A 56,504-nucleotide genomic window follows, 5' to 3' on the forward strand; every position below is an offset into this window, starting at 1 on the left:
CACCGGCGCCATTGAGACGGCAGTGGACGAGATCATCGCCGCCAACCCCGCGCAGGTCGAAAAGGCCCAGCAGAACCCGAAGCTGGCGGGCTGGTTCGTCGGTCAGGTGATGAAAGCCACGGGCGGCAAGGCCAACCCCAAGGCCGTCAACGAAATCGTGTCGCGCAAGCTCGCCCAGCAATGAGCGACACCCCGGCCCCCTTCCGTTCGGGCGAGATGACGGTTCTCCCCGAATGGATCGACTTCAACGGCCATTTGAACATGGCCTATTACAACGTCCTGTTCGATCAGGGCGTTGACCAAGCCTATGGCGAAATCGGTCTGGGGCCGGAGTATCAACGCACGGGTTGCACCACCTATGTGGCTGAATTCCACGTCTGCTACCTGCGCGAACTGCATGAGGGTGACCGCGTCTATACCACCTTCCAATTGCTCGACCATGACGAGAAGCGGTTTCACAGCTTTCAGGAACTGTGGCACGTCGACGGCTGGCTTGCCGCCACCGCCGAGGGGCTGACGCTGCATGTGGACCAGTCCGGCCCGCGTGTGGCCCCCATGCCGGACCATATCCTGACCCGTCTTGACGCGATGCGCCGCAGCCCTGCCAAACTGCCCAAACCGGCGCAGGCCGGTCGCAGCATCGGCATCCGCCGCAAATCCGCCTGAAACTCACCTGACGCGGCTCATGTCGCCAACCCAGCCGAGGCCCCTATGCGCTACGAATACAAGATCCTTCCCGCCCCCAGCAAAGGGCAGAAAGCCAAAGGTCTGAAAGCCCCCGAAGCGCGTTTCGCCAAAACCTTGGAAGAATGCCTCAACGAACAGGCAGCCGAGGGCTGGGAATACCAGCGGGCCGAGACCTTGCCTTCGCAAGAGCGCTCGGGTCTGACCTCAACCACCACGGAATGGCGCAATGTGCTGGTGTTCCGCCGCTTGGCGACCGCCGCGGGCCAGCAAGAGGATGGCGATCTGCTGCCGCCCGGCACTGCTGCCGCAACGCCCGCCTTGGCCGCCACGATCGAAGGCGAAGACACCGCGCTTCAGGCCGATGCGCCCGCCTCCATCACGCCCGAGGATGACGCGCCCGCGAAAGAGGAACCCGCCAAAGCGGCGACGCCGCCTGCGTTTCTGTCCGGCCCCTCAGCGGATGAAGCTTCGCCGCAGGGCAGCGACGAAGACGACGATAAAACAAAGCCCTGAACGCGGCGCTTATTCGTCCAGATCAAGCGCCAGCGCATGAATGCGCCCCATCAGGTCCGGCCCCAACGCGCTGTGCACCGCCCGGTGCCGCGCCAGCCGGTTCTGGCCCTTGAAACGCTCTGACCGGATGCGCACGTTAAAGTGGCTTTCGCCCCCCTCCTGAAATCCGGCATGACCGCGATGGCTTTCGCTGTCATCCACCACCTCCAGTTCACGCGGCGCAAAAGCGGCTTCCAGCCGATCCGAAATCTCTTGTGTTGTGGACATGTTTTTACCCCCGGCCCCCTTCAATCCTGCGACGCAGGGTATATGGTGACCGGCCTGAGTCGGAAAGGTCTATCCACATGCCAAAACCTGATCCCTTCGGATTCGACATGTCCGTGTCGTCCTCCAAAAAGAAAAACCCCCGCGGCCGCCGCGGCATGTCCGGTGCGTCGGAAACCTCGACCCGGATTTGCGACCACGAAGGCTGCGACGAGCCGGGCAAGTTCCGCGCGCCCAAAGCGCCCGATGTGCTGGATGACTACTTCTGGTTCTGCCAGAAACACGTGCGCGAATATAACGCGAAGTGGAGCTTTTTCGACGGTACCACAGAGGCCGAGTTGAACGCGCAGATGTCCAAGGACAAGGTCTGGGAACGCACCACCAAACCGCTGGGCGACCCCGAACAGCGCGCATGGGCCCGTCTTGGCATCGAAGACCCGCATCAGGTCTTGGGCAAGAACGCCACCCAGAACCCGGGCAAGGGCCAGCAAGCGGGCCGCCGCCTGCCGCCCACCGAACGCCGAGCGATTGAGATCCTCGAAGCCAAGGACACTTGGACCAAACCCGAGGTGCGCAAAGCCTACAAAGCGCTGATCAAAGTGCTGCACCCCGATATGAACGGCGGCGACCGCAGCCAAGAAGAGCAGCTGCAACTGGTCGTCTGGGCATGGGACCAGATCAAGGGCAGCCGCAACTTCAAGGACTGATCCCGCGACCGGACCAGCGGCCGGTTGCGGATAATGCCAGTTGCCCCCTTCCCCTTGCGGATATGCACGATATGTTGCACCAGATACGCGCGCGGCGCCGACCGCGCGCCTAAGGAAAAGGATGACGAGCGATGGCCGACGGTGCACTGGAACATGACATGAAACCCACCGAAGAGGTCTCGGTGCGCGATGTCTTTGGCATCGACACCGATATGGTCGTCAAGGGTTTCCCGCAGCGCACCAGCCGCGTGCCGGATATCGACAGCACCTATAAGTTCGATCCCGACACCACGCTGGCGATCCTCGCAGGCTTTAGCCACAACCGCCGCGTCATGATCCAAGGCTACCACGGCACGGGCAAATCGACCCATATCGAACAGGTCGCCGCGCTGTTGAACTGGCCTACCGTGCGCGTCAACCTCGACAGCCACATCAGCCGGATCGACCTCATCGGCAAAGACGCCATCAAACTGCGCGACGGCAAACAGGTCACCGAATTCCACGAAGGCATCCTGCCTTGGGCGCTGCGCAACCCAACTGCCATCGTGTTTGACGAATACGACGCTGGCCGCGCCGATGTGATGTTCGTGATCCAGCGCGTGCTGGAACATGACGGTAAGCTAACCCTGATGGATCAGAACGAGATCATCACCCCGCACCCCTATTTCCGCCTCTTCGCCACGGCCAACACCGTGGGCTTGGGCGACACCACCGGCCTTTACCACGGCACCCAGCAGATCAACCAAGCGCAGATGGACCGTTGGAGCCTTGTCGCCACGCTGAATTACCTCAGCATCGACGCCGAGACCGCGATCGTGCTGGCCAAGAACCCGCATTACAACACCGAAAAGGGCCGCAAGACCCTCAAGCAGATGGTGACCGTGGCCGATCTCACCCGCACCGCCTTCATGAACGGCGAGCTGTCGACCGTGATGAGCCCGCGCACCGTGATCGCTTGGGCGCAGAACGCCGAGATCTTCCGCAATGTGGGCTATGCCTTCCGGCTGTCCTTCCTCAACAAATGCGATGAGCTTGAGCGTCAGACCGTGGCCGAGTTCTATCAGCGTTTGTTCGATGAGGAACTGCCCGAAAGCGCGGCCAGCCTGAGCTTGGGCTAAGCCGCCCCGGCGGGTTCGCCCGCCGCCCTGCAGGACGCGTTTCGGCACGCAAAGGCGCCCTGCCCTTCCCAGACGCGCGCCTGCCTGACAGACAAGGGGACCGGCATGAGTAAACAAAGCGACAACCCCGCTGACGCGTTCAAAAAGGCGCTGGCCGAGGCGACCAAGGTCATGGCCGATGACGCCGAGCTGACGGTCAGCTACTCGGTCGACCCCTCGGGGCTTTCGGGCGACGCGATGCGCCTGCCGCAAGTGAGCCGCCGGATGACCCGCGAAGAGGTGCTGCTGGCGCGCGGCACAGCCGATGCGCTGGCGCTGAACCGCCGCTACCACGATGCTGCGACCCACGCACGTTATGCGCCCCAAGGCGACATGGCGCGCGAGCTTTACGAGGCGATGGAAACCGCGCGTTGCGAGGCCATGGGCGCACGCGACATGCCCGGCACCGCCGGCAACATCGACGTCAAGATCAAGCATGAAGCCCTGCGCCGCGGCTACGATCAGGCCAAACAGGCCAGCGACGTGCCGCTCTCGGTCGCGGCGGGCTATATGGTACGCCATCTGGCCACCGGACGGGACCTGCCCGCGGGGGCCGAGAACGCCATGGAACTCTGGCGCGGCTTTATCGAAGATCAGGCGGGCGGCACGCTCGAAGGGATCGACGGCAGCCTTGCCGATCAGGCGGATTTCGCGCGGCTAGCCCGCAAGATGATCTCGGACCTCGGCTATGGCGATCAGTTGGGCGACGATCCCGACAGCCAAGACGAGGATCAAGAGGATCAGGCCGAAGAGGGCACCGAAGAAGAGCAGGATCCCGACAGCACCGGCCAAGACGATCAGGACGAGGAAGAGGCCGAAGGCACCCCCGAGAACAGCCAAGAGCAGCAGCAGGACGAAAGTCAGGCGCAGGTCTCGATGGATGACGAGGCCGATCAGGAGTTGGGCGATGAGGCGGAGATGCCCGAGGGCGACGCGCCGATGGACCCGCCGCCGCCGCCGCCCGTCTCGGACGCCGACCCGGAATACCGTGTCTATCAGGGCGAGCATGACGAGGTGATCGGGGCCGAGGAACTGGCCGAGCCAATCGAATTGGAGCGCCTGCGCGCCTATCTGGATCAGCAGCTGGAGCCGCTGAAAGGCGCTGTCGGCCGTCTGGCGAATAAGTTGCAGCGCCGCTTGCAGGCGCAGCAAAACCGTTCGTGGGAATTCGACCTTGAAGAGGGCACGTTGGACGCGGGCCGTCTGGCGCGGGTGGTGGCGAATCCGACCACGCCGCTCAGCTTCAAGATCGAGAAGGACACCGAATTCCGCGACACCGTGGTGACGCTGCTCTTGGACAACTCCGGCTCCATGCGGGGCCGCCCGATCTCCATCGCCGCGATCTGCGCCGATGTGCTGGCCCGCACGCTGGAGCGCTGCAACGTCAAGGTCGAGATCCTCGGCTTTACCACCCGCGCGTGGAAGGGTGGGCAGGCGCGTGAGGCTTGGCTCAACGATGGCCGCCCCGCGCAGCCCGGACGGCTGAACGACCTGCGCCACATCATCTACAAAAGCGCCGACGCCCCGTGGCGCCGGACGCGCGACCACTTGGGTCTGATGATGAAAGAGGGTCTGCTGAAAGAGAATATCGACGGCGAGGCGCTGGAATGGGCGCACCGGCGGATGCTGGCGCGGCATGAGGCGCGCAAGATCCTCATGGTAATTTCCGACGGCGCGCCGGTGGATGACAGCACCCTGTCGGTGAACCCGGCCAACTATCTGGAAAAACACCTGCGCGACGTGATCGCCATGGTCGAAAAACGCCGCGCGGTCGAGCTTTTGGCGATCGGGATTGGCCATGATGTCACGCGTTATTACGACCGCGCCGTCACGATCACGGATGTGGATCAGCTTGCCGGGGCGATGACGGAACAGCTTGCAGCGCTGTTTGACAGCGATCCGCGGAAACGGGCGCGTGTCATGGGCATGCGCCGCGTGGGCTGAACCGTCGGATCGGTATTTGAAAAAGGATGAAGGAGGGGCCGCGTGTTCCAGAGTTTCGAGGTCACCGCGCGTCCGGAACAGGGCCCCCCGCGTTTGGCGGCGCTGCGGGCGGAGTTGCAGGTGGCGAGGTTGGACGGGTTTCTCGTGCCGCGCGCCGATGCGCATCAGGGTGAGTATGTCGCTCCGCGGGATGATCGGCTGGCTTGGCTGACGGGGTTCACCGGTTCTGCCGGGTTCTGTGCGGCACTGCGCGATGTGGCGGGGGTTTTCATCGACGGGCGCTATCGCACGCAGGTCAAAGCGCAGGTTGCGGATGTCTTTACCCCGGTGCCTTGGCCCGAGGTGTCTTTGGCCGATTGGCTGAAGGATCAATTGCCCGAGGGCGGTGTGGTTGGTTTCGATCCGATGTTGCATACGCCCGCGCAGATGGATCTTTTGTTCGAGGCCTTGGCGGGGTCTGGCATCGAGATGCGGCGCGTCTCGAATATGGTCGACCGTATTTGGGAAGACCAACCCGATGCCCCGATGGGCCAGGTGGCGGCGCATCCTGAGCGTTTTGCAGGGGAAAGCCATGAGGCCAAGCGCCGGCGTTTGGCCGCGGATTTGCGCGCGGCAGGGCAGAAGGCGGCATTGATCACCCTGCCCGACAGCCACAACTGGTTGCTGAACATTCGCGGGCAAGACATTCCGCGCAACCCGGTGGCGCATGGTTTTGCCGTGTTGCATGACGATGCGCGGGTCGATCTGTTCATGGCGGCTGAGAAGCTTGTGGATGTGGAGGACCATCTGGGGCCAGAGGTGGTGCAGCGGGATCCTGAGGGGCTGCCCGATTACCTGCGCGCGCTCGAGGGGCCGGTGCGGCTTGATCGGCAGTCGGCCCCGCTGTTGTTCGCGGATTTGCTGGGGGATCGGGCGCAGGCTGGTGAAGACCCCTGTGCTTTGCCCAAAGCCTGTAAGAATGACGCCGAGATTGCCGGGGCGGCTGAGGCGCATTTGCGCGATGGTGCCGCGATGGTCGAGCTGCTCGCCTGGCTGGATGCGCAGGCGCCCGGCACGGTCACCGAGACGCAGGTGGTGCAGGAGCTGGAAGGCCTGCGCCGCCGGGACCCTGCGCTGCGCGACATCAGTTTCGAGACGATCTCGGGCACTGGGGCGAATGGGGCGATCATCCATTACCGGGTGAATGAAGAGACCGATACCGTTTTGCAGGAGGGGCATCTTTTGGTGCTCGACAGTGGTGGTCAATATCTGGACGGCACCACCGATGTTACCCGCACCATCGCCATCGGCAGCCCCGATCCGGAGGCGCGCGCGGCTTTCACGCGGGTGCTTTCGGGGATGATCGCCATGAGCCGTCTGCGCTGGCCGCGCGGGCTTGCGGGGCGGGATATCGAGATGCTGGGCCGTTTGCCGCTTTGGATGGCGGGGCAAGATTTCGACCACGGGCTGGGACATGGGGTGGGCGCCTATCTGTCGGTCCATGAGGGGCCGCAGCGGTTGAGCCGGATGAGCCATGTGCCGTTGCAACCGGGTATGATCCTTAGCAATGAGCCGGGCTATTACCGCGAGGGGGCTTTTGGCATTCGGATCGAGAACCTGTTGGTGGTGCAAGAAGCCCCCGCCCTGCCCGGCGGTGATGCGCATCGCAAGATGCTTGATTGGCGCACGCTGACGCTGGTGCCGATCGATCGGCGTTTGATTGATGTGGAGGCGCTCAGCCCCGAGGCGCGGGACTGGCTGAACGCCTATCACCGCGACGTGGCGGAAAAGATCGGGCCGCGGGTATCACCTGTTACAAAACTGTGGTTGGATGCGGCAACGGCGCCCCTGTGAGCGTCCGATTTCAGTAAAAGGGGGGTACGGCATGGCCGACCATATCAAGATTACTCCGGCTGAGGGCACATGGGTTGTTCGCGCTGGCGGGGCCGTATTGGGCGAGTCCACGGGCGCGCTGGAACTGCGCGAGGGGGACTATCCGCCGGTGATCTATTTCCCGCGTGGCGACATCGCCATGGCCTTCCTCGATGGCACTGACAAGACCAGCCATTGCCCGCATAAGGGCGATGCGACCTATTTCTCGGTGGTGACCAAGAGCCGTACCTTGCAAGACGCCGTGTGGTCTTATGAAGACCCGAAGGCCGATGTGGCCGCGATCAAGGGCTATTTGGCTTTCAACCCGATGGAAGAAATCGCCATCGAACGGATCTGAGCGCGGCTCAGGAATGCTCCTCTGCCGCCGTGGCGGCGAGGGCGCGGTTATAGGCTTTCAGCGCATCGACATGGAACAGCGCGCCCAGCAATTCGGGCGGCGCATCCGCGCTGAGGGTGACCACCGGGATAAAGTTGGAATGGGTCTGATCGAACAGCGGCAGAGCGGCCTCTAGCGTAGCGCTGCCGTCGATATAGGTACCCTTGTCGATCAAATCCCAACAGGCGTCTTCCGAGGCCGCGTCTTCATCATCGGGGCGGCGCATGATGCGGCCCACCATGAACATCGAGAGCAGATAGGCCTGCGGACCTGCGGCCAGATGGATGCCGCGCCGCTCCATCTGGGTGAGGAAGAAGGACCGGTCGACCAGCCGGGAGGCCAGCGCGGTCGACATGCTGACGGCGACCATCACGGCCAGACCGGTCTGCCAGTCGCCCGTCATCTCAAATACGATGAGTGTGGTTGAAATCGGCGCGCCCAGCACGGCGGCGGCCACCGCGCCCATCCCCGCCAGAGCATAGAGCGAGGAAGAGCCCGAAATCTCAGGGAATACACCGGTGGCGATGATCCCGAAGCCAAGCCCGGTCAGAGCGCCCAGCATCAGCGAGGGCGAGAACACCCCGCCGCCCATCCGCCCGCCAAGCGTGATCGCCACGGCGGCGACCTTGAGCACGGCAAAGATGATCGCCTCATGCAGCACCAGTTCGCCCACCAGCGCGCGGGAAGTCGTCTCATAGCCCACGCCGATAATATGCGGGAACCAGAGCGCGATGACCCCAAGGATCGCCCCCGCCACCGCCGGGCGCAGCCAACGAGCGAGACCGGTGCGCGCTTGCAGGTAGTTGCCGAAATCCTCGGCCCAGAAGATCGCGCGCATCAGCACGACCGAGACCAGTCCACAGGTCAGCCCCAAAAGCAGGAAGGCGGGCAGCTCGACGTAGAATTGCACGTCGCCAAGGCCGGGCAAGACGAATTCTGTGAGCCCGCCGAACTCCAGCCGGTTGATGACCGTGCCTGCGGCGGAGGCGATGACGATGGGGGCAAAGGCATGGACGGCGAAATGGCGCAGCACAACTTCGAGGGCAAAGAGTGCACCGGCGATGGGGGCGTTAAAACTGGCCGAGACTGCCGCCGCCACCGCGCAGCCCAGAAGGTCACGGCCGGTGATCCCATCGGCTTTGATAAAACGGCTGACCTTGGTCGAGATCACGGCGGCCAGATGCACAACCGGCCCTTCGCGGCCCGATGAGCCGCCTGTCGACAGGGTGATGAGCGAGGCCAGCGCCGAGGCCACCCCGGCGCGCGTCTCGACCCGACCGTCGTGCATGGCGGCGCCGAGGATCACATCGCCCACGCTGCGCGCGCGCCCGTCGCGGGTGAAACGGTGCAGGATCAACCCCACAAGCAACCCGCCCAAGGTCGGGATCAGCACCACCCAATACCACGGCAGGCCGGCAAGGAAGCTGTGCAGGAATTGCACATCGTCCGTGCCGTAAAGCGTGGCCTGCAACCAGTTGATCCCCTTGCGAAAGAACAGGGCGGCAAAGCCCGCAGCGATGCCCACCAGCAGCGCGATAAACCAGAATGTCACCTTCCCCGGCCCGCGTATGCGCAGCACCGTCCAGCCCTGTTTGCAGCCGCCAAGCGCCTGCTGAAGTTGTTGGGAAAAGAAAGCGTTATCTTGCGAAGGCATGGGACTAAGACCAGTTGAACCCTTTCTGTCTAGGGCAAGCTGACCTTGGGTAAAACCGCCATTTAAGAAGTCGTCGCGCCCTGTTGCCCGTTAAGCAATGCCTCCGCCGCCGCGCGGGCCGCATCGGTGATCGTATCGCCTGCGAGCATTCGTGCGACTTCGTCCACACGCTCTTCGGCGGCAAGGGGGGTGACGGTGGAGGTGGTCATGCCCTTGGTCACCGATTTCGCCACACGCCAGTGATGCGCGCCAAGGGCTGCGACCTGCGGCGAATGGGTGACGACCAAGACCTGCCCCTCGGCGGCCAATGCCTTCAGGCGGCGGCCCACGGCATCGGCGGTGGCGCCCCCTACCCCACGGTCGATCTCGTCAAAGATCAGGGTGAGGCCGGATTGCGTCTGGGTCAGGCAAACCTTCAGCGCCAAGAGGAACCGGCTGAGCTCCCCGCCCGAGGCGATTTTGCCCAAGGGCCCGGCAGGCGCGCCGGGGTTGGTCGCCACAGTGAAAGACACCGCATCGCGCCCTTCGGGGCCTGCGGGTTCTTCGGTCAACTGCGTCTGGAAAACCGCGCGTTCCATCTTGAGCGGGGCAAGCTCCGCCGCGACGGCTTTGTCGAGCTTGGCCGCGGCCTTGCGGCGCTTCTCGGTCAGCGCGGTGGCCCGTTCGTCGTAAAGCGCCTGCGCATCGCGAACGGCTTTCTCCAGCCCCTCCTGCGCCGCTTCGCCCGCATCGAGCGCGTCGAGCTTGGCGCGCAGCGTGTCGGCGAAACCGGCCAGTTCATCGGGCTGCACGTCATGTTTGCGTGCAAGGCCGCGGATTGCAAAGAGCCGCTCTTCGCAGGCTTCCAACTCATAGGGGTCGAACGACATACCGTCGATCGCATCGGCCACGCCGGACATCGCCTCGTCCAGCTCCACCATGGCGCGGTTGAGCGCGGCGAGCGGGCCCTCCAGCGCGCCTTCGGCCTTGTCGGCCACCCCGTCGAGCCAGCGCAGCGCGTCGCCCATGGCGGTCTCTGCCCCGCCTTGGCCCAACAACTCATAGGCGTTGACCACATCACGGCGGATTTTCTCGGCCCCCTGCATCTGGCGGCGGCGGGTGTCGAGGGTAGCCTCCTCCCCCGCTTCGGGGTCGAGCTTGTCCAACTCGGCCACGGCATGGCGCAGGAATTCTTCCTCAGCGGCGATGGCCTCGCGTTCGGCGGCAGCGGCGGCGGCGGCTTTGCGGGCGGCGCCGAGGGCGTTCCACGCCTCGCGCACCTTGGCAATCGCCCGGGCATTCCCGGCGTAATCGTCCAAAATGGCACGGTGGCCCCGCGGGTTCAGCAGGCCGCGGTCATCATGCTGGCCGTGCAGTTCCACCAATGTCTCGGACAGGCGGCGCAGCACCTCGCCCGAACAGCGGCGGTCATTAACCCACGCGGTCTTGCGCCCGTCGGAGGTGTTGATGCGGCGCAGGATCAATTCGTCGCCGGCAGGCAATCCCGCCTCTTCCAGCACCGCATGGGCCGGGTGGCCGGGCGGCAGATCGAACCAAGCGGTCACCTCACCCTGTTCTGCCCCTTGGCGCACCAGATCGGCACGCCCGCGCCAGCCCAGAACGAAGCCGAGCGAATCCAACAAGATAGACTTGCCCGCGCCCGTCTCACCGGTCAGCACGTTCAGCCCCGGCTGGAAGCCAAGCTCCAGCCGGTCGATGATCAGCATGTCTGAAATATCAAGTCCGCGCAGCATCTAGAACCGTCGGGTGGCGATCCCACCCCCCTTAAAGCCACTCGCCCTTGATGGTCTGGCGATAGGCTGCACCCAGCCAATTGTCTTTGTAGAAGGCGGGCTCAAGGCCGCGCCCGGTCAGCAGTTTGTAGCTGTCCTCATACCACTCGGACCCCCGGTAGTTGTGGCCAAGGATGGCCCCCGCCGTCTGCGCCTCATGGTTCAGGCCGAGCGACAGATAGGCTTCGACCAGACGGTGCAGCGCTTCGGCGGTGTGGGTCGTGGTCTGGAAATCCTCGACCACGACGCGGAAGCGATTGATCGCGGCGGTATAGTGATCGCGGCGCAGGTAGTAGCGGCCGATCTCCATCTCCTTGCCCGCCAGATGGTCGAAGGCGAGGTCGAATTTCAGGATCGCGGAGCGGGCATATTCGCTGTCCGGGTAGCCTTCGATCACGGCGCGCAGGGATTGCAACGCTTGGAAGGTCAGCCCTTGGTCGCGGCCCACTTCGTCGATCTGATCGTAATAGCTCAGCGCCAAGAGGTACTGCGCATAGGCGGCATCGTCATCGGCGGGGTAGAAATCAATGAAGCGCTGCGCGGCAGAGCGGCTGTTGGGATAGTCCTGATCCTTGTGATAGGCGAAAGCCTGCATGATCAGGGCGCGTTTGGCCCATTCGGAATAGGGATAGAGACGCTCGATCTCGGCGAAATAAAATGCCGCTTCGCCGGGGTTGTTGTTGGTCAGCTCATATTCGCCACGCTCGAAAATCTGCTCAGCCGAATAGGTTTCAAGCGGGATTTCCTGCGGGTTGAAGAAGTTCCCGTCAGAGCGTCCGTCACCACCGCCGCAGGCTGCCAATGTCGCGACCAGAAGCACCGCACTGATCGTCCGCTTGCGCGATCCCGCTACCGTCATGCCCGCACCCCTTGCATCGTCCAACCCATGGTCTTTGACCCTCTTGCGCATGTGACTAGCACAATAAACTGCGTTGCAAAACGCCCATTCCGCCCCCGTCCGCAGGCGGCTGCGCTGTGGCGCATCGCTGGGTCAGGCTTGTCACTTCGGCTTAGTGAATACAAGGCATTGGCAGAGCGTTCAATGGCACTTCGCCGCCTAAGCGCCCTGCGCTTTGCGGTGCTGTTCCCCTGCCCCGGGATCAGGCAACCTGCGGGATTTCGTCCCAGATCAGACCGGAGCCGGGCAGCCGCGCCGTTTGCGCCGCATCGCAGGCCACCAGACGCACGGCATCCGGTGTCGCAAAGAGCGCGCGCAGCAGCGTGTTGGTCAGCGAATGGCCCGCGCGTTTGCCCTCGTAATGGCCCAAGAGCGGTGCCCCAGCCAACGCCAGATCGCCGAGCGCGTCGAGCATCTTGTGGCGCACAGGCTCATCCGCGTGGCGCAGGCCGCCGGGGCTGACGACGGCATCGCCGTCGAAAACCACCGCGTTCTCACCCGCTTCGCCACCAAGCGCCAGACCATTGGCCCGCATCGCCTCGACATCCGCCTGACGGCAGAAGGTGCGGCTGTCGCAGAGTTCGCGCGCGAAAGAGCCGTTGTTCATCACCAGCGACTTGCGCTGCTGGCCGATGGCGGCATCGGCAAAGTCGATCTCAAAGTCGATGCGCAGCGTATCGGCGGGCGAGATGGTCGCAACCGCGTCGCCATCCTGCACGGTGACGGTTTTCAGCACTTCAAAGGCCATTACGGGGGCTGCAAGCTGGCGCAGACCGCGCTGCATGATACCGCGCATGAAAGGCACGGAGGAACCATCGAGGATCGGCACTTCGGGGCCGTCGATCTCAATCAAAAGGTTGTGGATGCCACAGCCCGCCACGGCGGCCATCAGATGCTCGACGGTCGAGATCGACAGGCCGGTGGGGTTTTCCAGCTTGGTGCAGAGCGGCGAGCGGTTCACCGCATCCCAGCGGGCGGGGATCAGACGGTCACCGACCGCCACATCGCTGCGCGAAAACCAGATGCCGTGATGGGCCGACGCCGGGCGCAGTGTCACCGTCGCAGGCAGACCGGAGTGCAGGCCTGTGCCAGTAAAACTTACCGCTGATTTGATCGTTGTCTGCACCGGGTCATCCTCAAGCTTCGAACATCTTCTTGTGTGTTGAACTCTGGATTAAGGGGCGGGTTCGTTTTGCTCAACTCAATCTTTGCAACGGTCTGAAACATCACTGCAACATTTGAGCGCGGCTGCGCTTACCCGGGGGCAAGGCGTTGTTCTAAAAAGAAAAAGGGCCGCCCTAAGGCAGCCCTTTCGTTATCTATCGTGATCAGTTCAGTTGGCCTGACGGCGCAGGAACGCGGGGATTTCGATGCGTTCTTGATCGGGATCGTTGTTTTCCTGCGGCTGCGGCGCGGCGGCAGAGGCGCGGGTTTGCACCGGCGGCTGCTGACGCGCGGGGCGGGCTTGCGCCTCGCCTTCGGCGTGGCCGGTCATCCGGTTGATCAGGGAGTTGATGCCGAAACGGCCCTTGTCGCCCTGCTCACCCTGCTGCTGCTGGGCCTGACGGTGCTGCTCGGGCGCTGCTTTTTGGGCAGCGGCGCGCAGGCGGGCCAGCGCTTCGGGGGACGGTGTGCCGGGGGTCGGCGCACGCGGTGCGACGAAGGCTTCGGGCTCAGCTTCGATGTTCTCTTCCTGGCGCGGCTCGAATGCGGCGACCTCAGGCTGGTAGGCCGGAGCGGGCAGACCGTCGTCATCTTCGACAACGTTCTCGTCCTCATACTGGTCCTGCTCGCGCTGTGTCGGCTGGAGGTCTTGGAACAGGGCGGCCTGTTCGACTTCCTGCGGCGCTTCGGCAGCGACGGAGGCAGCGACCGGCGCCTGTGCAGCGGACACCTGCGCCACATCGTCAACCGATACGTTCTGACGCAAAGGCTGGCTCATGGAGCGGCGCGGGACCGGGATTTCGGTGTTCACATCGGTGGCGTCGATGCCGGTGGCGACAACGCTGACGCGCATCAGGCCACCAAGGCTTTCGTCCAGCGTGGAGCCGACGATGATGTTCGCTTCGGGGTCCACTTCCTCGCGAATGCGGTTGGCCGCTTCGTCGAGTTCGAACAGGGTAAGGTCCTGACCGCCGGTGATGTTGATGAGCACCCCCTTGGCACCGCGCAGGCTGATTTCGTCCAGCAGCGGGTTGGCGATGGCTTTCTCGGCGGCTTGGATGGCGCGATCTTCGCCCTCGGCCTCGCCCGTTCCCATCATCGCCTTGCCCATCTCGTCCATCACGGCGCGGACATCGGCGAAGTCGAGGTTGATGAGGCCCGGACGGACCATCAGGTCGGTCACGCCCTTCACACCCTGGTAGAGCACATCATCGGCAAGCGAGAAGGCTTCGGTGAAGGTGGTCTTTTCGTTCGCCAGACGGAAGAGGTTCTGGTTCGGAATGATGATCAGCGTGTCGACGACCTTTTGCAGCGTCTCGACGCCGTCTTCGGCCTGACGCATGCGCTTGGCGCCTTCGAATTGGAAGGGCTTGGTCACGACGCCGACGGTCAGCACGCCCAGTTCACGCGCGGCCTGCGCGATGATCGGAGCCGCCCCGGTGCCGGTGCCGCCGCCCATGCCAGCGGTGATGAAGCACATATGCGCGCCCGCAAGGTGGTCGACGATCTGCTCGATGCTCTCTTCGGCAGCGGCGGCGCCGACAGAGGCGCGCGCGCCTGCGCCCAAACCTTCGGTCACTTTGATGCCCAGTTGCACGCGGTTCTCGGCCTGCGCCTGTTGCAGCGCCTGCGCGTCGGTGTTGGCCACGACGAAATCAACACCGTCAAGTTGCTTTTCGATCATGTTGTTGACCGCGTTGCCGCCTGCCCCGCCAACACCGAAGACGGTGATACGGGGTTTCAGATCATCATGTCCTGGCATTGAAAGGTTGAGTGTCATGTGCTGTCCGCCTGTCCAGTTATCCGCGTTCTGCGGGAGTTTTTCGACCAAATTTACCCGACCCTACCGGGCTAGGGCCGCATCGTCACCTAAAAAACATCGTTTTGACGCTAAATATGGGCAGAAACTTGCCAGTTTCCGCCTCATCTCGGGCTTCTCACCCGATATTGGGGTCACCAGTTGTCTCTAAACCATTTCACCGCGCGTTTGAGCGAGCGGGACGGGTAGCGATCGGCGGGAATGTCGAAATCCCACCATTCGTCCTGCGGATGCGCCGCGAAAAGCGCAAGCCCCACGGCAGAGGCAAAGCCCGGCCCCGTCGCGGCCTGCGGCAGCCCATGCACGCGCAGCGGACGCCCCAGACGAACCTGCTGGCCAAGGATCTTGCTGGCCAACCCGTCAAGGCCCGGTATCTGACTGCCCGCCCCGGTAAGCACAATCTGTTGGCTTGGCAAGTGGTCGAAACCGGCGGCATCCAGCCGAACGCGGACCTCTTCGAGGATCTCTTCGACACGCGGGCGCATGATGCCGATCAACTCCGCCCGGCTGGCGGTGCGGCGGTCGTGTTCGTAATCACCAGTCTCGCCGCCGATCTCGATCATGTCGCGGTCGTCCATGCCGGTGGCATGCACCCCGCCGTAGAAGGTCTTGATCCGCTCGGCATTGGCCATCGGCACTTGCAGGCCCATGGAGATGTCGGAAGTGACGTGATCCCCGCCCATCCGCACCGTATCGGCATAGATCATATGTTTCTTGATAAAGATCGACAGGCCCGTGGTGCCACCGCCAAAGTCGATACAGGCGGCACCTAGCTCCTGCTCATCTTCGACCAGCGCCGAGATGCCCGAGGCGTAGGAGGATGAGGCGATCCCGGCCAGTTCCAGATCACAGCGTTTGATGCAATGGGCCAGATGCTGCACCGTATCGGCGTCGACGGTCAGCATATGCATGTCCACCGAGAGGCTGTTGCCCAACTGGCCGCGCGGGTCGGCCAGACCGCTGCGGTGATCCAGCGCGAAGTTCACCGGCTGGGCGTGCAGCACCTCGCGGCCCTCGCCATATTCCGGCACGTCGCAGCCCGCCAGCACCCGCGCCACGTCTTGCTCCGAGACCGATTGCCCCTCCAACTCGACCGAGGCGTCGAGCCCATAGCTGCGCGGCTCCCCGCCCGAGAAACAGGCGATGACGTGATCGACGCGGATACCTGCCATTTTCTGTGCGGCCTGAAGGGCGGTGCGGATCGCGCGCTCAGTCTCGCCCATGGCGCAAATCTCACCAAAGCGGACCCCGCGCGAGCGGGTGGTCGCCGCCCCGATGACCCGGAACCCCGACTGTCCGGCCAAAGACCCGATATCGCCGCCATCACCATCAAGCCCCGCCCCATCAAAGCGCAGCACCAGACAGGCGATCTTGGAACTGCCCACATCCAAAATGGCGACCACCCCGCGTTGGATCGCCAATTTGCGCATGTGCCGCATCGAACGCTGACTGTCGTATAGGTCCATCATTTCGTTACTGTCCCGATTCCAATGGCCATCTTACTGGCCGGAAAGCTGCCTGATGTGCCACCATTCGCGGGTGGCATCTTCGTTCATTCTAAGGGTCGGTCTTGCCGCCAACCGCATGTCCACACGCGCCACATCCCGCGTAAGAACCTCTTGTGCGCCTTCCAGCGCGATCACCCGTTCCAGCGCTTGCAGCGCGTTTTCTTCGGGCAACATGATCGTTTGATCGCGGTCCAGCACCACGTCCCAGCGGCGCTGGCCGACGCGGACCAAGCCGCGCAGCCGGTCGCCCAAGACATTCGCGGCCCCGATCAGCCTGAGCGCCTCCGGCACCGCTTTGTCGGCCCCTGCCCCGGCGATCAGCGGCAGGTTGGCATGATCGCGCCGCGCCTCGATCCGTGCCACATGGGCACCGGTATTGTCCACCAACGCCAGCCCCGTTTCACTGCGCCATACGGCTACGGGCACGCGCGGCGTCACGTCGATTTGCAGCACGCCGCCGGGGCGGATGCGCACATTGGCCTGTTTTACCCCGTCGATGTCGGTGATCTTCTCGCGGATCTGCGGCAGGTCGAGATCGAAGGAGGACAGCGGAAACTCCAGCGGCAGCGCGGTGCGGATTTCGGTCAAGAGCATGTCGCTCGCCCCATCGATGGCCATAAGCTTGACCATGAACTCGGGCCGCTCTTCGATGCTGGCGCGGACATCGGCGATGGCCTGCACCACGGTGCCGCGCCGCTCTTCGTCCGCCATATAGATCGTGCCCGCCAGCAGGCTCAGCGTGAAGGGCAGCCCCACGCGCAGGGCAAAACGGAACCCCGGTGTCAGCATCAACCGCTGCATCCGCCATGACCACCGCGACGGGGCGGGATCGGCCTTGACCGTTTCCGGGCGGCGGCGGATCAGCGATCGCATGTAGCGTCCTCCACCATCCAAGCGCAAAGCTCAGGGAATGAAATGCCGCAGGCCGCGGCCTGCTCGGGCGAGAGCGAAGTGGCGGTCATGCCGGGCTGGGTGTTGGTCTCCAACAGGATCAGCCCCTCGGGGCCGCGCGCCTCGTCCCAGCGAAAATCGGTGCGGCTGATGCCCTTGCAGCCAAGCGCCGCATGGGCGCGGCGGGCATAGTCGAAACACAGATCGGTGATCTCTTGCGGCAGATCGGCGGGCACCACGTGGCGCGAGCCGCCGGGCTTGTATTTCGCGTCATAGTCATACCAGCCGGTGGTGATGATATCCGTCACCGCCAACGCCCGGTCGCCCATCACGGTAGTGGTCAGCTCACGCCCCGGTGCGAAAGTCTCGACCATTACCTCGGCGGGCATGTCTTCGGACAGTTGCGGCGGGCCGTTGTTTTCCTCGGCCACGAGATACACCCCGACCGAAGAGCCTTCGTTATTGGGCTTGACCACATAGGGCGGCGCCATGACATGGGCGGCCATCACATCGGCCTTGGGCGCGATCACGCTTTCCAACACCGGCAGCCCCGCGTGGCGGAACACATCTTTGGAGCGCTGTTTGTCCATCGCCAGCGCCGAGGCCAGCACGCCGGAATGGGTGTAGGGCAGCTTGAGCCATTCCAGCAGCCCCTGCACACAGCCATCTTCGCCCCAACGGCCATGTAGGCAATTCAGAACGGCATAGGGGTTAAGATCGGCCAGAACGGCTGGAAGATCGCGGTCGACTTCGACCTCGATCACGTTATATCCGCCATGTTCCCGCAAGGCAGCGGCGCATGCACGCCCACTGGACAGGGACACCTCACGCTCGGCCGAGGGGCCACCCATCAATACCGCCACTGTCGGGGTCTGTCCGCTCGACTTACCCACCAAAGTGCCTCTTCGCCTCGGACCGTTTGCGGCCCCTATCGTTGTTTTCTTTGCTTCTGCCGTGGCTTAGCTGCTGCGCCGCGGCTTAGCTTTGCGGCGCCGGATCGCCCAATTTCTCACCGACGCGCTTAATTTCCCATTCTAGCCTTATACCGCTTGAAGCGTAAACCTTTTTTCGCACCTCTTCGCCCAATGTCTCAAGATCATGGGCCGTGGCGCCGCCGGTGTTGATGAGGAAGTTGGAGTGTTTCGGGCTCATCTGCGCGCCGCCTACGGTGGCCCCGCGCATCCCGGCGTCGTCGATCACTTTCCACGCCTTCAGATCATGCACATCATCCGCCTTCCCGGTCGAAGAGAAGCCCGCCGGGTTGCGGAAAGTGGATCCGGCGCTGCGGTCTTTCGTGGGCTGGCTCTCATCCCGTTTGGCAAGCTGCTGCTCCATCCGGGCGTGCAGCTCCTCCGGCTCGCCTTTGGGCGGCGCAAAGGTCGCCCCGATCAGCACCGCGCCCGGGGACAAATCGCTCTGCCGGTAGCGGAAGTTGAGGTCATCTGCCGTAAGGGTCACCACCTCGCCCGCGCGGGTCACAGCCTGGGCCGAGACGAAATGATCCGCCGTATAGCTGCCGTAACAACCCGCATTCATGCGCAACGCGCCGCCGATGCTGCCGGGAATGGTGCGCAGAAAGGTCAGATCCAGCCCCGCATCCGCCGCCTTGCGTGCCACATGAGCATCGAGCGCTGCGGCCCCCGCCGTCACCTGATCGCCGTCGATCTCGATCCCGTTGAAACCCCGGCCCAGCCGTATCACGACCGCCCGCAGCCCGCCGTCGCGCACGATGAGGTTGCTGCCCACGCCCATGGGGAAAACCGTGACCCCCTGCGGCAGGCGGCGCATGAAAAGGCACAGGTCCTCCACATCGGCGGGTTGGAACAGGTAATCCGCAGGGCCGCCGACGCGGAGCCATGTCAGGTCGCTCAGGGCGCGATTTGGGGTCAGCCTGCCGCGCAGGTCGGGGATATTCAGCTTAATCATGGCGCCGGACTTAGCGCATTTGCACGGCAGGGCAAACCATCAAGACGACGGCGGATCGACACGGCTCTCGCGCCAGCGTTTGGCCACCCGCCCCGCAAGCCAGCCCAGCCCGAAACCGCCCACGGCATAGAATAGGACGGAAAGCTGCGCCAAAAGCGCATGCGGCTCGAACACCCGTGCATCCAGCCCGAAAACCATCCATGTAGCGTTGAGCGCAAAGCCTGTTGCCAGAACCAGAAAGAACCACAGCACACGAGCGCGAAAACCGGTCCAGATACAGGCGATCATCCAGACCGCAAAGACCGAGAGCAGCGCCACGAGGGTTGGCGTCAGGGTCATTCCGCCGGGCCTTTGACCCGGCCTGCCCCGCGGCGCAGCCAGCGCACGAAATAGACCACGGGCCAGCGCAGCACCGAACAGCCCCCCGCCAGCACCAACAGGCCCAGCCACGGGCCGTGCTGCGCGGTGACGAAACCGACGATCGGTATGCCCACGGCGATCAGCAGATAGGCGCTGCGCCAATGGGAATCCTTGCTGGGCGTCATGGCAAGGATGTTCGCGATCACGAACCAGAAGCAGGCGAGGATGAGAGAGAGGCTCATTTCGGCAGCTCCGGCTTTTGGCCCCGCAGCCGCGCCCAGAGATAGCGCAGCGGGTTGCGGAACATCGACAGGAACGCCAGCAGCGCCAAAAGCGCATAGGCCCATGACAGGGTCACACCGATGGCGATGATCAACAAGGGCGCGGCAATCAGCAGAACCACCCCCGGCAGGTATTGAGAGCGCAGCGGCAGCATGGCCACGGTCACGGCGGCGAAGACCCAGAGGATCGACAGCCAGACGAGGGTCACGCAGCCGCCCCCTTGGCCGTGCGCAGCGCCTCGGGCAGGTCATTGGCCCAGCCGCTGATCGTACCCGCACCAAGGCAGACCACCATATCGCCCGGGCGCGCCTCGCGCAGGACCAGTTGCGTCAGCGCCTCGGCACCCTCGACCGCATAGGCGTGGCGATGGCCGTGCTGGATCAACCCCGCGACCAGCCCGTCCCGGTCGGCACCGGGAATGGGCTCTTCGCCCGCGGCATAGACATCGGCAATGCCCACCACATCGGCATCGTTGAAACAGGCGCAGAACTCGTCAAAGTGATGCGACAGGCGGGAATAGCGGTGCGGCTGGTGAACGGCGATCACGCGGCCTGCGCTGGCCTGCCGCGCAGCTTTCAGCACGGCGGCGATCTCGACCGGGTGGTGGCCGTAGTCGTCGATGATGGTCACGCCGTCCACCTCGCCCACGCGGGTAAAGCGGCGGTTCACCCCGCCAAAGCTGCCCAAAGCGTCGCGGATTTGCTCAAGCTTCATCCCAAGATGCCGCGCCACGGTCACCGCCGCCAGCGCGTTTGATACGTTGTGATCGCCGGGCATCGGCAGGGCGCAGTTTTCGATCACTTTGTCTTCGGACTGAAGATGCACGTCGAAATGCGCGACCCCGTCTTTGTAATGCAGCCCCACGGCGCGGACATCGGCCTGCGCGTTGAACCCATAGGTCATCACGCGGCGGTCGGTAAGCTTGCCCACAAGCGACTGCACCTCCGGGTGATCGGTGCAACAGACCGCCAGCCCGTAGAAGGGGATGTTCGAGACGAAGTTCAAAAACCCCTGCCGCAGCGTGTCGAAGTCGCCCCAATGCTCCATATGCTCGGGGTCGATATTGGTGACGATGGCGATGGTGGCGGGCAAGCGGTTAAAACTGCCGTCGCTCTCATCCGCCTCGACCACCATCCAGTCGCCCTGCCCCATGCGCGCGTTGGAGCCATAGGCATGGATGATTCCGCCGTTGACGACCGTGGGGTCAATGCCGCCCGCGACCAGGAGTTCTGCGACCAGCGTGGTGGTCGTCGTCTTGCCATGCGTTCCCGCCACGGCGATGTTGGACTTGAGCCGCATCAGCTCGGCCAGCATCTCGGCCCGGCGGACGACGGGCAAGCCACGGCGGCGCGCCTCGTCCAACTCGGCATTGCCCGGCTTGATCGCCGAAGAGATCACGACCACCGCCGCGCCTTCGATATTCTCAGCCGCCTGCCCCTCGAAGATGCGCCCGCCCAATTCGGCCAGTCGCACGGTGATTTTGGTGGTTTTGAGGTCCGAGCCCTGCACCTTGTAGCCGTGGTTCAAAAGCACTTCGGCGATGCCGGACATGCCGATGCCGCCGATGCCGACGAAATGGATCGGGCCGACATCGGTCGGCAGTTTGGTGGCGGCGGCGTTCATTGCGGGTGTTCCTCTTCTGCGGGGGTGAGCGTGCCTTGGGCGGCAAGCTGCTCAACCATATCGGCCAATGTCTCGGCCGCGTCGGGTTTGCCGACCGAAAGCGCGGCGCGCGCCATCTGCATTGCCCCTTCGGGCATCTCAAGCACGGCGAGGATCTGGTCGGTCATGATATCTGGATTGGCTTTGCGTTCGGGCACCATGATCGCGGCCCCGGCTTCGACCAAGCCGCGGGCATTGGCGCTTTGGTGATCCCCCGCCGCGGCGGCAAAGGGGATAAGGATCGACGGACGCCCGATCACCGATAGGTCGGCCACGCTGGAGGCACCGGAGCGGCTGATCACCAGCTGCGCCTCGGACATACGGCGGGGCACATCATCAAAGAAGGGCCGCACATCGGCGCTGATCCCGGATTCGGCGTAGTAGTCCACCACCCGCTGGCCGTCTTCGTCGCGGGCCTGATGGCTGACACGGATGTTGCGGATCATGTTCATCGGCAGGGCCGCAAGCGCCGGGGGCACCACGTCCGAGAGGATGCGCGCGCCCTGGCTGCCGCCCATGACCAAAACCTCCATTGGGTAGTCACCCGGCGGGATATAGGCGGCACCGGCGCGGTCCAACACGGCGGCGCGGACGGGATTGCCCACATGCCAGCCCTGCACGCCCTCGGGCAGCTTGGTGGGCCAGATGCCACAGGCCACGGCGTGGACCCGTTTGGCAAAAATCTCGTTCACGCGGCCCAGAATGCCGTTTTGCTCATGGATCATCCGCGGCATGCGCAGCGCCCAAGCAGCACCAAGCGCGGGGATCGACGGATAGCCCCCAAAGCCCACCACGACCGATGGCCGGTCGCGCAGCATGTTGAGGCCCGAGCGGACCACACCGGCGGCAATGCGGAAGGGCACGAGCGCCTTGGCCACCACCCCGCCCCGGGCAAAGGTGGCGCTGCTGATCTGGCTGATCTCGACCGCTTCGGGAAAGCCGCCAGTATAGCGCGCGCCGCGCGCATCGGTGCTGAGTTTCACCCGCCAGCCGCGCTTCAGCATCACCTCGGCCAAGGCCTGCGCGGGAAACATATGCCCACCGGTCCCCCCGGCGGCGATGATCAACAGTGGGGCAGCCATCAGCGGCGGCCCCGGCCCAGAATATCGCTGATCTCACCCTGCGGGCGGGTCCGGGTAAAGGCCAACAACATGCCCACGGCGATGCCGCTTGCGATCACCGAAGAGCCGCCATAACTCACGAAAGGCAGGGTCATGCCCTTGGCGGGCAAAAGCCGCACTGCCACACCCATGTTGATCATTGCCTGTACTCCGAATGTGCAGGCCAGCCCGGTTCCAGCCAGCCGGATGAAGGGGTCACGCTCGCGCACCAGACGCAGCAGCGACCGGACGACCACGACAGTATATAGGGCGATAATGCAGACGACCATGATCAGGCCATATTCCTCGGCGGCGACGGCGATGATGAAGTCGGTATGCGCATCGGGCAGCGACCATTTTACCTCACCCTCGCCGACGCCAACGCCGAAAAGCCCGCCCTCGCGGATGGCATTTGTGGCATAGCCAAGCTGGGTGGTCGGATCGACATCGACGCTGAGAAAGCCGTCGATCCGCCGGGCAAAGTGCTCGGAATTGGAATAGGCGAAGGTGCCCGCCAGAACGACGAGCCCTGCCATGCCGACCAGCAGCACCATCGGCGCGCCGGCGACGAAATACATCACGCCCCAGCCGAACAGCACAAGGCAAGCCTGCCCGAAGTCGGGCTGCATTGCCAGCATCAGCACGATGGAGATGCAAAGCGCGAAGGACCACGATTTGCCCGGAGGCCCGTTGATCTCGGTCGCGGCGGCCATCATCCATGCGGCGGCGACCATGAAACCGGGTTTCAGGAATTCGGAAGGCTGGAACGAAGCAAAGCCCAGCGAATACCAGCGCGTCGCCCCCTTGCCAAAATCGGTGCCGAAGAAAGGCAACAGCGCCAGCGCCACGAAGGCGACCACAAAGCCCAGCACCGCCAGACGCCGCACCAGCACCGGGGACATCATCGAGGTCAGCAGCATCGCGATCAGCGCCAATCCGCCGAAGAACGCCTGTCGCTGCACATAGTGGAAAGCATCAAAGCCGTTTTTCGCGGCCAAAGGCGGGGATGCGGCCAGCCCCAAAAGCATGCCGACGGCAAAGAGGATCAACACGCAGGACAAAGCCCAACGGTCGACCGTGCGCCACCATTTTGGAAGGATCGGTTCACCATCCCGCACCGGGACCGCGCCATAGACCATCTCTGTCATGGGTATCTGCCTTAACTGCCTCAACGGCCCCTTTGCGGGGTCTCATCCGGGCAGAATAGCCCGAATTGTCATATGAAGCTAGTGCATTTCACCCCGCTAAGGCGGGCGGGGTCAGCGGGGCTTTGCCAAGCCCCGCTGCCGGGCGATCAGGTCGCCCCTTCAACGCGCGCCATCAGGCGGCCTTATGGGTGCCGCGCACCGGGTAGCCCTTGTCGCGGACGAACTTGAGGCCGTTCAGCAGACCTTCCAACTCGGGCCGCGCGAATGGCGCGTTGGAAATGTCGATGATCTGCACCTTGCCTTCGTCGTTGATGACGAAAGTCGCAGGTTCGGCGAAGGGCCGATCGGTCTCCTGCGGGCTGCGCGGGTCAGAAATGTAGAGCCCCAGTTCCGCCATCTGGTCGAGGCTGAGGTCATAGCCGATGGGCAGGGTCAGGCTGTCTTCCTCGGCCATGGCCTTGGCCTTCTCCTCGGGGTCACCGGAGACGGCGATCACGTCGACGCCGATCTCATGGAACTGGCTTTGCAGCTTTTCCAATTGCGCGAGATACTTTTTGCAAATCGGGCAGTGCAGGCCGCGGTAAACCACCACCAATTGCCAATCGCGCCCCTCTTGTGGCTGGCCCAAGGTCAGCGTGCCGCCGCCGAGCTTGGCCACATCCATTTTCGGAAAATCCTGTTCTGCGGTCAGTTTGGTCATTCTCTGCTCCTTTCGTCAGTTGCGTTGCACCCCAGCTATGGCGCCTTGGCAAAGCGGCAACCGGTCTCACGTCTTCTTGACCGGGGCGGCACATTGAGGCAGAGCGCGCCCATGCAAGTCGATACAGCCATTATCGGAGCCGGTGCCGCGGGTATGATGTGCGCTGCCCATGCGGGCGGGCGGGTGCTGGTGGTGGACCATGCCAAAGCCCCGGGCGAGAAGATCCGCATCTCGGGTGGCGGGCGCTGCAACTTCACCAATATGTATTGCGAGCCGCAGGCATTTCTGAGCCAGAACCCGCATTTCGCCAAATCCGCTCTGGCCCGCTACACGCAGTGGGATTTCATTGAGTTGGTCGACCGTCATGGCATCGCGTGGCATGAGAAAACCCTCGGCCAGCTTTTCTGCGACACCAGCGCGAAAGAGATCATCGCCATGCTGCGCGGGTTGATGCAGCAGGCCGGGGTCGACCTGCAGCTGAAGAGCAGTGCCAGCAATTTCGCGAAGGTCGATGGGCAGTTCAGCTTCGACCTGCAAACGCCTGATAAGTTAGTGAAAGTCACGACTCGCAACCTCGTGATCGCCACCGGGGGCAAGTCGATCCCCAAGATGGGCGCGACCGGTATCGCCTATGACATCGCGCGCCAGTTTGGGCTGAGCGTGACCGATACGCGGGCCGGGCTGGTGCCCTTTACCTTTGCCGAAGGCCGCTTTGCGCCGCTGGCCGGTGTGGCCACCCCGGCGCGTATCACCGCCGGAGAGGCCGCGTTTGACGAGGCGCTGCTCTTCACCCATCGCGGCCTCTCTGGCCCCGCCGTCTTGCAGGCGTCCTCCTACTGGCGCGAAGGCGAGGCAATAACCGTGAACCTTGCCCCCGAAGGCACCCTGCTGGACGCGCTCCGCGACCAGCGGCAACGCGCGGGGCGGCGGAACTTCACCACCGTGCTCGCCCAACATCTGCCCGCGCGGCTGGTGGAACATCTGGGGCAGGCGTTCGACCTGTCGGGCAATCTGGCAGATTGGTCCGACGCGCGGCTTTCCGCATTCATTCAAGGCATCGAGAACTGGCAGCTTCACCCCGGTGGCACCGAAGGCTATCGCACAGCAGAGGTCACACTGGGCGGGGTCGATACCGACGGGCTATCCTCCAAGACCATGGCGGCGAAAGAGGTGCCGGGGCTCTATTTTATCGGCGAGGCCGTGGATGTGACCGGTTGGCTCGGCGGCTATAACTTTCAGTGGGCGTGGTCTTCGGGCATGGCGGCGGCACGGGCGATTGCGGGCTAGGCACCGCCCTACTCCGCCAGCACCTTCTGCACCTGCGCCACGAAATCCTCGCCGCGGCGCTCGAAACTGTCGTATTGATCGAAACTCGCCGCCGCCGGGGCCAGTAGGACGACATCGCCCTCCTCCGCCTCTGCCGCCGCCCGCGCCACGGCCTCATCCATCGTGCCGCAGACTTCGGTCTCTGCGGTGAGTTGCATGGCAAAATGCGCGGCTTCGCGCCCGATCACATAGGCTTTGCGGACCGATCCTTGCGCCTCTGCCAACCCTTTCAGGCCGCCCTCTTTCTCAAGCCCGCCGCAGATCCAGCGGATGTTCTTGAACGCCGCCAGCGCCTTGGCCGCGCTGTCGACATTGGTGGCCTTGCTGTCGTTGACGTAGCGCACGCCATGCGCCTCGGCTACGGTCTGGCTGCGGTGTGGCAGACCGCCGAAACTGTGAAATGCCGCCTCGATCACGCGCGGGGCGAGACCAAGCGCGCGGCAGGCTGCGTAAGCGGCGCAAGCGTTCTGGTGGTTATGCGCGCCCGGCAGCCCTTGAATGCCGCGCAGGTCGATCGCGCCGACCTGTTTGCCGCGCCGATATTCGCTCAAGAACCCTTTGCGGGCAAAGACATGCCAGCCGGGGCCGGAAAGCTTGGTCTCGGCGCTGATGCGGATCACACGGTCGTCGCTCGGCCCCTCGCTGAGTTGCCCGGCAAGGAAGCGGCCCTCGGCCTCATCCACGCCGATCACCGCGCGGTCCGGGCCACCTTCGGCAAAGAGGCGACGCTTCGCGGCATAGTAGCCCCCCATCCCCGCATGGCGGTCCAGATGGTCGGGGCTGAGATTGGTAAAGACCGCCACATCGGGCGTCAGCGCACGCGCCAGTTCGGTCTGGTAGCTGCTAAGCTCCAGCACCACGACCTCCCCATCCACGGCAGGGTCGAGGTCAAGCACACCGCGCCCGATATTGCCCGCGAGTTGGCAGGGCCGCCCGACATGCTCAAGGATGTGGTGAATAAGCGCCGAAGTCGTAGATTTCCCGTTCGAGCCGGTTACTGCCACCACACGCGGGGCCACGTCGTAATGATCCCATGCCAGCGTGGCGAAGCTTTGGAAGAAAAGGCCGATGTCATTGTCCACCGGCACCCCTGCAGCAAGCGCCGATGCCACCACCGGGTTCGGCGCGGGGTAGAGATGCGGGATGCCGGGGCTGACGATTAGCCGGGCGATCTTGTCCAAGGCACCGGGGGCGTTGAGATCGACACAGGCGAAGCCTTCCCGCTCGGCCCGCGCCCGTGCGGCGGGGTTGTCGTCCCAGCAGCTGACCTTGGCCCCGCCTGCCTGCAACGCGCGCGCCGCACTCAGGCCCGAGCGGCCCAATCCCAGCACCGCCACGCGTGCGCCTTCCAAGCCCTGTACTGGAATCATCTGCAATCCCCTGCTACCCGTTGACCCCAGAATGGGGGCATGATGCGCCCATCACAAGCCAGAGGCCGCCGAAGATGTCCAGCCCCGCCAAACCTGACCTTGACGATGTGTTGCCGCGCCTCAATGCCATGATGCGCGAGGATGACCACTGGGGTGACGTGGCGGCCTATATCCCGCAACTGGCCAAGGTGGACCCGGCACAGTTCGGCATCGCCGTGGTGACGGCGGATGGCAAATGTCATGTGGCGGGCGATACGCAGGTGCCCTTTTCGGTCCAGTCGATCACCAAGGTCTTTACGCTGGCCATCGCCCTTGGCCGCTCGGGCGACCAGCTCTGGCACCGCGTGGGGCGGGAGCCTTCGGGCCGGGCCTTCAACTCCATCGTGCAGCTTGAGCAGGAACAGGGCCGCCCGCGCAATCCCTTCATCAACGCAGGTGCGATCGTCACCACGGATGAAGTCTTGGGCAACCGCGAGCCGCGCGAGGCGCTGGCCGAGATCCTACGTTTCGTGCGCGAAGCGGCGGGGACGGACGACATCCACATCAATGACACCGTCGCCGCCTCAGAGACCGATTTTGGCCACCGCAACTTTGCGCTGGCGCATTTTCTGGCGAGCTACGGGAACCTCATCAACGCGCCGGAACGGACGCTTGGCACCTATTTCCACCATTGCGCGATGGAGATGACGGTGGAGCAACTGGCGATGGCGGGCCGTTTCTTGATCGAAGCGCCGGACGTGCCGCGTTTGGTGGCCCCCAGCCGCATCCGACGGCTCAACGCGCTGATGCTGACCTGCGGGCATTACGACGGATCAGGCGATTTCGCCTATCGCGTGGGCCTGCCGGGCAAGTCCGGTGTGGGCGGCGGCATCCTGGCCATCGTGCCGGGGCGGGCCAGCATCGCGGTCTGGTCCCCGGGGCTCAACCGCTATGGCAACAGCCAAAAGGGCACCGAAGCACTGGCCCTTTTGGCGCGCCACATGGATTGGTCGATCTTCTAAAGGCTTAGCGCACCTTCAGCGTCGCCAGACCCAGCAGGGCGAGGATCAGTGAGATGATCCAGAAACGGATCACGATCTGCGGCTCGGCCCAACCCTTTTTCTCGTAATGGTGGTGGATCGGCGCCATCAGAAAGACGCGCTTGCCGGTGCGCTTGAAGTAGAGCACCTGCACGATCACCGAGAGCGCCTCCACCACGAAGAGCCCGCCGACGACCGCCAGCACCAACTCGTGTTTCGTCGCCACAGCAATGGCACCCAAGGCCCCACCAAGCGCCAGCGACCCGGTGTCGCCCATGAAGACGGCGGCGGGCGGCGCGTTGTACCACAGGAACCCGAGGCCGCCACCGAAGAGACCGGCGGTGAAGATCAGGATCTCGCCCGTGCCCGGAACGTAATGCACGTCAAGATAATCGGTGAAGTCGACCCGCCCCACGGCATAGGCAATGACGCCAAGCGCTCCGGCGGCGATCATCACCGGCATGATGGCCAGACCATCCAGTCCATCGGTCAGGTTCACCGCATTGGCCGAGCCGACGATCACGATGATGGCGAAAGGCACGAAGAGCACCCCGAGGTTGATCAGCGTGTCTTTGAACACCGGCAGCGCCAGCTGGTACTGCAACTCTGCCGGATGGTATTGCGCGGCCCAATAGCCCGCGATACCCGCGATCAGAAAACCTAGCAAAAGCCGCAGCTTACCCGGCACGCCATCGGTGTTTTGCTTGCTGACCTTGGCGTGGTCGTCGGCATAGCCGATGGCGGCGAAACTCATGGTGACGAAAAGCACCAGCCAGACAAAGGGATTGTCGAGCCGCGCCCAAAGCAGGGTCGAGGTCAGCAAGGCCCCCACGATCAGCAGCCCGCCCATGGTGGGCGTGCCCGCCTTGGCGAAATGCCCCTCTGGCCCGTCATCGCGGATCGGCTGGCCCTTGCCCTGCCGCTTGCGCAGCACTTCGATCAGCGGTTTGCCGAAGATAAAGCCGAACACCAATGCCGTCAGAAACGCCCCGCCCGCGCGGAAGGTGATATAGCGAAACAGGTTAAAAAAATCGCCGCCATCCGACAGCAGCGTCAACCAATAGAGCATATATCGCGTCCTAACTCATCATGTGGGGTGAATCGCCGATCAGGCGGTCGGGACCGGATGGCCCATTTTGCGGATGGCGTCAACAATACCGCCCAGCTTCATCGAAAGCGACCCTTTGATCAGCACGACATCGCCGGAATCGAGCCTTGCGCGGAGTCCTTGCAACATCTCTTCGGCGGTTTCCGTCCAATCGCCGCGCTGATGTTCGGGTAGATTGTCGTAAAAGGCTTTCATCAACGGGCCGACGCAATGCACCACGTCAAGCGCGCGGGTGGCTTCGAGATCGGCGAGACCGGCGTGCAGCGCCACAGCCTCGGGGCCGAGTTCTTTCATATCGCCGACAAAGGCAATCCGCCGCCCCTTGCTGACGCGCCCAATGTCATGTGTCACTTCCGAGGCGGCCAGCACCTCAAGCGCGGCGGCCATGGAGGTCGGGTTGGCGTTATAGCTGTCGTCGATCAATTCCAGCGCCAGATAGGTGTCTACGGGGTCGAACTGGATACGCTCGCGCACCCCGCGCCCGGCATAGGGCGACCAGCGGCCCAGCGATTGTACGGCCAGCGCCCGATCCGCGCCAAGCGCCTCGGCCACTGCCAGTGCGCCAAGCGCGTTCATCGCGAAATGCCGCCCCGGCGTGGCGATCTTGAAGATCAGCGGTGCGCCTTCGACCTCGGCCTGTGCCACGGTGGCATCGCCCTGAACCTTGACCTCGCCCAGCTTGTAGTGATGCCCTGCCTGCCCAAAGGTCGTCTCGCGCAGGCCGCGCTCCAGCGCTTTGGCCAAGACGATATCGCTGTGCTCGTGGTCCGCGTTGATCACCGCCACGCCACCCGGCTCCATCCCGTCAAAGATGCTGGCTTTTTCAACCGCAATGGCGGCGACATCCTTAAAGGCTTCGAGGTGGACGGCGGCGACATTGGTCACCATCGCCGCATCGGGCCGCGCCTGTTTGGCGAGGGGGGCAATCTCGCCGGGGTGGTTCATGCCGATCTCGATCACCGCGTAATCGGTATCGCGCGGCATCCGCGCTAAGGTCAGCGGCACGCCCCAGTGGTTGTTATAGCTGTCGACGCTGGCATGGGCCCGGCCTTGATCGCCAAAGATCGCCAGCAGCATTTCCTTGGTCGAGGTCTTGCCGACGCTGCCTGTCACCGCCGCCACCTTTGCCTGTGGGCCGAGGCGGGCGCGCCCTGCCCGGCCAAGCGCTTCCAGCGCCTGTTGCACATCCTCAACGATCAGCAGCGGCGCATCAGTGGCCACGCCTTCTGGGATATGGGTCACGAGCGCGGCAGCGGCCCCTTTGCTGAGCGCTTGGGCCACAAATTCATGCCCGTCCCGCGCGGCCTTGAGTGCGACGAAGAGATCGCCGGGCTGCAAGGTCCGCGTGTCGATCGAGACACCGTTGCAAGCCCAATCGCCCTGCGCCTGCCCGCCCGTGGCCTCCGCCGCTTCGCTCGCTGTCCAAAGGCTCATGCCAATCTCCCGTCCAGTGCCGCCACGGCCACGCTGGCCTGTTCCACATCGTCGAAAGGCAGCACGTCGTCGCCCACGGTCTGCCCGGTCTCATGCCCCTTGCCCGCGATGAGCAGCGCGTCGCCCGGCTCCAGCGCGTCCACCCCACGCAGGATGGCTTCGGCCCGGTCGCCGACTTCCCAAGCCTCGGGTGCGCCGCCCAGCACGGCGGCACGGATGCTGGCCGGGTCTTCGCTGCGCGGGTTGTCGTCGGTGACGATGACCATATCCGCATGTTGCGCCGCCGCCTGCCCCATCAAGGGGCGCTTGGCACGATCCCTATCACCGCCCGCGCCGACGATGGCGACAAGCCGGCCCATCACATGCGGGCGCATGGCGGCGAGTGCGGTGGCCACCGCATCGGGCGTATGGGCGTAATCGACGAAAACCGCAGCGCCATTGTCGCGGGTGGCGGCAAGCTGCATCCGGCCCCGCACGGTGGTGAGATGCGGCAGCGTGTCGAAGACCTCTTGTGGGTCGGCACCACAGGCGATGACCAGACCGGCCGCCAGCAATACATTGTCGCCCTGAAAACCGCCGATCAGATTGAGCCGCTTTTGATAGGTCTTGCCGCGCCAGTTAAAGCGCAGGTCTTGGCCCGTGGCATCGAACCGCTGGCCTTGCAGATGCAGATCGCCCCCGTCGCGGCCCACGGTGATCACCTCACAGCCCCGCGCGCGGGCGATGGCCGCGATGTCGACGCCTTTTTCATCGTCGATATTGACCACAGCCGTGCCGTCTTCCGGCAGGACACGGGCGAAAAGCGCGGCCTTGGCGGCGAAATAGGCCTCGAAGGTCTCATGATAATCCAGATGGTCTTGGGTGAAGTTGGTGAACCCTGCTGCCTTGAGCGTCACGCCATCCAGCCGCCGCTGGTCAAGCCCGTGGCTCGACGCTTCCATCGCCGCATGGGTGATCCCGTTCGCCGCGGCCTCGGCCAGCGTGCGGTGCAGGGTGATCGGCTCGGGTGTGGTATGGGCCAAGGGGGCGGCCCAAGCGCCTTCGACCCCGGTGGTGCCGAGGTTCACGGCAGGCAATCCCATCTCAACCCAAATCTGACGCACGAAGGTCGAGACGGAAGTTTTCCCATTGGTGCCCGTGACCGCGATCATCGTGGCGGGCTGGCCGCCGAACCAAAGCGCCGCCGTGCGCGTCAGCGCCTCACGCGGGAGGTCGGAGACCACCAGCCCGGCATCCGAGCCTGCCAGTTCCTCGGCGGCGAGTTTGGCGCCCGCCGCATCGGTCAGCACCGCCGCCGCGCCCATGCGCAGGGCGTATTGAATGAACTCGGCCCCATGCACACGGCTGCCGGGCAGAGCCGCAAAGAGCGTGCCCTCGCGCACCTCACGGCTGTCGACCGCGATGCCGGTGATCATAGGGTTGGCCCCCGCCCGCGCGGTCAGCCCGAGAGAGGAAAGGGGTACGGCCCGGTCGGTCATAGAGATGTCTTTTCAGTTGCTGCTGGTCAGCGTTAGCACAGCGTCGTTCACCGGTTCAACAGCGGGGCGCAGCCCCAGCAAAGGCGCGATGCGGCGCACCATCTCGGCGGCTACGGGCACGGCGGTCCACCCCGCCGTGCGGCGCGGTTTCGGGCCCGAGGTCTCAACCGGTTCGTCCAGCGTGACGATCAGCACATATTTCGGATCGTTGATCGGAAATATGCTGGCGAAAGTGTTGATCACCTTGTCGTCGTAATAGCCGCCCGTGGGCTTGGGCTTGTCAGCGGTGCCTGTCTTGCCTGCGATCTGATAGCCCGGCACCTCGGCAAAGCTGGCGGTACCATCGGTCACCACCTTGCGCAGCATCATCCGGGCCTGCGCGGCGGTTCCTTCGGACATGACGCGGGGGCCGAGTTGGGGGGCGGATTGCTTCAACAGCGTAGGCTTCACCGCCCGCCCGCCATTGGCGATGGCGGCGTAGCCCGCGGCAAGGTGCATCGGCGTGCTCGACAGCCCGTGGCCGTAGGAGATCGTCACGCTGGACAGCTCGGTCCAGCGGCTCGGCAACAGCGGCTTGCCGCCTGAGGCTTCGACGATCTCAAAGGGGGTCGGCTCAAAGAAACCGAGGCTTTTGAGGAACTCCTGCTGCCGTTCGATACCGATTTCCAGCGCCATCCGGCCCGTGCCCCGGTTCGAGGAATGCACGATGATGTCGGCGACGCTCAGCTTGCCGTAGTTCTTGTTGCGGAATTCACCGATGCGGAAGCCGCCGACCTTCATCGGGCCGGAGGTGTCGATGATCGTGTCGGCGTTGAACAAGCCCAATTCGACCGCCTGCGCCGCTGCGAAAATTTTGAAGGTCGAGCCTAGCTCATAAACCCCCTGCACGGCGCGGTTGAACAGCGGGCTGTCGGAGGCATCGCCTTGGGTCAAAGGCCGCGGACGGTTGTTGGGATCAAAGTCCGGCAGCGAGGCGACAGAGATCACTTCGCCGGTATGCACATCCATCAGAATGCTGGTGGCCCCTTTGGCGTTCATCAGCTTCATGCCGCCATAAAGCACCCGCTCCGCCGCGGCCTGCACGGTGAGGTCGAGCGACAGCTCTAGAGGTTTGTTGCCATTGGCCGGGTCGCGCAGATAGTCGTCGAAATACTTCTCGGCCCCCGCCACGCCGATCACCTCGGCGGCATGGACGCCTTCCTTGCCATAGCTCGCCCCGCCCAGCACATGGGCTGCAAGCGAGCCGTTGGGGTAAAGACGCATGTCGCGCGGCGCGAACAACAGGCCCGGATCGCCGATATCATGCACGGCCTGCATCTGTTCGGGGCTTATTTTCTTCTTGATCCACAGGAACTTGCGCTTGCCTGTGAAATCCTTAATCAGGCGCTCTTCTTTCAGGTCGGGAAAAATTTTGACCAGCTTTTTCGCGGCCATCTCCGGGTCGATCATGTGGCGCGGCTGCGCATAGAGCGCGTGGGTCTCGAAATTGGTGGCCAGAAGGTTGCCGTTCCGGTCCGTGATATCCGCGCGCGAGGCCGAGATCACGGCCCCCGGCGCATGGCCGCGCGGCTCGGACGGTTCCGACATCGCCAGCAGACCCATACGTCCGCCAATCACGGTGAAGGCACAAAGGAAACAGACCCCGAGCACAAGAAGCCGCCCCTCGGCGCGCATCCGCGCCTTGTCGCGCATCTGCTCATGGCGGATGCGCTTGTTCTCACGTTCGATCGCGTCGGGGTTTTCCCCCTTCTCGCGGGCCTCGAGGATACGGGCCAGCGGGCGCAGCGGGGTGCGGATCATTCAACCTTCTCCTCGGAAAGACCGTTCAGCGCCTCGTAATTCATCGTCGAGACATCCACAGGATCGGTGATCGGCAGCATGGGCTGGGGCGGATAGGCGACTTGATCGACCTGACCAAACTGGCCGGGATGCAGCGGCAACAGGCCCAGACGGTCAAAGTTCAGATCCGCCAGATCGCGCAGCCGGTCCGGGCGGTTCTGAAAGGCCCATTCGGCGCGCAGCACGGCCAGACGGGCGTGGGCGGCGCGGATATTGGCATGCAGCCTGTCGGCATCGCTCAGCGCCTGCTGGGTCGCGTAATTCTCGCGGTAGGCCCAGAAGGCCAATCCAACCACGGCAATGGTGGTGAGGATATACATCACCGTGCGCATCACTCAGATCCCCCTGACCATCGGCATGCCGATGGTTTTCGCGTCAATCTCACCACTGGGCGCGTTGGTGCGCTTGGCGACCCGCAGCTTGGCCGACCGGCTGCGCGGGTTCTCTTCCAATTCCTGCGCGTCAGGGCCAATCGCCTTGCGGGATTTCAGCGTGAACTGCGGCGGTGCCTGCTCCAGCGCGGGGGCGAAACGGTTGGCATTGCCCCCAGCCCCGGCGCGTGCGGTAAGGAAGCGCTTCACCATGCGGTCCTCGACCGAATGAAAGGTCACCACCGCCAGCTTCCCGCCCGGCTTCAACGCCCGCTCGGCGGCCATAAGACCTTGAAAGAGTTCGCCATATTCATTGTTCACCGCAATCCGCAGCGCTTGGAAACTGCGGGTTGCCGGATGGCTCTGGCCGGGCTTGGCGCGCGGCAGGCAGCCTTCGACCAGTTTCGCCAATTCCAGCGTGGTGGTGATCGGCGCCTCTTCGCGGGCGCGGACAATCGCCTTGGCGATCCGACGCGAGGCGCGCTCTTCACCGTATTGAAAGAGGATATTGGCGATCACCTCTTCCTCGGCCTCATTGACCAGATCGGCAGCCGAGGGGCCATCTTGGCTCATCCGCATGTCGAGCGGCCCGTCCTTCATGAAAGAGAACCCACGCTCCGCCTGATCGAGTTGCATGGAGGAGACACCGAGGTCCAGCACCACACCATCGAGGTCTTGGGCATATTCATCCATGCGCGAGAAGACGCCCTGCTGCATGGTGATCCGATCGCCGTAGCCCCCAGCCCATGCCGCCGCCATCTCAAAGGCCAGCGGATCGCGGTCGACAGCCACCACACGCGCGGCACCGGCCTCTAGCAAGCCACGGGTGTAGCCGCCCGCGCCAAAGGTGCCATCGAGCCAGACCCCTTCCACGGGCGCCACGGCAGATAGGATCGGGCGCAGCAGAACGGGGGTGTGAGGGGCAGATGGATCAGAGGCAGCAACCATTCCCTCAGATCTCCATATCACCATCGAGGAACGAGAGCGGATCGACATCGTCGGGCAGTTCCTGCTGCCAGGCCTCTTCCTCGGTCTCGTAGGTTTCGGGCTTCCAGATCTGGAAGGTGTCACCGGCGGCGATAAAGAACGCCTCGCCATTGAGTTCGATCTTGTTGCGCAGCTTGGCGGGCAGCACCAAACGGCCCGTCTCATCTACCGTCGTGGGGAAAGACTGGCCGTGGAACAGGCGCTGAAGCGCCTTACGCTGCATGGAGCCACGCGGCATGCGGTCGATCTTGGCGTCGACCTCTTCGATGGCTTCCATGGTGTAGCATTCAAGGTAGTTGCGGCGGTGATCGCCATAGACGATGACCAGTTCGGGATTGTCGCCGTTCTTCCAGTTCGGGTCGCCAGCCTCCAACACACGCCGAAAAGAGGCTGGGATAGACACCCGCCCCTTCGTATCGACCTTGTGGTGGCTTTCGCCTCTGAACCTGCGGCTCACTTGTTGTCCCTGCCTCTTGCGCCTTTGCGCTTAAACTCGTTGTCCGCCTCAATCCCCTGCCCCGGAAATGGAAACGGCGGGTTGATCTGCTGCCACTGATCAACCCGCCGCCCACGTCCCGCAGCTTGGCGGGGGAAGTCCGACTGCGCGCGCCACCTGGGGGGATGTCTGCTCGCTCGCGCGCCGGATCTCTTTGGTCTGATGAAAGCGAGGTGCCTGTATGAAACCTGCTAGGTTTTGATTTATTTTGGGGTCGTTTGTTGCCCCGTGTCCCGTTCTCATCCGATGCATTAGGGATGCCATGGGAATTGATGGGCGTCTAGATATTTTTTGGATTTCCGCCCAATATTTTGTTTTGCACAGGCTGTGAGAACAACATCTGGTATAACTTTTCGGGTGCCGCGTGGCTTAATTTGGGATTATTTAAGTCCGAAACACTATATCTTGTTAACGAATTGCGACCTGCACAATATCCCACAGTTTCCCACTAAAATTTGCTCACATAGTTATCCACAGGACGTGTTCGTTGCCTGTTCCGCAGAATGCGTCCAGGGCGTTCGAATTGCACGCCAATTCCCGTGGCTGCGAATCGGGCAAGACCCCCAATGAAGCAAGGGGCGCCCATGATTTCCCAGACTTCCCATGCATTCCCGCGACTTTTCCCATGACCTCCCAGCGGCCCATGCCTTCCCAGCCGCATAGCCCTCCTGACAGCGGTATCTTGTCCTTTCGGCCCACGCACGGCATGTAATGGCGCGAAACGGAGGGAGTGCATCATGATCCAAGCCACGGCTCTATTTACCCACGCGCTGAACATGCTCTTTCACGCGCCCTCGACCACGCTGCGGGTGATCCTGCCTGCGGTGCTCTGGGTGATGGGGGCCGCCGCTGCCGCGGGCCTACTGGCGGGGGATACGCTTGGGGCGATGGATCAGGTGATCGACAACGCCGCACCGCCACCTGCGGGCCAACTTCTGATCCTGATCGCCTGCGGGCTGGCGGGCATCCTTGGCTATGCGCTGATGGCCATCCTCTGGCACCGCTATGTCTTGCTTGATCACGACGCAAGCGCCCTGCGCCCGGGCATGGGGCTGTTCTGGGCCTATGTCTGGCGGGCTATCGTTCTGGGCTTCGTGCAGTTTCTCGCGGCCATTCCCATCGGCCTTGCCATGCTACTTCTGGGCGGGCTGACTGGGTCGAGCCCGGCGGCACTGCTGTTGATCGGGCTGGTGGCAGGGGTGGCCTTCCTTTGGCTGGCGCTGCGGCTCAGCCTCGTTCTGCCCGCCGCCGCTCTTGGCCACGTCATGTCGGTCCGCGACAGCTGGCGCGCGACCGAGCCTTTGGCCGGCACGCTTTGGGCGCTGGCCGTTTTGCTGGCAGTGGTGAACACGTTGCTCGGCGTAATCGCCAGCATGTTGCTGCCCGCCGACCCCGGCCTGCGACTCATGCTGGATTCCCTGCTCTACCTTATAGAGGGGCTGGTTTTCGTCTCGATGCTGACCACACTTTACGGCCACCTGATCGAAGGGCGCGAGCTGGGGTAACCGCCCGCGCCACCCTCATCAGGCCATGCCACCCTCGACCAAGCCCTTTGCGAGCCGGGCATAGGCACCAGCCATCGGCCCCTCGCCCGCGGCGACTGGCGTACCGCTATCCCCGGCCAAACGGGTATCGAGATCAATCGGCAGGCTGCCCAAAAGCGGCACGCCCATCTTCTCGGCCTCCGCCGCCACACCGCCTTGGCCGAAGATCTCATGCTGAGAGCCGCAATCAGGGCAGACGAATGTCGACATATTCTCGATCAATCCCAGCACCGGGGTTTTCAATGTGGCGAACATGTCGAGCGCCTTGCGCGCGTCGATCAAGGCTACGTCCTGCGGGGTGCTGACCACGATGGCGCCCGAAAGCTCGGACTTGGTGCAAAGCGTCAGCTGCACATCGCCGGTGCCGGGTGGCAGATCGACGAGCAGCACGTCAAGCTCACCCCATTCTACCTGCCCCAGCATCTGCTGCAGCGCGCCCATCAGCATCGGCCCACGCCAGACGACGGCCTTACCCTCTTCCAACATGAAGCCGATCGACATCATGGTGACGCCATGGGCCTGCAAGGGAATGATCGTCTTGCCGTCGGGGCTGGCGGGGCGCTTGTTGACCCCCATCATGCGCGGCTGGCTGGGACCATAGATATCGGCATCCAGAAGCCCCACCTTGCGCCCGGCCCGCGCCAGCGCCACGGCGAGGTTGGAACTGACGGTAGATTTGCCCACACCGCCCTTGCCAGAGCCGATGGCGAGGATGCGCTTCACGCCGCTGGGTTTCATCGGCCCCTCTTGCGGTTTGGGATGCCCGCCGACCTTGAGACTGGGCGCTTTCGGTGCGGGGCCATGCGCGGTCAACGCGACCGATACATCACCCACCCCCGGCAGATCGCGGACCACCTGCTCTGCCGCGTCGCGCAACGGTGCCATCTGCCGCGCAACATCGGCATTGGGCGCTTCGATAACGAATCGCACCTTATCGCCTTCGACCACCAGCGCGCGGACCAGATCATGGGACAGCAGGCTCTTGCCGTCGGGCAGTTGCACCCGCGCGAGCGCCGCTTCGACTTCTGCTTTGGTCACAGACATGCGCAAATTCTCCTCTATTACGGCTTCTGAAATGGCAGGTTCTGCGCCAAGCGCAAGGGGACGGCCCTTTTTGCATAGGGAAGAGGCGCAATGCCCAAGGATTACGCAGGGGCACCATGTTTTTGCCGCATAGCAGCATTGCAAAAAGAAATATTGTGCACGCGCAGCAATTAGCGCTAACTTAGGTTAATAGGCAGGGCCAAGCGCCCCGCTTTCGGAAAGACCAGACACATTCTTCCTCCTCCCGAATGTGTCTGATTTTACCAAGACTTGGATGCATCCACTCCTCCTCCCGGATGCAGGCAAGTTTGGAAAGACCAGACGCGTCCATCCTCCTCCCGGATGTGTCTGTTATTGGCGGCGACATCTACCTCCTCCCAGATGTCGTCGCCCCCTTTCCCCCCTCCCCATATATGACAGTTTTATGACCCTGCGCCCTTTCACTGCGCGGGCAAAACCGTTTTTTATCAATAAGTTGCGCCATTCAGAACCTATGCGCTTTCTGCATAGCGGCATTGACTTTATGCCCGTTGTGCAAATGCAGAAAGGGCGTAAATAGCAGGCAACGAGATGATCCACAGATGAAAAAAGAGGCGCCGAAATGGCTTACATGAACACAACCACTGCAAACACAACTTCCGTCTTCGCCCGTATCGGCGGCGCATTTGAAGCACTGGCAACCCGCTACAAACAGCACCGTCTGTACCGTGAAACTTTCGACGGTCTGAGCGCGTTGAGCAACCGCGAACTGGCCGACCTTGGTCTGAGCCGTTCCGAACTGCGCCGCGTCGCGTGGGAATCTTCCCGCGGCTAAGCAGAGATAGAGATCGGACGTCAGAACCCCTCCCTGTTCTGCCGTCTGAAAGCCGGGGTGCGCGTCACTTTCCTCCTCCCTGAATGAGGCGGACCCCGCAAGGAGACCCGAAGCCGACCCTCCCTCGACGCTTCGGGCCGACATAGAAACGGCGGCACCTTCCTCCCAAGGTGTCGTCGTTTTTGTTTGTAAGGCCTTGTTGAGGCAGGCTTTTGGCAGCCCGCCCCAGGATACGCTTTTAGAAGGGAACGTCTTTCCCGCCGGTCAAGAAGCGCGAGACGACCTTTTTGGTCCCGGCCTTCTCAAAGGCGACTTCCATCTTGTCACCTTCGATGCCAATCACTTCGCCATAGCCGAATTTATCGTGAAAAACACGCTCACCCATCTCAAAAGCGGCGACCGCTTGCATGTCGATCGTGACATTGCGGCTTTCGCGCGGCTGGCTGGTGCCCCGCGCCCCGCTGCGCGATTGCAGGCGCTTCCAGCCCGGTGAATTATAGACATTCGCGCTTGCCGCGCGGTCATGTAGATCCGATTGCGGCATAGCCGCGCCAAAACCACCGCCGTAAAGCCCCGGCGGGGTCAGCACATCCACATGTTCTTCGGGCAGCTCATCAATGAAACGCGACGGCATCGCATTTTGCCATTGGCCAAAGACCCGGCGATTGGCAGCGAAAGAGATGGTGCAAATCCGCTCCGCCCGGGTGATGCCGACATAGGCCAGCCGCCGCTCCTCTTCGAGCCCCTTCATCCCGCTTTCATCCATCGAACGCTGCGAGGGGAACAGCCCATCTTCCCAGCCTGGCAGGAAAACAATGGGGAATTCCAAGCCCTTGGCCGCGTGCAGCGTCATGATCGACACCTTCTCACCATCGCCCTCCTGCTCATTATCCATGATCAGGCTGACATGTTCGAGGAAGCCCTGCAGGTTCTCGAACCCCTCCAAGGCTTTGACGAGTTCCTTAAGGTTTTCCAGCCGCCCCGGCGCTTCGGGCGTTTTGTCATTCTGCCACATGCCGGTATAGCCGCTTTCGTCGAGAATCATCTCGGCCAGTTCGACATGAGACACTTCAGGCGGGCCGTAATCCACCCGCAGCGGCGCGGCACCATCATCGAGCACCGAGTCGTCCTCGCTGATCTCGATCCGCGGGCCTTGCAGCATGGATGACCAACGGTCGATCCCGTCGATCAAAAGCCGCAGTTGCGCCGCCCCTTTGCCGCTGATCCCGCCATGGGCGAGAAGGATTCGTGCGCCTTCGACAAGGTTCACCCCATGATCCCGCGCCGTGCGCTGGATTTTCTGCTGCGCCTTCTCGCCCAAACCCCGCTTGGGCGTGTTCACAATCCGCTCAAAAGCCAGATCATCATCGGGGCTGGTGACCACGCGGAAATAGGCCATGGCGTCGCGGATTTCCAAACGCTCATAGAATCGCGGGCCGCCGATCACCTTATAAGGCAGGCCTATGGTCAAAAACCGGTCCTCAAAAGCGCGCATCTGGTGGCTCGCCCGGACGAGAATCGCCATATCGTCAAGCGAGAAGGGGTCGAGCCCCCTCGTTCCGCGCTGCGCGGATTCAATCTCATCCCCGATCCAACGCGCCTCTTCCTCGCCATCCCAATGGCCGATCAGACGGACCTTTTCGCCCTCGGTCTCTTCGGTCCAGAGCGTCTTGCCCAAGCGCCCCTCATTGCCCGCGATCACGCCCGAGGCGGCGGCGAGGATATGCGGGGTCGAGCGGTAATTCTGCTCAAGCTTGACCACATGGGCGCCGGGGAAATCCGTTTCAAACCGCAGGATGTTGCCCACTTCAGCCCCGCGCCAGCCATAGATCGATTGATCATCGTCCCCCACGCAGCAGATGTTCTTGTGCCCCTGCGCCAAAAGCCGCAGCCACAGATATTGGGCCACGTTGGTATCCTGATATTCGTCGACGAGGATGTATTTGAACCAGCGCTGATACTGCGCCAACACATCCGGGTGCGCCTGGAAAATCGTCACCATATGTAGCAGAAGATCGCCGAAATCGGTCGCGTTCAACTCGATCAGACGGCGTTGATATTGCGCGTAAATTTCCGGCCCGCGGTGATTGTATGCCCCGGCATCCGCGCTCGGGATCTTGTCCGGGGTCAGCGCGCGGTTCTTCCAGCCGTCGATGATCCCCGCCAGCATCCGCGCGGGCCAGCGCTTGTCGTCGATCCCTTCGGCGGCGACCAATTGTTTGAGCAGGCGCAACTGGTCATCCGTATCGAGAATCGTGAAATTGCTTTTCAGCCCCACCAATTCCGCATGCCGCCGCAGCAGCTTGACGCAGATCGCGTGAAAGGTGCCGAGCCATGGCATCCCCTCGACCTGCTGGCCCAGCATCTGGCCCACGCGGTTCTTCATCTCCCGCGCGGCCTTGTTGGTGAAAGTAACCGCCAGAACCTCATGTGGGCGCGCGCGCCCGGTGTTGAGCAGATGCACGATTCGCGCCGTCAACGCCCGCGTTTTGCCGGTGCCCGCCCCAGCGAGCATCAGCACGGGGCCATCCAAAGTCTCCACCGCGGCCCGTTGGTCGGGGTTCAACCCCTCCAGATAAGGCTGCGGACGCGCGGCCATGGCGCGGGCGGACAGGGAGGCGCCCTCAAAGGCGTCCATTTCGTCAAAATCACTCATGCCCGCAATCTAGCGCGTCCGGGGTACGAGATAAAGAGACGTTCCTCAAATGTTCTTTCGAAAGATATTCAAGTCCCGATTTGGTACCGCCGCGGGCAAAACCGAGTGAATTTAAAATGCGGGGGAAATCTTTACCCGTTGATAATGCTTTGGCGGCAATGTGCTGACACAACGATAAACGAGAGGAACCGCTCATGTTCAGAAACGATGATACTTCGGTACTGCGCCGAGAGATTGACCGGTTCAAACTGCCGATGTTCATTGCGGAATTGAACGCCGACAGCGGGCATTTCGAACTTTTGGCCCTCAACACCGCCCATGAGGCGCATAGCGGCATGGTGATGAGTGAGGTGATAAACCGCCCCCTGCACAGCTTCATGCCCCATGAAGAGGCTGAGGCGGTCAATGAACGCTATGCGCGCTGCGTCTCGAACGCGGGGCAAATCCGCTATCGCGAGATGCTGCATATGCCGCGCGGGCCGCTGATTTGGGACACCACGTTGCATCATGTGCAATCCTACCGCGGTCTTGACCGGGTGGTGGGCAGCGCCATCGTTGTGGAGCGGGTGCAGCGGGACAACCGCGATACCCTCGCTTTTGAAGATGTCCGCTATTTCGCGGCGACATCCTCGTTCAAACTCGAACAAATCTCGACGGTGCTGGATGCCGCCGAAAAGGGGCTGATCGATCCGGCGAAGCTTACCGGGTCGGCGGGGATGCTGGCCGGGCTCTGCCGCGCCATCGACAGCACCATGCAAGAGCTACGCTCGATCGCGCAGGAACGTCTGGATGCCGAGGCCAATCCGACCGTGCATCTGATCGACATGGAGGACGCCAGCGCCAGTGAAGGGGACGAAATCGAAGCAGCCATCGCGGCGCTTGTGGATATGGCCGACAACCTACCGACACCGCCGGGCCGCAAGGTAAGCGAGGCCGCACCGCTCGCCCGGTCCGTTTTCCGACAGTAACTGGTTGCGCCCCACCCGGACGGCAGCACCCTCACCCCGGCTCCGACCCAGCCACGCCATCTGGACAATCCGTAACCCTTTGGCGCAAATGCCGCCATGGACCTACATGCAACCTACCCCGCCCTTTCGGACCTTCGCAGCCGCGCGCAGTCGCGCCTGCCTAAATTCGTTTGGGAATACCTTGATTCCGCCACCGGGACGGAGGCCACCAAACACCGCAACCGCGCGGCCCTAGACCGCGTCGGGTTGATGCCCTCGGTGTTGCACGGCGAATTCACACCTGACCTCAGCGTTGATCTGATGGGGCAAAAGCTCCCCCTGCCCTTCGGCATGTCCCCCTTGGGCATGTCCGGCCTGATCTGGCCCGATGCCGAAGCCCATCTTGCCCGCGCGGCGGGTCGCGCCGGCATCCCCTTCGGCCTGTCCACCGTGGCCGCGACCTGCCCGGAAGATGTAGCGCCCCATCTTGGCGCGCATGGTTGGTTCCAGCTCTACCCCCCGCGCGACCCGGAAATTCGGACCGATATGCTGGCGCGGGCCAAGGCTGCGGGTTTCACGACTTTGGTCCTGACCGTCGACGTGCCGGTCGCCTCGCGCCGTGAGCGGCAGACCCGTTCTGGCCTGACCAGCCCGCCCAAACTGACCCCACGGCTGCTGGCGCAGGTCGCGATGCGCCCCGCTTGGGCCATGGGGATGGCCCGTCGGGGTCTGCCGCATATGAAAATGCTCGACAAATACACCGAAGGCACGGCCACCGCGAACCTGCCGCCGACCGCGCATGTGGGCTATCTGCTGCGCACCGCGCCCGATTGGGACTATTTGCATTGGCTGCGCGATCACTGGGAAGGGCCGCTGGTGATCAAAGGCGTGCTGCGCCCCGAAGACGCCACGAAGATGGAAAAGGCCGGGGCCGATGCGATCTGGGTCTCGAACCACGCAGGCCGCCAGTTCGACGCGGCCCCCGCCAGCGCCGAGGCGCTGCCCGCCATTCGTGCCGCCACGAAACTGCCGGTGATCTTTGACAGCGGCGTGGAATCGGGCCTCGACATTCTACGTGCCTTCGCGCTCGGCGCGGATTTCGTCATGCTGGGCCGGGCCTTCCACTTTGCCCTCGCCGCCCTTGGGCCGCGCGGGGTCGATCACCTGATCGATGTGCTTGCCCGCGACCTGACCGCCAATATGGGACAGCTGGGCGCGCGGAACCTGCGCGACCTCCCTCCCCCCTTTGATCTGTCGCCGCTCTGATCGGAAAGCTTGCAGAAATGTGACAAAGACGGCCACAGCCCTCTTGCGCTGCACCGCAGCATCCCTAAGCTGCCTTTAGAACCAGCAGGGGAGACCAGCCAGTGACCGATTTTAAAAAGATCCTGATCGCGAACCGTGGTGAGATCGCGATCCGCATCATGCGCGCCGCCAATGAGATGGGCAAGAAAACGGTCGCGGTCTACGCCGAAGAGGACAAGCTGGGCCTGCACCGTTTCAAAGCGGATGAGGCCTATCGCATCGGTGAGGGCCTCGGCCCCGTTGCGGCCTATCTCAGCATTGACGAGATGATCCGCGTGGCCAAGGCGGCGGGTGCCGATGCCATCCATCCGGGCTATGGCCTGCTGTCGGAAAACCCCGAGTTCGTGGACGCCTGCGAGAAGAACGGCATCACCTTCATCGGCCCGCGGGCCGAGACGATGCGCGCCTTGGGAGACAAAGCCTCTGCCCGCCGCGTCGCGATGGCGGCGGGCGTGCCCGTCATCCCCGCCACCGAAGTGCTGGGCGAAAACATGGACGCGATCCGCGCCGAGGCGGCCGAGGTCGGCTACCCCCTGATGCTCAAAGCCTCTTGGGGCGGCGGCGGGCGCGGGATGCGGCCGATCATGTCCGAAAAGGAACTGGAAGAAAAAGTCCGCGAAGGGCGCCGCGAGGCCGAAGCCGCTTTCGGCAATGGCGAGGGCTATCTGGAAAAGATGATCCTGCGCGCCCGCCATGTCGAAGTGCAGATCCTCGGCGACAAACAGGGCGACATTTACCATCTGTACGAACGCGACTGCTCGGTCCAGCGCCGCAACCAAAAGGTCGTCGAACGCGCCCCCGCCCCCTATCTGAGCGAGGAGCAACGCGCCGAAATTTGCGAATTGGGCCGCAAAATCTGCGCCCATGTGAACTATGAATGCGCGGGCACCGTCGAATTCCTGATGGATATGGAAACCGGCAATTTCTACTTCATCGAGGTGAACCCCCGCGTGCAGGTCGAACATACCGTCACCGAAGAAGTCACCGGCATCGACATCGTCCGCGCCCAGATCCTCATTGCCGAAGGCAAACCGCTGGCCGAAGCGACGGGCAAGGCGCGGCAGGAGGACATCACCCTCACCGGCCACGCCCTGCAGACCCGCGTCACCACCGAAGACCCGCAGAACAATTTCATCCCCGACTATGGCCGCATCACCGCCTACCGCTCGGCCACCGGCATGGGCATCCGGCTCGACGGCGGCACGGCCTATGCGGGCGGGGTCATCACGCGCTATTACGACAGCCTGCTGACCAAGGTCACCGCCAAGGCGCCGACGCCCGAGATGGCCATCGCCCGGATGGACCGCGCCCTGCGCGAGTTCCGGGTGCGCGGGGTCAGCACCAACATCGCCTTCGTCGAGAATCTGCTGAAACATCCAACGTTTCTGAGCAACGAATACACCACCAAATTCATCGACGAGACGCCCGAGCTGTTCCAGTTCGAGCAACGCCGCGACCGTGCGACCAAGGTGCTGACCTATATCGCCGACATCACCGTAAACGGCCATCCAGAGACCAAGGGCCACGCCCTGCCCGCCGCCCATGTCCGTGACCCGAAGCCGCCCGCGCTGCGCGGCGAGCCGCAGATGGGCACGCGTAACCTCTTGGAACAAAAGGGCCCCGAGGCCGTGGCCGAGTGGATGGGCCAACAGCGGCAACTGCTCATCACCGACACCACCATGCGCGATGCGCATCAGTCGCTCTTGGCCACGCGGATGCGCAGCCTTGATATGATCAAGGTGGCCCCCGCCTATGCCGCCAATCTGCCGCAGCTCTTCTCGGTCGAATGCTGGGGCGGGGCGACTTTCGATGTGGCCTATCGCTTCTTGCAGGAATGCCCGTGGCAACGCTTGCGCGACCTGCGCGCGGCCCTGCCCAATGTGATGACCCAGATGCTGCTGCGCGCCTCCAACGGGGTGGGCTATACCAATTACCCCGACAACGTGGTGCAGAAATTCGTGGCCACGGCGGCCAATACCGGCGTCGACGTGTTCCGCGTGTTCGACAGTCTCAACTGGGTCGAAAACATGCGCGTGGCGATGGATGCGGTCGTAGAATCCGGCAAGATTTGCGAGGGCACGATCTGCTACACGGGCGACATCTTTGACCCGGACCGGGCGAAATACGACCTTCAGTATTACGTCAATATGGGCAAGGAACTGAAAGCCGCCGGCGCGCATGTGTTGGGGCTGAAAGACATGGCAGGCCTGTTGAAACCCGCTCAGGCCCGCGCGCTCGTCAAGGCGTTGAAATCCGAGGTTGGTCTGCCGATCCATTTCCACACCCATGACACGGCGGGCAGTGCCACGGCCACCATCCTCGCCGCCTCTGAGGCGGGCGTCGATGCGGTCGACTGCGCGATGGATGCGCTTTCGGGCAACACCTCTCAGGCGACGCTCGGCACTGTGGTTTCGGCCCTGCAACATACCGACCGCGACACCGGGATCGACATGAAGGCCGTGCGCGAAATCTCTGATTATTGGGAAGAAGTGCGTGGCCATTACGCCGCCTTCGAGACCGGGATGCAGGCGCCCTCCTCCGAGGTTTACTTGCACGAGATGCCCGGCGGCCAGTTCACCAATCTCAAGGCGCAGGCCGCCTCTATGGGGCTGGAAGACCGCTGGCCCGAGGTGGCGCGCACCTATGCGGACGTGAACCAGATGTTCGGCGATATCGTGAAGGTCACGCCCTCTTCCAAAGTGGTGGGCGACATGGCGTTGATGATGGTCTCCCAAGGGCTGACCCGGGCGCAGGTCGAAGACCCGAATGTCGATGTCTCCTTCCCCGACAGCGTGATCGACATGATGCGCGGCAACCTCGGCCAGCCGCCCAATGGCTTCCCGGCGGGCATCGTCAAGAAGGTGCTGAAAGGCGAGACGCCGAACACCGAACGCCCCGGCAAACATCTGGCACCTGTCGATCTAGAAGCCGTGCGCAAAGAGCTTTCCGAGCAGTTGGACGGCCTGCAGATCGACGACGAAGACCTCTGCGGCTATCTGATGTATCCCAAGGTGTTCCTCGACTACATGGGCCGCCACCGCGTCTATGGCCCGGTGCGCACCCTGCCCACGCATACCTTCTTCTATGGCATGGAACCGGGGGCAGAGATCTCGGCCGAGATCGATCCCGGCAAAACCTTGGAAATCCGTCTTCAGGCTGAATCTGAGGCCGGAGAGGATGGCGAGGTGAAGGTCTTCTTTGAACTCAACGGCCAGCCGCGGGTGATCCGCGTGGCGAACCGGCTGGTCAAGGATGCCACCGTGCAGCGCCCCAAGGCCGAGGCAGGCAATCCCGACCACATCGGCGCGCCAATGCCGGGGGTCGTGGCCTCCGTCGGGGTGAAGGCGGGCCAGCCGGTCAAGGCGGGCGACCTGATCTTGACCATCGAGGCGATGAAGATGGAGACGGGCCTTCACGCGGAACGCGATGCGGTGGTAAAGGCCGTGCATGTGCAGGCCGGTGGCCAGATCGATGCGAAAGACCTGCTTGTCGAGTTAGAGTAAATCACCCTCGGGCGCGGCCCCTTGCCGCGCCCCCACAAGGAGCAAGCCGATGCACCTCTCTGCGATAACCCTGATCGTGCCCGACTATGACGCCGGCATCGCCTTTTACTGCGGCGTCATGGGGTTCGAACTGACCGAGGACGTCGATCAGGGCCGCAAACGCTGGGTCCGCGTCACCCCGCCGGGCGGTGAGACGGGGTTTGTTCTGGCCCGGGCGGACGGAGAGGCGCAGCGCGCCGCCATCGGCAATCAGGGCGCGGGGCGTGTTTGGCTGTTCTTGAAGGTCGAGGATTTCGCGGCGGAGTTTGACCGCATGACCGCTGCGGGCGTGACCTTTGAAGAAGAAGCGCGTCATGAGCCCTATGGCAAAGTGGCCGTTTTTCGCGATCCTTTCGGAAACCGCTGGGATTTGCTGGGCGATTGACCCCTCCCGCGGCTCCGCGCCGCATTGCCATTGCCCGGCCCATCGCTATTTTGGCTTTTGACTGAGCCTGAGCGATCCCATGCCCTACGAATGGACAACCCCGCCCCGCGCCACTCCGCAGCAGATGCGCCTTTGGCCGCATCAATCCCTGCCCGCGCGCGGTTTTGCGGCCTTTATGCTTGCCACCTTTACGCTGGCTATGATTCCGCTTTTCGCCATGCTCGGCACCGCCCTGCTCTGGGGGCTACTGCCCTTCGTGCTTCTGGCCTTGGGGACGGTCTATTGGGCCTTGCAACACAATCACCGCGCCCGCCAGATCGAAGAGGTGCTGACCCTCGACGACACCACGGCGCGGCTGGTGCACACCACCGCCAAGGGCGAGGTCAAGGATTGGGACTGTAACCGCTACTGGACCCAAGTGAAGAAATACGACGATGACGGCCCCGTGCCGCATTACGTCACCCTACGCGGCGAGGGCCGCGAGGTTGAGATCGGCGCCTTTCTCAGCGAAGAAGAGCGCATCGCGCTCTACGACGATCTGGCGCGTCATCTGCAAAACTGAAAAGGGCCAGACACTAAAAAGGGTCAGACCTTGCGGCCCAGCCCTCTGTTTTTCAACTCAAGCGCGGCTCAGCTCAGGCGGTCTTTAATGACCGGGCCCACTGAGCCGAAATCCATCTGGCCGGTATACCGCTCTTTCAACAGCCCCATGACCTTGCCCATGTCGCGGATCGAGGTCGCACCGACATCGGCCACGGCCTTATCCACGGCGGCGGCGGTTTCGGTGACGCTGAGCTGCCTTGGCAGGAATTCTTCGATCACCTCGACCTCTTCGCGCTCGCGCTCCGCAAGGTCCAGCCGTCCGCCCTCTTCATAGGCGCGCGCCGATTCCTGACGCTGTTTGGCCATTTTGCTGAGGATGCCCAGCACCTCGGCATCCGACACGCCCTCATCCTTGCCGTTGGCCCGGGCGGCGATGTCCTTGTCCTTGATCGCGGCATTGATCAGCCGCAGCGTCGAAAGCCGGTCCGCCGCCTTGTCTTTCATGGCCTGTTTCAAAGCATCCGAGATGCGCATCCGCAATGACATGGTGGTTTCCTGTGTTTCGCTAAATCCAAGGGTCGCAGCTTAGCGGCTCTCTGGCTGCGGAGCAATGGGGGGCGACCACAGGTAAACCCCTGTTCTGAAACGATATCTCATTTCCCTCCGCCTATTGACCCCGCGCCCGCGCGGGATTAGGTTGCCACCCGTTTACCCGCCCCTTTCTGCCCGGAGACTGCCCCATGTCCGCGCCCGCTCGCCCACGCCCAACCGCCTGCCTTGCCCTTGCGGATGGATCGATTTTCTACGGCATGGGGTTTGGCGCGACCGGCCAGACCGTGGCGGAGTTGTGCTTCAACACCGCGATGACCGGCTACCAAGAGATCATGACCGACCCGTCCTATGCGGGCCAGATCGTGACCTTCACCTTCCCGCATATCGGCAATGTCGGCACCAACCCCGAAGATGATGAGACCGGCGATCCGGTCGCCGCGGGCATGGTCGTCAAATGGATGCCCACTACGCCCAGCAGCTGGCGCAACATTCAGCCGCTGTCGGATTGGCTGGCATCGCGCGGCCGCATCGCCATCGGCGGTGTCGACACCCGCCGCCTGACCCGCGCAATTCGCCAGCAAGGTGCGCCGCACGCCGCCCTCGCCCACGACCCGGGTGGCAACTTCGACATCGAAGCGCTGGTCGCCGCCGCGCGCGATTTTGCCGGGCTCGAAGGGATGGATCTGGCCAAGGACGTGACCTGCGCCCAGACCTATCGCTGGAATGAGATGCGGTGGGCATGGCCCGACGGCTACGCGCCACAGACCGAAGCCAAGCACAAGGTCGTCGCCGTGGACTATGGCGCGAAACGCAACATCCTGCGCTGCCTCGCCTCTGCGGGCTGCGATGTGACCGTTCTGCCCGCCACCGCGACCTATGAGGACATCATGGCCCATGAGCCCGATGGCGTCTTCCTCTCCAACGGTCCCGGCGATCCGGCGGCGACGGGCGCCTATGCCGTGCCGATGATCCGCGAGGTTCTGGACAAAACCGATCTGCCGGTCTTTGGCATTTGCCTTGGCCACCAGATGCTTGCGCTAGCGCTTGGGGCGACCACCGTTAAGATGAGCCACGGCCATCACGGCGCCAACCACCCGGTCAAGGATTACGACACCGGCAAGGTCGAGATTACCTCGATGAACCACGGTTTCGCTGTCGACGGGCAATCCCTGCCCGAGGGCGTGCGCGAGACGCATGTCTCGCTCTTTGACGGGTCGAACTGTGGCATCCGCGTCGATGGCCGCCCGATCTGGTCGGTCCAGCACCACCCCGAAGCCAGCCCCGGCCCGCAAGACAGCTACTACCTGTTCGAACGGTTTAGCGAGGCGATGGCTGAGCGCGGCGCGTAAAATTCTCTACATGCACTGATTGCACAGGCGACTTTTAACTCTCGATTAACGGTCGCCTGCCAGTCTCATTCCGGAACCTCGACGGGGCACGGAATGAGCAACCTTCGCCTGAAACTCTCAGCGCCGCGGATGGCCACCGCGCCCGCCCGCCGGATGCGGTTGGGCCAACATCTGATCGCCGCAGGGGTCATTGGCCCGCGCGATCTGCTGCACGGGCTTGACCTACAGCGCCGCATCGACGCCCCTCTGGGGGAAGTTCTGGCCACCGAAGGCTTGGTCGCCCCCGATGACATCGTCAAAGCGCTTGCCCGGCAGTATGGCGCCCAACCTGTCGACTTGACCCGCAGCCCCTGCGATCAACGTCTTGCGGCTCGGATACCAGCGCGTCTCTCTCTCCAATACGGTGCCGTGCCATGGCTGGAACTTGGGGACCGGCTTTTCGTGGCCAGCGGTCGCCCCGCGGAATTTCCTCAACTTTGCAAAGCTTTGGGGGAGCGGGGGAAAACCTTGGTGTTGGTCGTCGCCGACCCCCGGCAGGTGCAGACCCAGATCGGCAGGCTCTATGCCGCGGAACTCGCGGAACATGCCGTCACCCGCGTCGCGGATGCAGAAAGCTGTCGGAACTGGGGCGTGCGCAGCTGGAAACGACGGTTTGCGCTGCGAGCTGTTTTGCTGTCCGTCTTTGCGCTACTGGTGCTTTTCCCCTCCACCCTCCTTACAATCGCTCTCCTCTGTGGCGCGCTCACACTGCTGCTAACCAGCGGGCTCAAAGCCGCGGCCCTTTGGGCCTCTCTCACCCGGCCCAAGCCCCCACGGTCGCCGCCAAATGCCGCAGAGATTAAGGGATTTCGCCTGCCCCGTGTCTCGGTCCTCGTGCCCTTGCTGCATGAGGAAGAGATCGCGCAGGCGCTGATCGCGCGGCTTTCGCGGCTCACCTACCCAAAATCGCTGCTGGAGGTGGTTCTGGTCCTCGAAGCGAGCGATAAGCTCACACGTGCGACCATCGCACGCACGCCCTTGCCGCCATGGATCAGCGTGATCGAAGTGCCCGATGCCGGCGCGCTCAAGACCAAGCCCCGCGCGTTGAACTACGCGCTCGATTTCTGCCGCGGCAGCATCATCGGCGTTTGGGATGCGGAGGATGCGCCGGAGCCCGACCAGATCGAACAGATTGTCACCCGCTTTCACAATGCGCCCGAAAATACTGCTTGTTTGCAGGGGGTTCTGGATTTCTACAACAGCCGCGGCAATTGGATGGCCCGCTGTTTTTCGATCGAATATGCGACATGGTGGCGGGTGATCCTACCGGGCGTGGCCCGGCTAGGGCTGGTCGTCCCGCTGGGCGGCACCACGCTGTTTTTCCGGCGCGACATCCTCGAAAGGATCGGCGCTTGGGACGCCCATAACGTGACCGAGGATGCCGATCTCGGCCTCCGGCTGGCGCGGCGCGGCTATGTGACCGAACTGATGCGCACCACCACCTATGAAGAGGCCAATTGCCGCCCCTGGCGTTGGGTGCGGCAAAGATCCCGTTGGCTGAAGGGCTATCTCATCACTTGGGCGGTCCATATGCAAAGCCCACGCGCCCTGCTGAAAGACCTCGGCCCCCTGCGGTTCATCGGCGTGCAGGCGATCTTTCTCGCCACGGTTTCGCAATTCGCCCTCGCGCCACTTCTCTGGTCGCTGTGGCTGAGTTTTTTCGGGCTGTATCACCCGGTCACGGACTGCCTTGCGCCACCCGTCCTGACGGCGATCTTCGCGCTGTTCATTATGGCGGAATTGCTGAACTTCTGCGCCGCCACCATCGCGGTCTCAAACCGGGGTCAACGGCATCTGCTGCCTTGGGTCATCACCTGCCCCCTCTACTTCGCATTTGGCGCCTTGGCCGCTGCCAAAGCGCTGATTGAGCTCTATCGCAGCCCACATTTCTGGGACAAAACCGCCCATGGGCATACTCTGCCGCGCTATGTAAAACCCCGCAAAAGGCTCAAAAATCATCCTCGCGCCGGGCCGCTTCCTGCTTCAAACGCGTCATGAAGGCGACAGAGATATGCGTGCGCAGCGCCTCATCCGCGCCATCCTCATCACGGGCTTCGATCATCTCCACGATGCGGTTATGTTCGGCCTGCGCAATCTCCCCCCGCCCCTCCACCGCGAGCGATGAGGTCGCCATCAGGGCCATAGAGCGGTGCACGAGGTCAAGCTGCTGCACCAAATAGCGGTTGTGCGACGCCAGATGGATTTGCTTGTGAAACCGTTTGTTCGCCCGTGCCAGCGCATTGGGATTGCCCGCCAGCGCATTGTCGGCATCCACCATCTCACGCAGCACGCGCACCTCTTCGGCGGTGGCATGGCGCGCGGCCAGACGCGCGGCCAGCCCCTCCAGCTCGCCCCGGACGACGTAAAGCTCGGCCATCTGGTTGTGATCCAGCGAGGCCACGATCAGGCTACGCCCGTCACGCATCAGCAAGGATTGCGTCTCAAGCCGTTGTAATGCCTCACGGATCGGCGTTCGCGAGACGCCGAAACGCTCGGCCAATTCGCTCTCCACCAAGCGGTCACCAGGGCGATAGGTGCCAATGTCGATGGCCTCCAGAATCATCGAATAGGCGTCGGTCGGGCCGGTCTTGGGGTCGGGCATCAGCTATCAGTCCTTGAAAGTTGCGCCACCTTACTCACCGCGACCATTTGCGCAACCCGGCAGGGCTTGCGCGGCTGCGCGTCTCGGCCTACCTCTGCGCCATGCCGCGCGATGCTTTTTCTCATGTCACCACCTGGGTCTTCGACCTCGACCAAACGCTTTACCCGCCCGAGGCGCGGCTTTTCGACCTGATCGAAGCGCGTATGGTCGATTGGGTGATGCGCGCGATCAAGGTCGACCGCGCCGAGGCCAACCACCTGCGCCAGCATTATTGGCAGACCTATGGCACCACGCTGGCCGGCTTGATGCGCGAACACGGCGTCGACCCCGGCCCCTACCTGACAGAGGTGCATGACATCCCGATGGACCGGCTCACCCCCGACCCGCTGCTCGCTCAGGCCATTCGCGTGCTGCCGGGCCGGCGGATCGTCTACACCAATGGCTGCGCGCCCTACGCCGAACGGGTACTTGAGGCCCGCGGCCTTTCGGGGCTTTTCGACGCGGTCTATGGTGTCGAACACGCTGATTTCCTGCCCAAACCCGAAGCCGCCGCCTATGACAAGGTCTTTGGCATCGACGGGTTCCAGACCGCATCCGCCGCCATGTTCGAGGATGATCCGCGCAACCTCGCCGCGCCCCACGCTCTGGGGATGCGCACGGTGCATGTGGCCCCGGAACGTGGCGAAGGCGATCACATCCACTACCATACGCAAGATCTTTGCGAATTCTTAACACGGGTGGCGGGCTGATGACCTTCGATTGCGATATCCTGATTTCCGGCGGCGGCATCGCCGGGTTGACCGCGGCGGCGGCCTTTGGCGCGGCGGGCTTCGATGTGATCTGCGTCGACCCCACCCCGCCGGTCACCGATGGCGCCGCCAAGGGGGCCGACATGCGCTCCACCGCGCTGCTGCAACCGGCGCGGCGCCTGCTGGAGGACGCCGGTCTTTGGGACCGTCTTGCCCCCCATGCCGCCGCCCTGCAAATCATGCGGATCGTCGATGCGGGCGGCGAAGACCCGACGCCGCGGGTGACCCGCGAGTTCGACGCCGCCGATATCTCTGACGCGCCCTTCGGCTGGAACTTTCCCAATTGGCTGCTGCGGCGCGAAATCCTGACCCGGCTGAACGAATTGCCCAAGGTCGATTTCCGCCCCGGCACCGGCACCACCACGCTTTTCACCCGCCAAAGCGAAGCGCGTGTCGGGCTGAGCGATGGCAGCCGGATCAGAACCCGGCTCGTGATCGCCGCCGACGGACGCAACAGCCCGATGCGCGAGGCCGCGGGGATCGAGGTTACCACCCGCCGCTACGGGCAGAAGGCACTGGCCTTCTGCGTGACCCACCCGATCCCCCATGAGAATGTCTCGACCGAGGTACACCGCTCGGGCGGGCCCTTCACCCTCGTGCCCCTGCCAGATCGTGATGGCATGCCCTGTTCCGCCGTGGTCTGGATGGACGATGGGCCCGCAACCCAAGCCCGCGCCACGCTCGACCCCACCGCTTTTGAGGCCGAAGCAACCGCCCGGTCGGCCAATCTCTTCGGCCCGCTCACCCTCGCCAGCCCCCGCGCACTCTGGCCCATCATCAGCCAAAAGGCCAAACGCCTTTCTGCCGAAAGGCTGGCTCTCGTGGCGGAAGCCGCCCATGTGCTGCCCCCCATCGGCGCGCAGGGGTTGAACATGTCGCTGACCGATATGGCGACCCTGCTGGAGCTCGCCCGCGCCGCGCCAGAACGCCTCGGCGATGCCGAGACGCTTGAGGCCTATCACAAGGCCCGCCACCCCGATATCGCGCTCAGGGTCCGGGGCATCGACCTGTTGAACCGCGCCAGCCAAGCCAGCAGCCCGCTTGCCCGAGACGCGCGGGCGGCAGGGCTCAACGCCCTCTACACCCTGCCCCCGGTGCGCAAGATGTTGATGCAAATGGGGCTGGGCCTGCGCCGCTGAACCGCGGCGCAGAAGGTCTTACAGAACCTCGTCCAACACCGCCGTCAGCCGCGCCACGGTCGCGTCGACATCATAAAGCTTGTCCAATCCGAACAGTCCCAGACGGAAGGTGCGGAAATCATCCGGCTCCCCCACCTGCAACGGCACCCCGGCGGCGATCTGCATGCCATGGGCGGCGAAAGCCTTGCCATTTTGCACATCGGGATCGGCGGTATAGCACACGACCACCCCCGGCGCGGCGAACCCCTCTGCGGCGACCGATGTCACGCCGCGGTCGGCCAAGGCCTGACGCACCGCTTCGCCCAAACGCCACTGCGCCTCTTTCAACCGGTCGAACCCATAGTCCCGCGTCTCTTTCACCGTATCACGGAAAGCGCGCAGCGCGTCCGTCGGCATGGTGGCGTGATAGGCATGACCGCCCGCCTCATAGGCCTTCATGATGTCGCGCCATTTGCGCAGATCGATGGCGAAACTGTCCGACGTGGTCTCATTCAGCCGCGCCTCGGCCCGCGCCGACATCATCACCAAACCAGCCGAGGGCGAGGCACTCCACCCCTTCTGCGGGGCCGATATCAGCACATCGACCCCAAGCGCCTTCATATCCACCCAGACACAGCCCGAGGCGATGCAATCCAGCACCATCAGCGCGCCCACCTCATGGGCCGCCGTGGCCATTTCCTTGATATAGTCATCCGGCAGGATCATGCCCGAACTGGTCTCCACATGCGGGGCGAACACCACCTGCGGCTTCTGCGCGCGGATCGCGGCGGTGACCTCGTCGATCGGGGCGGGCGCAAAGGGCGCGGGGCTGGCATTGCCCTGAATCCGCGCCTTCATCACCTCGGCGCTATTGGTCAGATCGGCACTCTCGATGATCTGGCTCCAGCGGTAAGAGAACCAGCCGTTGCGCACCACCAGCACATCCTGCCCCCGCGCGAACTGCCGCGCCACGGCCTCCATCGCATAGGTGCCGCCACCGGGCACCAGCGCCACGGCATCGGCGTTATAGACCTCACCCAGCCAGGTCGAGAGGTCGCGCATGACCTGCTGAAACTCCGCCGACATGTGGTTGAGCGACCGGTCGGCAAAGACCACGCTGAATTCATCAAGCCCCGAAGGGTCTACCGTGTCGAGCAATGCCATTGTTCTTCCTCCATCATTCGAAGCAAAGGCATATGGCCCGCCACGGCAAAAGGCAAATGCGGCTAAAGCGGCCCCGGCAGGCGCTCTTCGCTCAACAGCACATTCGCCTCCACCTCCCCCGCGCCGGGCAGGGTCATGATCCGCCGCCTAAGCACACGCTCGAAATCCGGCAGGTCTCGCGCCACGACCCGCAGACGATAGTCAAACAGCCCCAAAACATGCTCCACCGTCTGCACCTCGGGAATGGCCGAGACCGCCC

General features: G+C 63.5%; 52 protein-coding genes (2 of these 52 running past the window's edge). 21 read left to right on the top strand and 31 right to left on the bottom strand.

Annotation, left to right across the window (positions count from 1 at the left end; genetic code table 11):
- The 3 genes in view from gatB to ACGYKA_RS00565 are tightly spaced (at most 45 nt apart) and all read left to right on the top strand, a layout consistent with a single transcriptional unit that may run on beyond the window.
- Positions 1-184 carry the final stretch of an Asp-tRNA(Asn)/Glu-tRNA(Gln) amidotransferase subunit GatB gene (gene gatB, locus ACGYKA_RS00555; protein WP_394410230.1) on the top strand. 1,331 nt of this gene lie to the left of the window's left edge, so 184 of the gene's 1,515 nt are visible here — the last part of the coding sequence; the start codon falls outside the window, past its left edge; its stop codon occupies positions 182-184.
- Positions 181-666 carry a thioesterase family protein gene (locus ACGYKA_RS00560; protein ID WP_394410227.1) on the top strand — a complete coding sequence of 162 codons (486 nt, stop codon included), beginning with the start codon at positions 181-183 and terminating at the stop codon, positions 664-666. The genes gatB and ACGYKA_RS00560 overlap by 4 nt, the downstream gene beginning before the upstream one ends.
- 45 nt (positions 667-711) lie before the next feature.
- Positions 712-1,200, top strand: coding sequence for a DUF4177 domain-containing protein (locus ACGYKA_RS00565; RefSeq protein ID WP_394410224.1), 489 nt, complete (start codon positions 712-714; stop codon positions 1,198-1,200).
- Between the two features lie 9 nt (positions 1,201-1,209).
- Here the strand turns inward: ACGYKA_RS00565 and ACGYKA_RS00570 are convergent, their stop codons facing one another.
- Positions 1,210-1,467, bottom strand: coding sequence for a BolA family transcriptional regulator (locus tag ACGYKA_RS00570; protein ID WP_067263286.1), 258 nt, complete (start codon positions 1,465-1,467; stop codon positions 1,210-1,212).
- Between the two features lie 77 nt (positions 1,468-1,544).
- Between ACGYKA_RS00570 and ACGYKA_RS00575 the strand changes: the two genes are divergently transcribed.
- From ACGYKA_RS00575 to ACGYKA_RS00595, 5 genes are all read left to right on the top strand, one after another.
- Positions 1,545-2,171, top strand: a complete 627-nt coding sequence (locus ACGYKA_RS00575; RefSeq protein WP_394410221.1) for a DnaJ domain-containing protein — start codon at positions 1,545-1,547, stop codon at positions 2,169-2,171.
- Between the two features lie 131 nt (positions 2,172-2,302).
- Positions 2,303-3,289 (top strand): cobaltochelatase subunit CobS, encoded by a 987-nt coding sequence (cobS, locus tag ACGYKA_RS00580; protein WP_067263280.1) that lies wholly within the window; start codon positions 2,303-2,305, stop codon positions 3,287-3,289.
- Positions 3,290-3,394: 105 nt separating this feature from the next.
- On the top strand, positions 3,395-5,272 hold the full coding sequence (gene cobT, locus ACGYKA_RS00585) for a cobaltochelatase subunit CobT (RefSeq protein ID WP_209217933.1): 1,878 nt from the start codon (positions 3,395-3,397) through the stop codon (positions 5,270-5,272).
- Between the two features lie 42 nt (positions 5,273-5,314).
- A complete protein-coding gene (locus ACGYKA_RS00590) occupies positions 5,315-7,105 on the top strand; it encodes an aminopeptidase P family protein (protein ID WP_394410218.1) in 1,791 nt (596 codons plus the stop codon).
- Positions 7,106-7,136: 31 nt separating this feature from the next.
- On the top strand, positions 7,137-7,481 hold the full coding sequence (locus tag ACGYKA_RS00595; RefSeq protein WP_394410215.1) for a DUF427 domain-containing protein: 345 nt from the start codon (positions 7,137-7,139) through the stop codon (positions 7,479-7,481).
- A gap of 7 nt (positions 7,482-7,488) precedes the next feature.
- Here ACGYKA_RS00595 and ACGYKA_RS00600 read toward each other — a convergent pair whose 3' ends face one another.
- The 16 genes from ACGYKA_RS00600 to ACGYKA_RS00675 all read right to left on the bottom strand — a co-directional run bounded on the left by ACGYKA_RS00600 (position 7,489) and on the right by ACGYKA_RS00675 (position 24,404).
- Positions 7,489-9,174, bottom strand: coding sequence for a chloride channel protein (locus ACGYKA_RS00600; protein ID WP_394410212.1), 1,686 nt, complete (start codon positions 9,172-9,174; stop codon positions 7,489-7,491).
- A gap of 62 nt (positions 9,175-9,236) precedes the next feature.
- Positions 9,237-10,907: a DNA repair protein RecN gene (recN, locus tag ACGYKA_RS00605; RefSeq protein WP_394410209.1), complete on the bottom strand. Its 1,671-nt coding sequence runs from the start codon at positions 10,905-10,907 to the stop codon at positions 9,237-9,239.
- Positions 10,908-10,938: 31 nt separating this feature from the next.
- On the bottom strand, positions 10,939-11,805 hold the full coding sequence (locus tag ACGYKA_RS00610) for an outer membrane protein assembly factor BamD (protein WP_067263264.1): 867 nt from the start codon (positions 11,803-11,805) through the stop codon (positions 10,939-10,941).
- Positions 11,806-12,046: 241 nt separating this feature from the next.
- Positions 12,047-12,970 (bottom strand): UDP-3-O-acyl-N-acetylglucosamine deacetylase, encoded by a 924-nt coding sequence (gene lpxC / locus ACGYKA_RS00615; RefSeq protein ID WP_394437669.1) that lies wholly within the window; start codon positions 12,968-12,970, stop codon positions 12,047-12,049.
- A 207-nt stretch (positions 12,971-13,177) separates the two neighbouring features.
- Entirely contained in the window at positions 13,178-14,788 is a 1,611-nt protein-coding gene (gene ftsZ / locus ACGYKA_RS00620) for a cell division protein FtsZ (RefSeq protein WP_067263259.1), read from the bottom strand.
- Between the two features lie 173 nt (positions 14,789-14,961).
- Entirely contained in the window at positions 14,962-16,296 is a 1,335-nt protein-coding gene (gene ftsA / locus ACGYKA_RS00625) for a cell division protein FtsA (protein WP_271693387.1), read from the bottom strand.
- Positions 16,297-16,326: 30 nt separating this feature from the next.
- Positions 16,327-17,208: a cell division protein FtsQ/DivIB gene (locus tag ACGYKA_RS00630; protein ID WP_394410203.1), complete on the bottom strand. Its 882-nt coding sequence runs from the start codon at positions 17,206-17,208 to the stop codon at positions 16,327-16,329.
- On the bottom strand, positions 17,196-18,119 hold the full coding sequence (locus tag ACGYKA_RS00635; protein WP_394410200.1) for a D-alanine--D-alanine ligase: 924 nt from the start codon (positions 18,117-18,119) through the stop codon (positions 17,196-17,198). Before ACGYKA_RS00635 ends, ACGYKA_RS00630 begins: the two co-directional genes overlap by 13 nt.
- Before the next feature lie 85 nt (positions 18,120-18,204).
- Positions 18,205-19,152 carry a UDP-N-acetylmuramate dehydrogenase gene (murB, locus tag ACGYKA_RS00640; RefSeq protein WP_394410197.1) on the bottom strand — a complete coding sequence of 316 codons (948 nt, stop codon included), beginning with the start codon at positions 19,150-19,152 and terminating at the stop codon, positions 18,205-18,207.
- A 39-nt stretch (positions 19,153-19,191) separates the two neighbouring features.
- Positions 19,192-19,491: a hypothetical protein gene (locus ACGYKA_RS00645; protein WP_271693382.1), complete on the bottom strand. Its 300-nt coding sequence runs from the start codon at positions 19,489-19,491 to the stop codon at positions 19,192-19,194.
- Entirely contained in the window at positions 19,488-19,754 is a 267-nt protein-coding gene (locus ACGYKA_RS00650; protein WP_067263246.1) for a DUF2484 family protein, read from the bottom strand. The genes ACGYKA_RS00645 and ACGYKA_RS00650 overlap by 4 nt, the downstream gene beginning before the upstream one ends.
- Complete coding sequence (locus tag ACGYKA_RS00655) at positions 19,751-20,002, bottom strand: DUF2484 family protein (protein ID WP_394410194.1); 252 nt, start codon at positions 20,000-20,002, stop codon at positions 19,751-19,753. Before ACGYKA_RS00655 ends, ACGYKA_RS00650 begins: the two co-directional genes overlap by 4 nt.
- On the bottom strand, positions 19,999-21,417 hold the full coding sequence (murC, locus tag ACGYKA_RS00660) for a UDP-N-acetylmuramate--L-alanine ligase (RefSeq protein ID WP_394410191.1): 1,419 nt from the start codon (positions 21,415-21,417) through the stop codon (positions 19,999-20,001). Before murC ends, ACGYKA_RS00655 begins: the two co-directional genes overlap by 4 nt.
- Positions 21,414-22,538, bottom strand: coding sequence for a UDP-N-acetylglucosamine--N-acetylmuramyl-(pentapeptide) pyrophosphoryl-undecaprenol N-acetylglucosamine transferase (locus tag ACGYKA_RS00665; RefSeq protein WP_394410188.1), 1,125 nt, complete (start codon positions 22,536-22,538; stop codon positions 21,414-21,416). The genes murC and ACGYKA_RS00665 overlap by 4 nt, the downstream gene beginning before the upstream one ends.
- The gene (gene ftsW / locus ACGYKA_RS00670) at positions 22,538-23,704 is read right to left on the bottom strand and encodes a putative lipid II flippase FtsW (protein ID WP_067261784.1); all 1,167 of its coding nucleotides are present in this window, start codon (positions 23,702-23,704) and stop codon (positions 22,538-22,540) included. The genes ACGYKA_RS00665 and ftsW overlap by 1 nt, the downstream gene beginning before the upstream one ends.
- A gap of 172 nt (positions 23,705-23,876) precedes the next feature.
- On the bottom strand, positions 23,877-24,404 hold the full coding sequence (locus tag ACGYKA_RS00675) for a peroxiredoxin-like family protein (protein WP_394410186.1): 528 nt from the start codon (positions 24,402-24,404) through the stop codon (positions 23,877-23,879).
- A gap of 111 nt (positions 24,405-24,515) precedes the next feature.
- On the opposite strand from ACGYKA_RS00675, the gene ACGYKA_RS00680 reads away from it, so the two are divergent.
- Positions 24,516-25,691 (top strand): NAD(P)/FAD-dependent oxidoreductase, encoded by a 1,176-nt coding sequence (locus tag ACGYKA_RS00680; RefSeq protein WP_394410183.1) that lies wholly within the window; start codon positions 24,516-24,518, stop codon positions 25,689-25,691.
- Between the two features lie 8 nt (positions 25,692-25,699).
- Here ACGYKA_RS00680 and murD read toward each other — a convergent pair whose 3' ends face one another.
- Entirely contained in the window at positions 25,700-27,100 is a 1,401-nt protein-coding gene (murD, locus tag ACGYKA_RS00685) for a UDP-N-acetylmuramoyl-L-alanine--D-glutamate ligase (protein ID WP_394410181.1), read from the bottom strand.
- A gap of 74 nt (positions 27,101-27,174) precedes the next feature.
- Between murD and ACGYKA_RS00690 the strand changes: the two genes are divergently transcribed.
- The gene (locus ACGYKA_RS00690; protein WP_067261778.1) at positions 27,175-28,101 is read left to right on the top strand and encodes a glutaminase; all 927 of its coding nucleotides are present in this window, start codon (positions 27,175-27,177) and stop codon (positions 28,099-28,101) included.
- A 4-nt stretch (positions 28,102-28,105) separates the two neighbouring features.
- Here the strand turns inward: ACGYKA_RS00690 and mraY are convergent, their stop codons facing one another.
- From mraY to mraZ, 7 genes are read right to left on the bottom strand one after another with little or no spacing between them, the layout of a single operon-like run.
- Complete coding sequence (gene mraY / locus ACGYKA_RS00695; RefSeq protein ID WP_168611989.1) at positions 28,106-29,188, bottom strand: phospho-N-acetylmuramoyl-pentapeptide-transferase; 1,083 nt, start codon at positions 29,186-29,188, stop codon at positions 28,106-28,108.
- A gap of 39 nt (positions 29,189-29,227) precedes the next feature.
- The gene (gene murF, locus ACGYKA_RS00700) at positions 29,228-30,661 is read right to left on the bottom strand and encodes a UDP-N-acetylmuramoyl-tripeptide--D-alanyl-D-alanine ligase (RefSeq protein ID WP_271687740.1); all 1,434 of its coding nucleotides are present in this window, start codon (positions 30,659-30,661) and stop codon (positions 29,228-29,230) included.
- Positions 30,658-32,139, bottom strand: coding sequence for a UDP-N-acetylmuramoyl-L-alanyl-D-glutamate--2,6-diaminopimelate ligase (locus ACGYKA_RS00705; RefSeq protein WP_394410178.1), 1,482 nt, complete (start codon positions 32,137-32,139; stop codon positions 30,658-30,660). The genes murF and ACGYKA_RS00705 overlap by 4 nt, the downstream gene beginning before the upstream one ends.
- A 12-nt stretch (positions 32,140-32,151) precedes the next feature.
- The gene (locus ACGYKA_RS00710; RefSeq protein ID WP_394410175.1) at positions 32,152-33,939 is read right to left on the bottom strand and encodes a peptidoglycan D,D-transpeptidase FtsI family protein; all 1,788 of its coding nucleotides are present in this window, start codon (positions 33,937-33,939) and stop codon (positions 32,152-32,154) included.
- Positions 33,936-34,310 (bottom strand): cell division protein FtsL, encoded by a 375-nt coding sequence (locus ACGYKA_RS00715; RefSeq protein ID WP_168611985.1) that lies wholly within the window; start codon positions 34,308-34,310, stop codon positions 33,936-33,938. The genes ACGYKA_RS00710 and ACGYKA_RS00715 overlap by 4 nt, the downstream gene beginning before the upstream one ends.
- 3 nt (positions 34,311-34,313) lie before the next feature.
- Positions 34,314-35,297 (bottom strand): 16S rRNA (cytosine(1402)-N(4))-methyltransferase RsmH, encoded by a 984-nt coding sequence (rsmH, locus tag ACGYKA_RS00720; RefSeq protein ID WP_394410172.1) that lies wholly within the window; start codon positions 35,295-35,297, stop codon positions 34,314-34,316.
- A 4-nt stretch (positions 35,298-35,301) separates the two neighbouring features.
- Complete coding sequence (gene mraZ, locus ACGYKA_RS00725) at positions 35,302-35,793, bottom strand: division/cell wall cluster transcriptional repressor MraZ (protein ID WP_082851962.1); 492 nt, start codon at positions 35,791-35,793, stop codon at positions 35,302-35,304.
- Positions 35,794-36,569: 776 nt separating this feature from the next.
- On the opposite strand from mraZ, the gene ACGYKA_RS00730 reads away from it, so the two are divergent.
- Entirely contained in the window at positions 36,570-37,337 is a 768-nt protein-coding gene (locus tag ACGYKA_RS00730) for a hypothetical protein (RefSeq protein WP_394417273.1), read from the top strand.
- Positions 37,338-37,355: 18 nt separating this feature from the next.
- Here ACGYKA_RS00730 and ACGYKA_RS00735 read toward each other — a convergent pair whose 3' ends face one another.
- Positions 37,356-38,420: an Mrp/NBP35 family ATP-binding protein gene (locus ACGYKA_RS00735; protein ID WP_394410166.1), complete on the bottom strand. Its 1,065-nt coding sequence runs from the start codon at positions 38,418-38,420 to the stop codon at positions 37,356-37,358.
- Positions 38,421-39,021: 601 nt separating this feature from the next.
- Here ACGYKA_RS00735 and ACGYKA_RS00740 point away from each other — a divergent pair.
- Complete coding sequence (locus ACGYKA_RS00740; RefSeq protein ID WP_067262642.1) at positions 39,022-39,234, top strand: DUF1127 domain-containing protein; 213 nt, start codon at positions 39,022-39,024, stop codon at positions 39,232-39,234.
- Positions 39,235-39,472: 238 nt separating this feature from the next.
- On the opposite strand, the gene ACGYKA_RS00745 is transcribed toward ACGYKA_RS00740, so the two are convergent.
- Positions 39,473-41,890 carry an ATP-dependent helicase gene (locus tag ACGYKA_RS00745; protein WP_394410163.1) on the bottom strand — a complete coding sequence of 806 codons (2,418 nt, stop codon included), beginning with the start codon at positions 41,888-41,890 and terminating at the stop codon, positions 39,473-39,475.
- Between the two features lie 194 nt (positions 41,891-42,084).
- On the opposite strand from ACGYKA_RS00745, the gene ACGYKA_RS00750 reads away from it, so the two are divergent.
- From ACGYKA_RS00750 to ACGYKA_RS00770, 5 genes are all read left to right on the top strand, one after another.
- On the top strand, positions 42,085-42,858 hold the full coding sequence (locus ACGYKA_RS00750; RefSeq protein ID WP_394410160.1) for a hypothetical protein: 774 nt from the start codon (positions 42,085-42,087) through the stop codon (positions 42,856-42,858).
- 96 nt (positions 42,859-42,954) lie between these two features.
- Complete coding sequence (locus tag ACGYKA_RS00755; RefSeq protein ID WP_394410157.1) at positions 42,955-44,103, top strand: alpha-hydroxy acid oxidase; 1,149 nt, start codon at positions 42,955-42,957, stop codon at positions 44,101-44,103.
- Positions 44,104-44,204: 101 nt separating this feature from the next.
- Positions 44,205-47,645 (top strand): pyruvate carboxylase, encoded by a 3,441-nt coding sequence (locus tag ACGYKA_RS00760; protein WP_394410154.1) that lies wholly within the window; start codon positions 44,205-44,207, stop codon positions 47,643-47,645.
- 49 nt (positions 47,646-47,694) lie between these two features.
- Positions 47,695-48,069: a VOC family protein gene (locus tag ACGYKA_RS00765; RefSeq protein ID WP_394437682.1), complete on the top strand. Its 375-nt coding sequence runs from the start codon at positions 47,695-47,697 to the stop codon at positions 48,067-48,069.
- A gap of 79 nt (positions 48,070-48,148) precedes the next feature.
- Positions 48,149-48,631: a DUF2244 domain-containing protein gene (locus tag ACGYKA_RS00770; RefSeq protein ID WP_394410149.1), complete on the top strand. Its 483-nt coding sequence runs from the start codon at positions 48,149-48,151 to the stop codon at positions 48,629-48,631.
- A 68-nt stretch (positions 48,632-48,699) separates the two neighbouring features.
- Here ACGYKA_RS00770 and ACGYKA_RS00775 read toward each other — a convergent pair whose 3' ends face one another.
- Positions 48,700-49,158 (bottom strand): GatB/YqeY domain-containing protein, encoded by a 459-nt coding sequence (locus tag ACGYKA_RS00775; RefSeq protein ID WP_271687755.1) that lies wholly within the window; start codon positions 49,156-49,158, stop codon positions 48,700-48,702.
- Positions 49,159-49,352: 194 nt separating this feature from the next.
- Between ACGYKA_RS00775 and carA the strand changes: the two genes are divergently transcribed.
- Together carA and ACGYKA_RS00785 are read left to right on the top strand one after the other, a co-directional pair.
- Positions 49,353-50,513, top strand: a complete 1,161-nt coding sequence (carA, locus tag ACGYKA_RS00780; RefSeq protein ID WP_394437686.1) for a glutamine-hydrolyzing carbamoyl-phosphate synthase small subunit — start codon at positions 49,353-49,355, stop codon at positions 50,511-50,513.
- Positions 50,514-50,606: 93 nt separating this feature from the next.
- Positions 50,607-52,550 carry a glycosyltransferase family 2 protein gene (locus ACGYKA_RS00785; protein ID WP_394437688.1) on the top strand — a complete coding sequence of 648 codons (1,944 nt, stop codon included), beginning with the start codon at positions 50,607-50,609 and terminating at the stop codon, positions 52,548-52,550.
- On the opposite strand, the gene ACGYKA_RS00790 is transcribed toward ACGYKA_RS00785, so the two are convergent.
- Positions 52,501-53,154, bottom strand: a complete 654-nt coding sequence (locus ACGYKA_RS00790; protein ID WP_209217897.1) for a GntR family transcriptional regulator — start codon at positions 53,152-53,154, stop codon at positions 52,501-52,503. The two genes, ACGYKA_RS00785 and ACGYKA_RS00790, sit on opposite strands and share 50 nt — an antisense overlap.
- A gap of 101 nt (positions 53,155-53,255) precedes the next feature.
- On the opposite strand from ACGYKA_RS00790, the gene ACGYKA_RS00795 reads away from it, so the two are divergent.
- Entirely contained in the window at positions 53,256-53,903 is a 648-nt protein-coding gene (locus tag ACGYKA_RS00795) for a pyrimidine 5'-nucleotidase (protein WP_209218181.1), read from the top strand.
- Positions 53,903-55,102 carry a UbiH/UbiF family hydroxylase gene (locus tag ACGYKA_RS00800; RefSeq protein WP_394410143.1) on the top strand — a complete coding sequence of 400 codons (1,200 nt, stop codon included), beginning with the start codon at positions 53,903-53,905 and terminating at the stop codon, positions 55,100-55,102. Before ACGYKA_RS00795 ends, ACGYKA_RS00800 begins: the two co-directional genes overlap by 1 nt.
- Positions 55,103-55,120: 18 nt before the next feature.
- Here the strand turns inward: ACGYKA_RS00800 and ACGYKA_RS00805 are convergent, their stop codons facing one another.
- Together ACGYKA_RS00805 and ACGYKA_RS00810 are read right to left on the bottom strand one after the other, a co-directional pair.
- A complete protein-coding gene (locus ACGYKA_RS00805; protein WP_394410140.1) occupies positions 55,121-56,245 on the bottom strand; it encodes an aminotransferase class V-fold PLP-dependent enzyme in 1,125 nt (374 codons plus the stop codon).
- Between the two features lie 62 nt (positions 56,246-56,307).
- Positions 56,308-56,504 carry the end of an Lrp/AsnC family transcriptional regulator gene (locus ACGYKA_RS00810; RefSeq protein ID WP_067262685.1) on the bottom strand. The gene runs 259 nt beyond the window's last position, so the window shows 197 of its 456 coding nt (coding positions 260-456); the start codon falls outside the window, past its right edge; the stop codon is at positions 56,308-56,310.

Source organism: Sulfitobacter sp. 1A15106 (assembly GCF_043556995.1).
GTDB classification, from domain to species: Bacteria; Pseudomonadota; Alphaproteobacteria; order Rhodobacterales; family Rhodobacteraceae; genus Sulfitobacter; species Sulfitobacter faviae.

Excerpts from the sequence above, each read along its gene's own strand:
- ACGYKA_RS00750 (WP_394410160.1), top strand. The coding sequence starts at position 42,085 with ATGTTCAGAAACGATGATACTTCGGTACTGCGCCGAGAGATTGACCGG.
- ACGYKA_RS00785 (WP_394437688.1), top strand. The coding sequence starts at position 50,607 with ATGAGCAACCTTCGCCTGAAACTCTCAGCGCCGCGGATGGCCACCGCG.
- ACGYKA_RS00745 (WP_394410163.1), bottom strand. The coding sequence starts at position 41,890 with ATGAGTGATTTTGACGAAATGGACGCCTTTGAGGGCGCCTCCCTGTCC.
- ACGYKA_RS00795 (WP_209218181.1), top strand. The coding sequence starts at position 53,256 with ATGCCGCGCGATGCTTTTTCTCATGTCACCACCTGGGTCTTCGACCTC.
- ACGYKA_RS00630 (WP_394410203.1), bottom strand. The coding sequence starts at position 17,208 with ATGCGATCGCTGATCCGCCGCCGCCCGGAAACGGTCAAGGCCGATCCC.
- ftsZ (WP_067263259.1), bottom strand. The coding sequence starts at position 14,788 with ATGACACTCAACCTTTCAATGCCAGGACATGATGATCTGAAACCCCGT.
- murB (WP_394410197.1), bottom strand. The coding sequence starts at position 19,152 with ATGATTAAGCTGAATATCCCCGACCTGCGCGGCAGGCTGACCCCAAAT.
- carA (WP_394437686.1), top strand. The coding sequence starts at position 49,353 with ATGTCCGCGCCCGCTCGCCCACGCCCAACCGCCTGCCTTGCCCTTGCG.
- recN (WP_394410209.1), bottom strand. The coding sequence starts at position 10,907 with ATGCTGCGCGGACTTGATATTTCAGACATGCTGATCATCGACCGGCTG.
- ftsA (WP_271693387.1), bottom strand. The coding sequence starts at position 16,296 with ATGATGGACCTATACGACAGTCAGCGTTCGATGCGGCACATGCGCAAA.
- ACGYKA_RS00650 (WP_067263246.1), bottom strand. The coding sequence starts at position 19,754 with ATGAGCCTCTCTCTCATCCTCGCCTGCTTCTGGTTCGTGATCGCGAAC.
- ACGYKA_RS00560 (WP_394410227.1), top strand. The coding sequence starts at position 181 with ATGAGCGACACCCCGGCCCCCTTCCGTTCGGGCGAGATGACGGTTCTC.
- ACGYKA_RS00790 (WP_209217897.1), bottom strand. The coding sequence starts at position 53,154 with ATGCCCGACCCCAAGACCGGCCCGACCGACGCCTATTCGATGATTCTG.
- ACGYKA_RS00665 (WP_394410188.1), bottom strand. The coding sequence starts at position 22,538 with ATGGCTGCCCCACTGTTGATCATCGCCGCCGGGGGGACCGGTGGGCAT.
- rsmH (WP_394410172.1), bottom strand. The coding sequence starts at position 35,297 with ATGGTTGCTGCCTCTGATCCATCTGCCCCTCACACCCCCGTTCTGCTG.
- ACGYKA_RS00770 (WP_394410149.1), top strand. The coding sequence starts at position 48,149 with ATGCCCTACGAATGGACAACCCCGCCCCGCGCCACTCCGCAGCAGATG.
- ACGYKA_RS00805 (WP_394410140.1), bottom strand. The coding sequence starts at position 56,245 with ATGGCATTGCTCGACACGGTAGACCCTTCGGGGCTTGATGAATTCAGC.
- murD (WP_394410181.1), bottom strand. The coding sequence starts at position 27,100 with ATGATTCCAGTACAGGGCTTGGAAGGCGCACGCGTGGCGGTGCTGGGA.
- cobT (WP_209217933.1), top strand. The coding sequence starts at position 3,395 with ATGAGTAAACAAAGCGACAACCCCGCTGACGCGTTCAAAAAGGCGCTG.
- ACGYKA_RS00755 (WP_394410157.1), top strand. The coding sequence starts at position 42,955 with ATGGACCTACATGCAACCTACCCCGCCCTTTCGGACCTTCGCAGCCGC.
- murF (WP_271687740.1), bottom strand. The coding sequence starts at position 30,661 with ATGAGCCTTTGGACAGCGAGCGAAGCGGCGGAGGCCACGGGCGGGCAG.
- ACGYKA_RS00775 (WP_271687755.1), bottom strand. The coding sequence starts at position 49,158 with ATGTCATTGCGGATGCGCATCTCGGATGCTTTGAAACAGGCCATGAAA.
- ACGYKA_RS00645 (WP_271693382.1), bottom strand. The coding sequence starts at position 19,491 with ATGACCCTGACGCCAACCCTCGTGGCGCTGCTCTCGGTCTTTGCGGTC.
- ACGYKA_RS00680 (WP_394410183.1), top strand. The coding sequence starts at position 24,516 with ATGCAAGTCGATACAGCCATTATCGGAGCCGGTGCCGCGGGTATGATG.
- ACGYKA_RS00705 (WP_394410178.1), bottom strand. The coding sequence starts at position 32,139 with ATGACCGACCGGGCCGTACCCCTTTCCTCTCTCGGGCTGACCGCGCGG.
- ACGYKA_RS00730 (WP_394417273.1), top strand. The coding sequence starts at position 36,570 with ATGATCCAAGCCACGGCTCTATTTACCCACGCGCTGAACATGCTCTTT.
- ACGYKA_RS00675 (WP_394410186.1), bottom strand. The coding sequence starts at position 24,404 with ATGACCAAACTGACCGCAGAACAGGATTTTCCGAAAATGGATGTGGCC.
- ACGYKA_RS00715 (WP_168611985.1), bottom strand. The coding sequence starts at position 34,310 with ATGCGCACGGTGATGTATATCCTCACCACCATTGCCGTGGTTGGATTG.
- ACGYKA_RS00735 (WP_394410166.1), bottom strand. The coding sequence starts at position 38,420 with ATGTCTGTGACCAAAGCAGAAGTCGAAGCGGCGCTCGCGCGGGTGCAA.
- ACGYKA_RS00600 (WP_394410212.1), bottom strand. The coding sequence starts at position 9,174 with ATGCCTTCGCAAGATAACGCTTTCTTTTCCCAACAACTTCAGCAGGCG.
- ACGYKA_RS00565 (WP_394410224.1), top strand. The coding sequence starts at position 712 with ATGCGCTACGAATACAAGATCCTTCCCGCCCCCAGCAAAGGGCAGAAA.
- mraY (WP_168611989.1), bottom strand. The coding sequence starts at position 29,188 with ATGCTCTATTGGTTGACGCTGCTGTCGGATGGCGGCGATTTTTTTAAC.
- murC (WP_394410191.1), bottom strand. The coding sequence starts at position 21,417 with ATGAACGCCGCCGCCACCAAACTGCCGACCGATGTCGGCCCGATCCAT.
- ACGYKA_RS00765 (WP_394437682.1), top strand. The coding sequence starts at position 47,695 with ATGCACCTCTCTGCGATAACCCTGATCGTGCCCGACTATGACGCCGGC.
- ACGYKA_RS00595 (WP_394410215.1), top strand. The coding sequence starts at position 7,137 with ATGGCCGACCATATCAAGATTACTCCGGCTGAGGGCACATGGGTTGTT.
- cobS (WP_067263280.1), top strand. The coding sequence starts at position 2,303 with ATGGCCGACGGTGCACTGGAACATGACATGAAACCCACCGAAGAGGTC.
- ACGYKA_RS00800 (WP_394410143.1), top strand. The coding sequence starts at position 53,903 with ATGACCTTCGATTGCGATATCCTGATTTCCGGCGGCGGCATCGCCGGG.
- ACGYKA_RS00575 (WP_394410221.1), top strand. The coding sequence starts at position 1,545 with ATGCCAAAACCTGATCCCTTCGGATTCGACATGTCCGTGTCGTCCTCC.
- ACGYKA_RS00710 (WP_394410175.1), bottom strand. The coding sequence starts at position 33,939 with ATGATCCGCACCCCGCTGCGCCCGCTGGCCCGTATCCTCGAGGCCCGC.
- ACGYKA_RS00740 (WP_067262642.1), top strand. The coding sequence starts at position 39,022 with ATGGCTTACATGAACACAACCACTGCAAACACAACTTCCGTCTTCGCC.
- ACGYKA_RS00570 (WP_067263286.1), bottom strand. The coding sequence starts at position 1,467 with ATGTCCACAACACAAGAGATTTCGGATCGGCTGGAAGCCGCTTTTGCG.
- ACGYKA_RS00610 (WP_067263264.1), bottom strand. The coding sequence starts at position 11,805 with ATGACGGTAGCGGGATCGCGCAAGCGGACGATCAGTGCGGTGCTTCTG.
- ftsW (WP_067261784.1), bottom strand. The coding sequence starts at position 23,704 with ATGACAGAGATGGTCTATGGCGCGGTCCCGGTGCGGGATGGTGAACCG.
- ACGYKA_RS00690 (WP_067261778.1), top strand. The coding sequence starts at position 27,175 with ATGTCCAGCCCCGCCAAACCTGACCTTGACGATGTGTTGCCGCGCCTC.